The sequence below is a fragment of the Crossiella sp. SN42 genome, from assembly GCF_023897065.1.
GTDB lineage: Bacteria > Actinomycetota > Actinomycetes > Mycobacteriales > Pseudonocardiaceae > Crossiella.
The window spans coordinates 170,051-227,721 of the sequence record NZ_JAMHIV010000005.1 but is presented as its reverse complement, the minus strand read 5'-3'; the positions used below and the strand labels follow the sequence as shown (position 1 = coordinate 227,721).

Annotated in this window: 6 protein-coding genes and 2 pseudogenes (2 of these 8 running past the window's edge); 6 read left to right on the top strand and 2 right to left on the bottom strand. The window is 73.2% G+C overall.

All coding sequences use genetic code 11. The features are described 5' to 3' along the window. Positions 1-3,108, top strand: a pseudogene (locus tag M8C13_RS08425) (SDR family NAD(P)-dependent oxidoreductase) (its annotated part extends 12,126 nt beyond the left edge of the window); the annotation flags it as partial. A gap of 229 nt (positions 3,109-3,337) precedes the next feature. Here the strand turns inward: M8C13_RS08425 and M8C13_RS08420 are convergent. Then, on the bottom strand, positions 3,338-4,396 hold the full coding sequence (locus M8C13_RS08420) for a DegT/DnrJ/EryC1/StrS aminotransferase family protein (protein ID WP_252479922.1): 1,059 nt from the start codon (positions 4,394-4,396) through the stop codon (positions 3,338-3,340). Beyond that, positions 4,393-5,793 carry a glycosyltransferase gene (locus tag M8C13_RS08415; RefSeq protein ID WP_252479921.1) on the bottom strand — a complete coding sequence of 467 codons (1,401 nt, stop codon included), beginning with the start codon at positions 5,791-5,793 and terminating at the stop codon, positions 4,393-4,395. The genes M8C13_RS08420 and M8C13_RS08415 overlap by 4 nt, the downstream gene beginning before the upstream one ends. A 165-nt stretch (positions 5,794-5,958) precedes the next feature. Here M8C13_RS08415 and M8C13_RS08410 point away from each other — a divergent pair, with 165 nt between their 5' ends. The 5 genes and pseudogenes from M8C13_RS08410 to M8C13_RS08380 form a co-directional block, all read left to right on the top strand. Beyond that, positions 5,959-11,895 carry a type I polyketide synthase gene (locus M8C13_RS08410; protein WP_252479920.1) on the top strand — a complete coding sequence of 1,979 codons (5,937 nt, stop codon included), beginning with the start codon at positions 5,959-5,961 and terminating at the stop codon, positions 11,893-11,895. Further along, entirely contained in the window at positions 11,892-23,609 is an 11,718-nt protein-coding gene (locus M8C13_RS08405; RefSeq protein WP_252479919.1) for a type I polyketide synthase, read from the top strand. Before M8C13_RS08410 ends, M8C13_RS08405 begins: the two co-directional genes overlap by 4 nt. A 32-nt stretch (positions 23,610-23,641) precedes the next feature. Beyond that, on the top strand, positions 23,642-40,498 hold the full coding sequence (locus tag M8C13_RS08400) for a type I polyketide synthase (protein WP_374213040.1): 16,857 nt from the start codon (positions 23,642-23,644) through the stop codon (positions 40,496-40,498). Between the two features lie 48 nt (positions 40,499-40,546). Beyond that, positions 40,547-46,075 (top strand): type I polyketide synthase, encoded by a 5,529-nt coding sequence (locus M8C13_RS45025; protein WP_305883935.1) that lies wholly within the window; start codon positions 40,547-40,549, stop codon positions 46,073-46,075. Between the two features lie 48 nt (positions 46,076-46,123). Next, positions 46,124-57,671 (top strand): annotated as a pseudogene (locus M8C13_RS08380) (SDR family NAD(P)-dependent oxidoreductase) (its annotated part continues 8,741 nt past the right edge of the window); the annotation flags it as partial.

Here is a 57,671-nt window from a genome sequence, read left to right as displayed (position 1 = left end):
GTTATACCGGTGGTCACCACTTTGACCGGTCGGCGGGCCGGGGGTGACGATCTGCGCACCCCGGCGTACTGGGCGGCGCAGGTGCGCGACACCGTGCGCTTCGCCGACGCGGTCACCGTGCTCGCCGCGGCCAAGGTCACCCGGTTCCTGGAGCTGGGACCGGACGGCTCGCTGTGCGCGGCGGTGCGCGGCTCGCTGGAGACCGGCGTGACCGCCGCCCCGGCCCTGCGTGGCGGGGTGGCCGAGGAAGAGTCGCTGCTGCGCGGACTCGGCGCGCTGTACGTGGCGGGCGGCCGGATCGACTGGACCGCGCTGTGGACCACCCCGGGCGGACCGCGCCCGCGGACGGTGCCGCTGCCCACCTATCCGTTCCAGCACCAGCGGTTCTGGCCGACCGTGTCCACCAGGGTCGCCGACGCCTCCGGCCTGGGCCTCGCCGACACCGCGCACCCGCTGCTCGGCGCGGCGGTCCCGCTGGCCGACGGCGGCGGGGTGGTGCTGACCGGCAGGTTCTCCGTCGCCGACCACGCGTGGCTGGGCGAGCACCGCGACGGCGAGACCGTCGTGCTGCCCCCGGCGGCGCTGCTGGAGCTGGCGGTGCGCGCCGGTGACGAGGTGGGCTGCCCGCGGGTGGAGCGGCTGGCGGTGCTGTCGCCGCTGGTGCTGCCCGCGAACGGGGCCGTGCAGGTGCAGGTGCGGGTGGATCCGGGCAGCAGCGGCTGCCGCCGGGTCACCGTGCACTCCCGCCCGGAGTCCGGCGGCTCGTGGAGCCAGCACGCGCTGGGCAAACTGGCCGAGGACAACGCGGAGACGGCGATGGACTTCGTCACGGTGTGGCCGCCGGAGCAGGCCGAGCCGGTGGACGTGGAGGACTGCTACGAGCAGTTCGCCGACGCCGGCTTCCACTACGGCCCGGCGTTCCAGGGCCTGGACGCGGTGTGGGTGCGCGGGGACGAGGTCTTCGCCGAGGTCAGCCTGCCCGAGGAGGTCGCGGACGCGGAGGCCTTCGGCCTGCACCCCGCCCTGCTCAGCGCCGCCCTGCAAGCCCTGCCGCTGACCAGCTGGTCGGGCGAGACCTGGCGCGAACCCGTTGCCTGGGAAGGGGTTTCGCTGCGGGCCAGCGGCGCGGCCACCCTCCGGGTCCGGTTCGCCGCCGCGGGCGAGGACGGCACCACCGTCCAGCTCGCCGATGTCGCCGGCCACCCGGTGCTGTCGGTGGACGTGTTGCGCCACCGCGAGATCGAGGGCCGCGCCCACACCCGCCCCGCGCCCGAATCCGGCTCCGGCTCGCTGCTGGTGGTGGACTGGCCGAAGGCCCAGGCGGAAAGCGCCCCGGTGGCCGCCGCGGTGCTCGGCGACGGCCTGGACCTGCCCACCGCCCGCCGCGCGGACACCCTGGACGAGCTGGCCACCGGCCAGGTCCCGCAAACCGTGCTGGTCCGCGTCCCGTCCTCCGGGGCGGCCCCGGCGGACGTGCGGCACGCGACGGGGTGGGCGCTGGAGCTGTCGCAGCGCTGGATCGCCGACGACCGCTTCGCCACCAGCACACTCGTGCTGGTCACCAGCGGCGCGGTGGCCTGCCCCGGCGAGGACGTCACCGACCTGGCAGGCGCGGCGGTCTGGGGCCTGACCCGCTCGGCCGCCGCCGAACACCCAGGCCGCTTCGCCCTGCTGGACGTGGACTCCACCGCCGACCTGGCCACCGGGCTGCTCGCCGACGAACCCCAGGTCGTGGTGCGCGGCGGCGTGGCCCGCGTCGCCCGGCTCGCCGTCCCCAAGGAGATCACCGAAGACCGCCTCACCGGCTGGAACCCGGACGGCACGGTGCTGATCACCGGCGGCACCGGCGGCCTCGGCGCCCTGCTGGCCCGCCACCTGGTGACCGCCACCGGCCAGCGTCGCCTGGTTCTGACCAGCCGCCGAGGCCCGGACGCCCCCGGCGCGGCCGACCTGCAAGCGGAACTCACCGAACTCGGCGCCGACGTGTCGATCCACGCCTGCGACGTCGCCAACGCCGAGGCCGTGCACGCCCTGGTCGACGCCATCCCCGACCTGACCGCGGTCGTGCACGCCGCCGGTGTGCTCGACGACGGCGTGGTGGAAAGCCTTACCCCAGAACGCCTCGCGGCAGTCCTGGCGGCCAAGGCCGACGCCGCCTGGCACCTGCACCGCGCCACCGAAGGCCGCGACCTGGCGGGCTTCGTCCTCTACTCCTCGCAAGCGGGCATCATGGGCGCCCCCGGCCAGGCCAACTACGCCGCAGCCAACGCCTACCTGGACGCCCTCGCCGCCCACCGCCGCCACCACGGCCACCCGGCGCTGTCCCTGGCCTGGGGCCCGTGGACCCTGGGCATGGCCGCCGCCGAACAAGACATGGGCGGCCGCCGGGCAGAGGCGTTGGGCGCCACCAGGATCACCCCGGAACTGGGCATGTCCCTGTTCGACCGGGCACTGAGCTCCGCCGAACCGGTCCTGGTCCCGTTGGTGGTCACCACTGGCGGCCCAGCCGCGGCCGAGGTCCCGCACCTGCTCCGCGGCCTGGTCCGCACCCGCCGCCGCGCCGCGGTCCGCACCAGCACCGCGAACATGGCCGACACGTTGCGCGGCCTGGGCGAGGAGGAACGCCTCCGGACCGTCACCACCATGGTGGTCACCGAGCTGGCGTCGGTCCTCGGCCACCAATCAGCCGCTGCCCTTGAGCCAGAACAGAAGTTCGCCGACCTGGGCCTGGACTCCCTGACCGCGGTGGAGCTCCGCAACCGGCTGGCGGCACTGACCGGGCTGCGAATGCCGGCGGCCCTGGCCTTCGACTACGCGACACCCGCGCGTTTGGCCGAGCACATCGCGGAACAGCTGGGCGGAGGCGGCCCGGAGACCGGAGCGCCGACGATCCTGACCGAGCTGGACCGGTTGGAGGCCGCGATGACCGCGGCGTCGGCGGACGAGGTCACCAAGGCCGGGGTGACCTCGCGGTTGCGGCAGCTGCTGAACCGGTGGTCGGGACCGGAGAAGGAGGAGTCGGCGGCGGACCGGATCTCGGCGGCCAGCGCGGACGACCTGCTCGCCTTCATCGACAACGAGCTCGGCCGGAAGGGCGCGGACCGCTGAGCTCGCCAGGCAGCCCGCACCGTTGCGACCCAACGGTGCGGGCTGCGCGCGCAGATCGCCGGCGACCCTGCTGGTTCGAGTTCGGTCATCAGGTTCGCGGTCAAGAGGGTTCTTGCCGCTTCGGGTGAGTGGCTCGCCTTGAGCGGAGTTGGCTGTGCGAGGGCGGCCTCCCAGTACACAAAAGAAACCCGGGCGGTCGAGTCCCGCCCGGGTTCCTGATGTGCTCGCCTCAGCGCTTCTGGTAGAACTCCCGCACCTTGCCCACGATGTACTCCTGGTCCTCCGCCGTCAGCCCCACGTACGTCGGCAGGTAGAACCCGGAAGCCGCGTACTTGGCCGCGTTCAGCTTCGGCCACTCCGGGTCGAAGTACTGCGGCTGCTGGCTCATCGGCTTGAAGAACCGCCTGGTCTCAATGCCCTCGGCGGCCAGGTGTGCGCGCAGCGACTCCCGGTCCTCGGCCAGCACGTCGTACATCCACAGCACGTCGCGGGGCGGCATGACCGTGATGCCCTCGATACCGGCCAGGCCCTCGTCGTAGCGGGCCGCGATCTCCTTGCGGGCGGCCAGGAAGGTGTCCAGCTGCTCGGTCTGGGCCAGGGCGACCGCGGCCTGCATGTCGGTCATCCGGAAGTTGTAGCCCAGCTTGCGGTGCAGGAACGAGTGGTCGGGGCTGAAGGCCATGCCGCGCAGGTGGCGCATCTGGGCGTCCAGCACCGGGTCGTTGGTGACGCAGATGCCGCCCTCGCCGCTGGTGATGATTTTGTTGGCGTACAGGGAGAACGCCGCGATGTGCGCGACCGGGCGGACGCCGTGGGACTCCGCGGAGTCCTCGACCACGCGGAGGTTGTACTCGTGCGCCAGCTCCATGATCGGGTCCATGTCGCAGCGGCGGCCGTAGATGTGCACCGGCATGATCGCCTTGGTGCGCGGGGTGATCTTCTCTTCGATCTTGGTGACGTCGATGTTCAGGTCGTCCGCGCAGTCGACGAACACCGGGGTGGCTCCGGTGTAGGTGACGGCCCAGGCGGAGGCGATCATGGTGAACTCGGGGACGATCACCTCATCGCCTGGGCCGACCCCCAGTGCGCGCAGCGCCAGCGTCAGCGCGGCCGTGCCGGAGGAGCAGGCCACCGCGCTGGACATCTGGTTGTAGCTGGCGAAAGCTTCCTCGAACTGGCGCACGTGCGGCCCCAGCGAGGAGATCCACCCTCGCTGGATCCCGTCCGTGACGTACTCCAGCTCGCGCCCGGACAGGACCGGCTTGGAGACGTGGTACCGGTAGCTCATGCGTTGCTCGTCTCGGTGAGTTGCGGGAGGGACAGCAGAGCGTCGGCGGCGGCCGCCCGGCCACCGGCCTTGGACATCGCGGCGGCGAACCGCCGGGAACGTTCGGTGTAGGACTGCTCGGTCAGCACCGGCAGCACCTTGCCGGTGAGGTCGTCGGCGTCGATCGTCGCGGGGCGGTCCACCGCCTGGCCCAGGCCCATGCTCTGCACCCGGACCGCCTGGTCGTAGCAGTCCACCCACAGCGGTCGCACCACCTGCGGCTTGCCGAAGAACACGCTCTCGTGGAAGGCGTTGCCGCCGCCGTGGTTGACGAAGACCTTGACGCTGGGATGGGCCAGCACGTCCAGCTGCGAGGGCACCCAGCCCTCGACCCGCAGGTTTGGCGGCAGGTCCGCGGGCAGCATCGGCTGCTGGGACTTGGGCAGCGACCACAGCACGTCGGCCTCGCCGTCCAGCCGACGTGCGACCTCGACCAGCGCGGCCACATCGGAGGAGGTGAGGCGGGTGATGGTGCCGAAGCCCATGTACACCACCGAATCCCGGCCGTCCAGCCAGTCGGTCAGCTCGTCGGCCGGCGCCTGTGGCAGGGGCGGCACCATCGCGCCGACGAAGGTGAACTTGTCCGGGACGTCGAACGGGTAGTCCAGCTCCGGCAGCGAGTAGCACAGCACCCGCTCGGCCTGCTCGAAGGCGGCCAGCGACTTGGTGGTCTCGGCGGAGATGCCCAGTTCCGCGCGGATCTTGGCCTGGGCCTGGACCCGCTTGTTCGTCTCCGGGTTGAGGAAGTGCAGCAGGGTGCGCCAGCGGAACAGCTGGTTGCGCAGCCGCTGGCTAGCCGTCATCGGGTACGGCAGGGCCGACCGCGGGGTCGGGAAGTCCTTGGGGGTGTAGGACTTGCCGAACGGGGTGACCAGGCTGACGATGTTGCTGGCCACGAACGGGCAGCTGAGCACGTACGGGATGCCCTTGGTGATGGCCAGGTCGATGGCGTGCTTGCACATCACGTCGATCACCATCAGCGCGGGCCGGTGCTGCTCGACCGCGGCCGCCAGCGCCTGGTACTTGGGGACGGTGATCTCGGGCTTGAAGTTGTGCCGCAGCAACGCGCGGAAGGCCTTGAACCGCGACGGCTGGGTGACCGCCCGGTAGGTCGGCTCGTCCCAGGTGGTGGGCGACAGCTCGGGCACCGGTTCGCCGAGGGAGATGAACTCGATCTTGCTGGCCGCGGTCAGCGCCTCGACGTCGGCGCGCCGGGGCTCGTCGCTGGCGAAGAACACGTCCTGCACGCCGCGCCGGGCCAGTTCACCCGCCAGCACCAGCATCGGGTTGGCCAGGCCGGCCGCGGGCAGGCTGACCAGCATGATCGGCTTCCGCGGGTGCTCAGCGAGCTCTGCCATGCCCACAGGGTGGGGGGCGGGCAGCCCGGAATTTGCTAGAGATTCCGACCGCTCTGTCTGGGGGAATCCGCAGTTCGCCGTTTGTACCGTCGCCTCGGGAATCCCCTGATTCACGGCGGCAAGGTGGTCCGGATGCGGAGTGAGGCTGATACGTGTCTGTCACACGTGCGGAGTGCCGCGGCTGCGCTGCTGGGCACACCAGCGGACGCGCTGCCGGTGGAGGTGGCGCTACGTGAGCTCGGCGCCGACTCCGCCGGGCTGACCAGGCTGACCCAGGAGCTGTCCCGGCGACTCGGTCGTCCGGTGCCAGCCTGGGCGCCCTACCGGCACCCGACGGTGGCCGCGCTGGCGGCGTTCCTGGACGGCAGGCCGACCGGCCGGGCGAGCCAGGCCGCCGAGGCGACGCGGCACGAGCCGATCGCGATCGTCGGCCTCGGCTGCCGGCTGCCCGGCGGCATCGGTTCGCCCGGTCAGCTCTGGGACGCGCTGCTGGCCGAGGTGGACGCGGTGGGGCCGGTGCCCGCGGACCGTTGGCACGCCGAGGAGTGGTACGACGCCGACGTCACCAGCCCCGGCAAGACCACCACCCGCCGCGGCGGTTTCCTGGACGACGTGGCCGGGTTCGACGCGGCCTTCTTCCGGATGTCCCCCGCCGAGGCCGAGCACGCCGACCCGCAGCAGCGGATCACCCTGGAGGTGGCCTGGTCCGCGCTGGAGGACGCCCGGATCGTGCCCGGCGGCCTGACCGGCAGCCGCACCGGCGTCTTCCTGGGCACCATGTGGCAGGAGTACTACCTGGCCACCGGCGCGGACCCGAACGCGGTGGGCTCGCAGTCCGCGGTCGGCTGGGACACCTCGATCATCCCGGCCAGGGTCGCCTACGCCCTTGGCCTGCAAGGGCCCGCGGTGTCGGTGGGCAGCGCGTGCAGCTCCTCGCTGGCCGCGGTGCACCTGGCCGCGCACAGCCTGCGCCGCGGCGAGTCCGACCTGGCGCTGGCCGGTGGCATCAGCCTGATGCTGCACCCGCACACCACGGTCGCGATGACCAAGTTCGGCGGCGTCAACCCCGACGCCCAGTGTCGCGCCTTCGACGCCGGCGCCAACGGCTACGTGCGCAGCGAGGGCTGCGGAGTCGTTGTGCTGCGGCGGCTTTCCGACGCGCTGCGGGACGGCGACCGGGTCTACGCGGTGCTGCTGGGCAGCGCGATGAACAACGACGGCGCCTCCAACGGCCTCACCGCGCCCAACCCCGAAGCCCAGGTCGACGTGCTCCGCTCGGCCTGGCAGGAGGCCGGGGTACCGACCGGTCAAGTGTCCTATGTGGAGGCTCACGGCACCGGGACCAAGCTCGGCGACGTGATCGAGACCTCCGCGCTCGGCGAGGTGTTCGGCCCCGGCCGCGCCGAACCACTGCGGATCGGCTCGGCCAAGACGAACTTCGGCCACCTGGAACCGGCCGCCGGCGTGCTCGGCCTGATGAAGACCGCTTTGTCGCTGTACCACGGGGAACTGCCCGCCAGCCTGCACTTCGACGAGCCCAACCCGAACATCGACTTCGCCGCCGAACAGCTCCAGGTGGTGACCGCCCGCAGCCCCTGGCCCGCCGGGCACCGGTACGCCGGGGTGAGCGGCTTCGGCTTCGGCGGCACCAACGTGCACCTCGCGCTGGGCCAGGCGCCCGCCAGCCCCCGTACCCTGGTGGCACTGGGCGCGGACACCGCGGAAGAGCTGTGGAAGAGCATCGCGGCCACGGCCAGGGGTCCGCTGGCACCCGTGCTGAGCACCGGATCCGGCCCGCACCGCGCCTTTGCCGCACTGGAGCGGCCCGCCGACCTGGTCAACCTGCTCGCGCTGGCCGAGGTCGGCGTGGCTGAAACCGCGCCCGCGCTGGCCTTCTGCTTCTCCGGCCACGGCAGCCAGTGGACCGGCATGGGCCGGGACCTGCTGACCGAACCGGAGTTCCGCGCCGCCATGTCCGAAGTGGACGGCGAGCTGACTTCGGTGCTCGGCCGGTCGGTGCTGGCCGACCTGCTGGAGGAGCGGCGACTGGAGCGGGCCGATGTGGTGCAGCCCGCGCTGTTCGCGGTGCAGGTCGCGCTGTTCCGCACGCTGGCCGCCCGTGGCGTGACGCCGGAGGTGGTCTTCGGGCAGAGCGTGGGCGAGGTGGCCGCCGCGGTGGCCGCCGGTGCGCTCACCGTGGCCCAGGGCGCTCAGGTCATCGGCCGGTGGTCCCGGCTGATCGCGGAGCGCGCCTCCGGCACCGGGACCGTGCTGGTCTGCGACCTGGACGTGGCGGAAGCGGCCAGGCAGGCCGGTGACCGGCTGACCGTGGCCGGTGAGCTCTCGCCGGGACAGGTGTGCGTTTCCGGTGCCACCGCGGCGATCGACGACTTTGAGCAGGAGCTGGCCGAGGCCGGGATCGGCGCGGTCAGGGTGGCCATCGACTACCCCTCGCACAGCCGCGAACTGGCCGCTCTCGCCGCCGAGCTGACCGAGCTGCTCAGCGACATCCGCCCGGCCGCCACCAGGATTCCGTTCCTCTCCACCGTCACCGGCGGCGAGCTGGCCGGGACCGAGCTGGACGGGGCCTACTGGGCGCGCAACATGTGCCAGCCGATGCGCCTGGTCGACGCGGTCCGCGCGCTGCCGCCGGGCTGCCGGATCGTGGAGGTCAGCCCGCACCCGGTGCTGCGCGTCCCGATCGGCCGGACCCTGGACACCGAGGTGCTCGCCACCTGCCGCCGGCACCGGCCCGGCACCGAGACCCTCACCGACCTGCTCGGTCTACTGTGGACAGAGGGTGTCGACGTCGACTGGGGCGGGGACACCGGGCAGCCGGTGGCCTGGCCGCTGTCGGCGCAATCCCCGTCCGCACTGCGCGCCCAGGCCGCAGCCCTGCGCGCACACGCCGAATCCGCGCCCGCACTGGGGGTCGCGGACATCGGCCTGTCGCTGGCCACCACCCGGACCGCGTTCGAGCACCGGGCCGTGGTGGTGGGCCACCGGCGGGACCTGCTGGACGGCCTGTCCGCGCTCGCCGCGGGCGAGGACGCGCCGGGACTGGTGGTCGGCCGGGCGCAGGCCGGGCCGGGGCCGGTACTGGTCTTTCCCGGCCAGGGCTCGCAGTGGGTGGGCATGGCACTGGAACTCGCCGACAGCACACCGGTTTTCGCCGAGGCGCTGGCGCAGTGTGAGCGAGCCCTGACGCCGTACGTGGACTGGTCGCTGACCGAGGCGCTGGGTGATGAGGAGGCGCTGCGCCGGGTCGATGTGGTGCAGCCCGCGCTGTGGGCGGTGATGGTCTCGCTGGCCGCGCTGTGGTCCGCGCACGGCATCCGCCCGGCCGCGGTGGTCGGGCACTCCCAGGGCGAGATCGCCGCCGCCTGCGCGGTCGGCGCACTGTCCCTTGAGGACGGTGCCCGGATCGTCGCCCTGCGCTCGCAGGAGATCGCGCAGGCGCTGGCCGGGCACGGCGGCATGGTCTCCACCACGCTGCCCAGGGCCGAGGCGCTGGCCCGGCTGACCGAATGGGACGGCAGGCTGTCGCTGGCCGCGGCCAACGGCCCGGCCGCCACCGTGATCTCCGGCGATCCCCAGGCCCTGCACGAGTTCGTGGCCAAGGTGCAGGCCGACGGCGTGCGCGCCCGGCACCTGCCGGTGGACTACGCCTCGCACTCCGACCACGTGGAAGCCATCCGCGGCGAGCTGCTTACCGCGCTGGCCCCGGTCCGTCCGCGCACCGCCGAGGCCGCCTTCTGGTCGACGGTGACCGCCGGACCGCTGGACACCCTCGGCCTTGACGCCGCCTACTGGTACGACAACCTGCGCTCCCCGGTGGAGTTCGAGGCCACCGTGGCCGCGCTGATCGAGGCGGGGCACCGCACCTTCATCGAGGTGAGCCCGCACCCGGTGCTCACCGCGGGCATCCAGGACGCCGGTCCGGACGTGCTCGCCTTCGGCAGCCTGCGCCGCGATGACGGTGGCCCGCAACGGTTCCTGACCTCGCTGGGCCAGGCGCACGCGCACGGCCTGCCGGTGCGCTGGGACTACCCCGGCGCCCGCCTGGTCGACCTGCCCACCTACCGCTTCCAGCACCAGCGCTACTGGCTGGAGACCACCTCGCCCGCGACCACGACCGCGAAGCCGGAGTCCGAGGCGTTCTGGCGCCTGGTGCACCAGGCCGATGTCGAGTCCCTGCAACGCCTGCTCGCGGTCTCCGAGAGCGCGACCTTGCCCGAGCTGGTGTCCGCGCTGGCCGGCTGGCACCGCAGGGAGAACGCGGCCAGGCTGATCGAGGACTGGCGCTACGCCACCGCCTGGCGCGCGGTGGCCGACCCGGCGCGCACGGCCACCGGCAGCTGGCTGGTGTTGGTGCCCAAGGGTGAAGGTCCCTGGACCGACGCGGTGTCCGGCCTGACTCGGCAGGGCCTGCGGCTGGTCGCGGTGGAGTGCGAGCACCACCCCGGTCGCGACGAACTGGCCACTGCCTGCGCCGCCGCGGTTCCCGCCGACGTCACCGGCGTGCTCTCCCTGCTCGCGCTGATCCCTGGCGAGCGGGTGGACCACCCCGGTGTGCCAGCCGGGTACGCGGCCACTCTCCTTGCCCTGCAAGCACTCGGCGATGCCCGAATCGGCGCGCCGCTGTGGTGCGTGACCAGCGGCGCGATGATCACCGACCCCGGCGACCGCGAGGTCCGGCCGGACCAGCGCATGGTGTGGGGCCTGGGCCGGGTGGCCGGGCACGAGCACCACGACCGCTGGGGCGGCCTGATCGACCTGCCCGCCGAGCCGCGCGAGGGCAGCTGGCGGCAGCTGGCCGCCGCGCTCACCCGCACCGACGGCGAGGACCAGCTGGCGCTGCGGCCCTTCGGCACCCTGGCCTGCCGACTGGTCCGACCGGCGGCACACCGCGCGGAGGCGGGGGAGTGGCGGCCCAAGGGCACCGTGCTGGTCACCGGCGGCACCGGCGCGCTCGGCGCGCACGTGGCCCGCTGGCTGGCCGAACGCGGCGCCCGCGAACTGGTGCTGGTCAGCCGCCGCGGCCCGGCCGCGCCGGGTGCCGCGGAACTGCACGCCGAGCTGGCCGCGCTGGGCGCGGACGTGCGGATCGAGGCCTGCGATGTCAGCGACCGCGACCAGGTGCGCGAGTTGCTGGCGCGGGTCGGCGAGCTGGACGCGGTGGTGCACACCGCCGCCGTGCTGGCCGACTCCCCGCTGCGCGCGCTGAGCCTGGCGCAGGTCGCGGAAGCCCAGCGCGCCAAGGTGGTCAGCGCCTGGCACCTGCACGAGCTGACCGCCGAGCAGAACCTGTCCGCGTTTGTGCTCTTCTCCACGCTCGGCGCCACCGTCGGCATCCCCGGCCAGGGCAACTACGCCCCGGCCAACGCCGCACTGGACGCCCTGGCCGAGCTCCGCCGCGCCCAGGGCCTGCCCGCCACCGCGGTCTCCTTCGGCGCCTGGGACGGCGACGGCCTGGCCACCACCGCGGTCCGCCCGACCCTGGAACGCCACGGCATCAACCTGATGGCCCCCGAGCTCGCGCTGAAAGCCTTGCAGGAAGCCATCGACGGGGGCCGGGCCAGCCAGGTGGTGGCCGACATCAAGTGGGAGCGGTTCGCCCCGACCCTCACCGCGCTGCGCCCGAGCCCGCTGCTGGCTGACCTGCCGGATGCTCGCAAGTCCAGTGGCGCAACGGAAAACGCGACCGAGCCAGACCTGGCTGACCGGCTGGCCTCGTTGCCCGCCCGCCGCCGCGCGGAGCTGGTGCTCGACGTGGTGCTGCGGCACACCGCCGCCGTGCTCGGCTACCGGCGCGGCGACCGGCCGGAGGAGACCAGGACCTTCCGCGACCTCGGCATCGACAGCGTCACCGGCGCCGACCTGAGCAAACGGCTCGGCGCTGAAACCGGGGTGCGCCTGCCGGTCACGCTCGTCTTCGAGCAGCCGACCCCAGCCGCGGTGGCCGAACACCTGCTGGACCAGCTCGACCTGGACGAGTCCGCGCCGGAAGAAGCCCCGGCCGCCGAGCCGATGGCGGACGTCTCCGACGACGAACTGTTCGACCTCATCGACAGCATCACCATGAGCCGGAGGAATACGTGACGGCGACCGAACAGAAGCTGCGCGAGTACCTCAAGCGGGCCACCAGCGAGCTGAACGCGCTGCGCGAGGAGCGCGCCCGGTCGAGCGAACCGATCGCGGTGCTCGCGATGAGCTGCCGCTTCCCCGGCGGCATCAACTCCCCGGAGGACTTCTGGCGGCTGCTGGCGGCAGGCGAGGAGGCGATCGGCCCGCTGCCCGGCGACCGCGGCTGGGACCTGGACGGCCTCTACCACCCCGACCGGGACCACCCCGGCACGCTGTACGCGCGAGCAGGCGGGTTCCTCAGCGACGCGGCCGAGTTCGACCCGGCCTTCTTCGGCATCGCCCCACGCGAGGCGCTGGCCATGGACCCGCAGCAGCGGCTGCTGCTGGAGAACGCCTGGGAGGCACTGGAACGCGCCCGCATCGTGCCGGAGTCCTTGCGCGGCAAGGACGTGGGCGTCTACATCGGCACCAACGGCCAGGACTACGCCGGACTCACCACCGCGGGCGGCGACTCCGAGGGCCACGCGCTCACCGGCGGCGCGGCCAGCGTGCTCGCGGGCCGGATCTCCTACGTGCTCGGCCTGGAAGGCCCCTCGGTCACCCTGGACACCGCGTGCTCGTCCTCGTTGGTGGCGCTGCACAACGCGGTCCGCGCGCTGCGCGCAGGCGAGTGCTCACTGGCGCTGGCCGGTGGCGCGACGGTGATGGCCGGGCCGCAGCTGCTGATCGAGTTCTCCCGCCAGGGCGGGCTGTCGCCGGATGGTCGCTGCCGCGCGTTCAGCGAGGACGCCGACGGCACCGGCTTCGCCGAGGGCAGCGGCCTGGTGCTGCTGCAACCACTGTCCGAAGCACTGGCCCAGGGCCGCCAGGTCCTGGCGGTCATCCGCGGCTCGGCGGTCAACTCCGACGGCGCGTCCAACGGATTGAGCGCGCCCAACGGCAGCTCGCAGCAGCGGGTCATCCGCGCCGCGCTGGCCGACGCCGGGGTGGACGCCGGCGAGGTGGACCTGCTGGAGGCGCATGGCACCGGCACCCGCCTCGGTGACCCGATTGAAGCGCATGCGCTGCTGGCCACCTACGGCAAGGCGCACGCGGGCGGCGAACCGGCGTTGCTGGGCGGGGTGAAGTCCAACATCGGGCACACCCAGGCCGCGGCCGGGGTCGCCGGGTTCATCAAGGTCGTGGAGAGCCTGCGGCGGGGTGAAGCCCCGCGGACGCTGCACGCGGAGACGGCGAGCAGCCGGGTGGACTGGTCGACCGGCGGGATCAGCCTGGTCACCGAGCACCGGGAGCTGGCGGCGGGGGATCGGCCTTGCCGGGCCGGCATCTCGGCGTTCGGGATCAGCGGGACCAACGCGCACATGATCCTGGAACAGGCACCGGCACCGGAACCCGCATCCGCCACGGACGAGCCCGCACGCGCCGCGCTCGCCGCCGTGCCCGAAGGCGCGCCGCTCGTGCCCGTGGTGCTCTCCGGCCACACCGAGGCCGCCCTCCGCGCCCAGGCCACCAACCTCGCCGAAACCGCCGCCACCGCCCGGCCCGTCGACCTCGCCTGGTCCCTGGCCACCACCCGCGCCCGCCACCAGCGCCGCGCCGCCGTGATCAGCGCCGACACCGAACAGCTGCTCGCCGGACTCCGCGCCATCGCCACCGGCGAACCCACCCCCGGCGTGGTCACCGGCGCGGTGCTGCCCGGCAAGACCGCCTTCGTCTTCCCCGGCCAGGGCGCTCAGCGTGCGGCCATGGGCGCCGAGCTGTACCGCACATTCCCCGCTTTCGCCCAGGCATACGACGCGGTCTGCGCACACCTGGACCCGCTGCTGCCCCGCCCGTTGCGCGAGATCACCTTCGCGCCCGCGGACACCCCGGAAGCCGCGCTGCTCAACCAGATCGGCTTCACCCAGCCCTCGCTGTTCGCCTTCCAGGTCGCGCTCTACCGGCTGGTCGAGTCCTGGGGCGTCACCCCGCACTACGTGCTCGGCTACTCCACCGGCGAGCTCGCCGCGGCACACGTCGCCGGGGTCTGGTCGCTTGAGGACGCCTGTGCGCTGGTGGCCGCGCGTGGCCAGCTGATGCAGTCGCTGCCGCCGGGCGGCGCGATGCTCGCGGTCCGCGCCGCCGAGCAGGACCTGTTGCCGCTGCTGGAGAACCGCGAGCACGAGCTGGTGGCCGGACTGGTCAACGGGCCGAACTCGGTGATCCTCTCCGGCACCGTCGAGGCCATCGAGCAGGCCACCGAACAGCTTCTCGCCGAGGGCCGCGAGGTCAAGCGGCTGGCCATGGACCACGCCTACCACTCGCCGCTGATGGAGCCGATGCTGCCCGAGTTCGCCGCGGTCGCCGCCAGGGCCACCGCGCGCGAACCGGAGATCGGCCTGGTGTCCAACGTGACCGGCGGCCTGATCAGCGCCGAGGTGCTCGACCCCGGCTACTGGGTCAGCCACGTCCGCTCCACCGTGCGCTTCGCCCAGGGCGTCACCACCCTGCTGGAGGCCGGGGTCACCCGCTTCCTGGAACTCGGCCCGGACGGTTCCGGTGCGGCCATGGTCGGCGACTGCGTGGCCGAGGCCCGCCAACGGGTCGCGGTGATCGCCGCGCAGCGCCGGGACCGGCCAGAGGCCGAGGCCGTGCTCACCGGGCTCGCCGAGGCGCACGCGCACGGCGTGGAGGTCGACTGGGCCGCGGTGTTCGCCGGACACCGGCCGCGGGTGATCGACCTGCCGACGTATCCGTTCCAGCGCAGCAGGTTCTGGGTCACGCCGAAGGCCACCGCGGCCGGTGGCGCGCTGGAGCTCACCGAGGTCGACCACCCCTGGCTGATGGTGGAACCGGCGCTCGCGGGCGGCGCGGGCCACGTGCTCGCGGGCAGGCTCTCCGTCGCCGACCACCCGTGGCTGGCCGACCACGTGGTGCACGGGCACATCGTGATGGCCGGGACCGGGTTGATGGAGCTGGCCATCGCAGCCGCCCAGCGACTCGGGCTCAGCCAGGTCGCCGGGCTGGTGATGATCTCCCCGCTGGTGCTGCCGGAGCACTCGGCGGTGCGCGTCCAGGTCTCGCTCACCCCGCCGGTGGACGGGCGTCCGCTGGTGGCCATCCACAGCAAACCCGTTGGCGGCGAAGGGGACTGGACCCTGCACGCCACCGGCGAGCTCGGCGAGGTCCCGCAGCCGGACACCGGTGCCGACGGGTTCGCCGACCTGCGCGAGTGGCCGGTGCCGGGCGCGGAACCCGTTGACCTGACTGGACTTTACGACCGGTTCGCCGACCAGGGTGTGGACTACGGTCCCGGCTTCATGACCACCACCGCGCTGTGGCGGCGCGACGGCGTCGGCTACGGCACGGTCCGGCTGCCCGAGGACGTGGACGGCACACCCTACGCGCTGCACCCCGCGCTGCTGGACGGCGCGCTGAACGTGATGCGGGCCTGCGCGGACGGCGGCCAGGACGCCGACCACGTGCAGATGCCCTTCGAGTGGTCCGGGGTCGAGCTGTACGCCACCGGGGCCAGCGAACTGCGGGTCCGGGTAGAGGCCGAGGCGGCCTCCGGCGGGCGGCGGCTGACCGTGTGGCTGGCCGACGGCACCGGGGCTCCAGTGGCCAGGGTGCAGCGGCTCGACCTGCGCACGGCCAAACCCGAGCAGTTCCAGGCCACCGGCCGCGCCCAGGACCTCTACCGCGTGGAGCTTCAGCGCGTCACCCTGCCCTCCAGCGCAACGACTTCGGCGAACCGGGTCGTGGTGGACGCCACCGCCCAGGACCTCCCGGTCACCCAGGCCACCGCCGAGGCGCTGACCAAGGTCCAGCGGATCATCACCGAACAGCCCGAGGCCGAACTGGTCTGGCTGGGCAGCGGCCTGACCGGCGCGGCCGTGCGCGGCCTGCTGCGCACCGCCCGCACCGAGCACCCGGACCGCGTGCTGCGCTGGATCGGCGTCGACGGCCCGGTGCCGGAGGCCGCGCTGGCGCTGGACGAACCCGAACTGGTGGTCAACGCCGACGGCGTGTTCGCACCCCGCCTGGCCAAGGTCACCGAGGACGCCACCGGCGAGCTCACCCTCGACGGCACCGTGCTGGTCACCGGCGGCACCGGCCAGCTCGGCGCCGCGGTGGCCGAACACCTGGTGCGCCAGCACAATGCGCGCAAGGTCGTGCTCACTTCCCGCCGTGGTGCGGACGCCCCCGGCGCGCCGGAGCTCCGCGAGAAGCTGGGCGTGGACACCCGGATCGTGGCCTGCGACATCACCGACCGCGCCGCACTGGCCGACCTGCTCGCCGGGATTCCCGACCTCACCGCGGTGGTGCACCTGGCCGGGGTGCTTGACGACGGCCTGCTGCTGGACCAGGACGCCGACCGCCTGGCCAATGTCTTCGCGCCCAAGGCCGCCGCCCTGCACCTGGACGAGCTGACCCGCGACCGCGATCTCACCGCGTTTGTGCTGTTCTCCTCGGCCGCCGGCGTCCTCGGCACCGCGGGCCAGAGCACTTATGCCGCAGCCAACTCCGTGCTCGACGAGCTCGCCATGCAGCGCCGCCAGGCCGGACTGCCCGCGACCAGCCTCGCCTGGGGACTGTGGCAGCCCGATTCCGACGGCATGACCAGCCACCTGGGCACGGCGGAGCTGTCCCGCATGCGCAGGCAGGGCATTGTCGCTTTCCCCGTCGCCGAAGGCCTGCGGTTGCTGGACACCGCGCTGCGGCTGGACGAACCGGCGCTGGTGCCGGTTCGCCTCGATCTGCGCGGACCGCGGCAGGAGGCCGAGCAGGGCGGCCACCTCGCCGCGGTCCTGCGCACCCTGGTCCGCCTGACCCCGCGCCAGGCCGCCGCCCGCAACACCGGCGAACCCGAGTCCCTGCGCGACCGGTTGCTGGCACTGCCCAGGGACCGCCAGCTCGCCGAGCTGACCACCATCGTGGTGCGCGAGGCGGCCGCGGTGCTCGGCATCACCGACCTGGCCGGCCTGCCGGTGGACGAGCCCCTGGTGTCCCGAGGGCTCGACTCGCTGATGGCGGTGGAGCTGCGCCGCAAGCTCACCGCCGCCACCGGCGCCACCCTCAGCTCCACCCTGGCCTTCGACTACCCGACTCCGGAAGCCATCGCGGGCCGCCTGGCCACCGTGCTGGAACTGACCCCCCGCGAGACGACGACCACCACCCCGCGCCCACAAGCCGCGGACCTGGACGACGACCCCATCGTCATCGTCGGCATGGCCTGCCGCTTCCCCGGCGGCGTGGCAGGCCCCGACGACCTGTGGAACCTGGTCGCCGAGGGCACCGAAACCGTCGCCGACTTCCCGACCGACCGAGGCTGGGACCTGGCCCGCCTGTTCGACCCAACCCCCGGCCGCCTCGGCACTTCCCACACCCGGGTCGGCAGTTTCCTTTACGACGCAGGCAATTTTGACGCCGCCTTCTTCGGCATGTCCCCGCGCGAGGCCATGGCCACCGACGCCCAGCACCGCCTGCTGCTGGAAAGTTCCTGGGAGGCCTTGGAACACGCGGGCATCGACCCCGGCACGCTGAAGGGCAGCGACACCGGGATCTTCGCCGGCGTCATGTACAGCGACTACGCCACCCTGCTCGGCGGCGGCGAGTTCGAGGGCTTCCAGTCCACCGGCAGCGCTCCCAGCGTCGCCTCCGGCCGGGTCGCCTACGCCCTGGGCCTGGAAGGCCCCGCCGTCACGGTTGACACGGCCTGCTCCTCCTCGCTGGTGGCCCTGCACCTGGGCACCCGCTCGCTGCGCTCCGGCGAGTGCAGGCTGGCCCTGGTCGGCGGCGTCACGGTGCTGTCCACGCCAAGCCTGTTCGTGGAGTTCTCCCGCCAGGCCGGCCTCGCCACCGACGGCCGCTGCAAGGCATTCTCCGACTCCGCCGACGGCACCGGCTGGGGCGAGGGCGTGGGAGTGCTTGTGCTGGAACGCCTGTCGGACGCTCGCCGCCTGGGCCACCGGGTCCGGGCGATCGTCCGGGGCACCGCGGTCAACCAGGACGGCGCGTCAAACGGCCTCACCGCCCCGAATGGCCCGTCCCAGCAACGGGTCATCCGCGCCGCGCTCGCTGATGCGGGTCTATCCACTGTGGACGTCGATGTGGTCGAGGGCCACGGCACGGGCACAACCTTGGGTGACCCGATCGAGGCCCAGGCGCTGGTGGACGTCTACGGGCAGTCCCGCGCACAGCCGTTGCTGCTGGGCTCGATCAAGTCGAACATCGGCCACACGCAGGCCGCGGCCGGTGTCGCCGGTGTGATCAAGATGGTGCAGGCGCTGGAACACGGCGCCGCGCCCAAGACGCTGCACGTGACTGAGCCTTCGTCGCATGTGGACTGGTCGGCGGGAGCGGTGGAACTGCTCACCGAGACGGTGCCGTGGCCGGAGGTTGATCGGCCGCGGCGGGCTGGGGTTTCGTCGTTCGGGGCCAGTGGGACGAACGCGCATGTGATCATTGAGCAGGCGCCTCCGGTGGAGGTCGCGGAGCCGGTGCGGGTGCCGGCGGTGGTGCCGCTGGTGTTGTCGGCGAAGTCGGCGGAGGCGGTGCGCGCCCAGGCCGTTCGGCTGGCGGACGTGATCGCCGGGACCGGGGGCCGTCTGGCTAGCGCGTCTGCCGGTGAGAACGCCGATGGTGCGGTTGAGGCTTTGGTCGCCGGGAGTCCTGATGGCTCGGCGAGTGTGCTCGCTGCCGGGACCGCGGATGGTGCGGTCGGAGCTCTCGTCGCCACGAGCCCCGATCGATCGGCGAGTACGCTCGCTGCCGGAAACGCGGACAGTTCGGTCGGTGCGCTCGCCAGCGGGAACGATGAGCACACCGGCGGTGTCCTCATCACCGAGCACGCGGACCATCCGATCAGCGCGCCTGCCGCCAGGTCCTCGGACCAGCCGACCAGTGTGCCTGCCGCCCGGCCCTCGGCCCTCGCCGCCAGCGCGGTCGACGCGGGGTTCACCCTGGCCACCGCCCGCGCCGCTCTCCCCGTCCGGTCCGTCCTCGTGGGCACCCCCGACGAGCTGCCTTCCCTCCTCCACGCCCCGCTCGAACCCACCCCCGTCCTCGCCGGCGGCCGCTCGCTCTTCGTCTTCCCCGGCCAGGGCTCCCAATGGGTCGGCATGGCCCGTCAACTGCTGGACGAGTCCCCGGTCTTCGCCGCCCGCTTCGCCGAGTGTGCTGAGGCCCTCTCGCCGCACATTGAGTGGTCTATCACTCATGCTTTGGCGGATGGGGAGCTGTTGGCCCGGGTCGATGTTGTGCAGCCGGTGACCTGGGCGGTCAATGTCGCGCTGGCCGCGCTCTGGCAGTCGCTGGGTGTTGTGCCGGAAGGAGTGGTCGGCCACTCACAGGGGGAGGTCGCCGCGGCTGTGGTGGCCGGGGGGTTGTCGTTGGCGGATGGGGCGTTGGTGGTTGCCCGGCGGTCGCAGTTGATCGCGCGGGTGTTGTCCGGGCGCGGTGGTATGGCTTCGATCGCGTTGCCGGTTGAGGAAGTGCTGCCGCGATTGACTGAAGGCATTGGGATCGCGGCGGTGAATGGGCCGGCGGCCGTGGTGGTGTCGGGTGCGGAGCGGGCGCTGGCGGAGTTTGTGGCCGCGGCCGAGGCCGAGGAGTTGCGGGTCAAGCGGATCGCGGTGGACTACGCCTCGCACTCGCAGTTCGTCGAAGAGTTGGAGGACGGGCTCGCGCAGGTGCTGGCCTCGGTCCAGCCTCGGTCGGGCGAGATTCCGTTCTTCTCGACGGTGACGGGGGACTGGCTGGACACCGCAGAGCTGGACAGTGGCTACTGGTACCGGAATCTGCGGCAGCAGGTGCACTTCCACTCCTCGATGCAGGCTTTGATCCAGGCCGGTCATAACCGGATCATCGAGGTCAGTCCGCATCCGGTGCTGGTGGCCGAGGTTGAGGCCACTTTGGACGGTGCCGGCGTCGAGGGTGTGGTGACCGGGTCGTTGCGCCGCAACGAGGGTGGCGCGCGTCGCTTCCTCGAATCCGTTGGCGCGTGGTGGGTTCGCGGTGGTCAGGTGGACTGGTCGGGCTGGTTCGCCGGGTCTGGTGCGCGGGTTGTCGACCTGCCCACCTATCCGTTCCAGCACCAGCGTTTCTGGCCCGCGGCGCGCATCTCCGGCGACGCCTCCGCCTTTGGCCTCACCGCGACCCACCACCCGGTGCTGGGCGCGGCGGTGCCGCTGGGCGACGGGTCCGGGGTGGTGCTGACCGGGCGGTTGTCCGGGAACACCCAGCCCTGGCTGGCCGATCACCAGGTCAACGGCACCGCGATCTTGCCGGCGACCGCCTTTGTCGAACTCGCCGTGCGGGCGGGTGACGAGGTGGACTGCGCGCGGGTCGAGGAGCTGATCCTGGGCGCGCCGCTGGTGCTGGACGGTGAGGTGGAGGTCCAGGTCAAGGTGGACGCGCCGGACGAGGACGGTCGCCGTTCGCTGGCCGTGCACGCCCGGCCCGGGGCCGACGCCGCCTGGACCCGGCACGCCACCGGTGTGCTGGCCCCCGGCGCGCCCGAACCGGCCGAGAGGCTGGGCTCGGTGTGGCCGCCGAGCGGCGCGGTGGAGATCGACCTCACCGCCTTCTACGACGAGGCCGCCGCGTCCGGGTACGAGTACGGGCCCGCTTTCCGTGGGCTCAGCCGGGCCTGGCACGTCGACGGCGAGGTGTTCGCCGAAGTCGCGTTGCCGGAACGGGTTTCGGTCACCGGGTTCGGGTTGCACCCGGCGTTGCTGGACGCGGCGCTGCAGACGGTGCTGTTGTCCCAGCAGGAAGTCGCGGCCGGTGCGCTGCCCTTCGCCTGGGAGCAGGCGGAGCTGCATGCCACCGGCGCGAGTGCGCTGCGGGCCCGGCTGCGGCACCTCGGCGCGGACGGCGAGGACACTCTGGTGGCCCTGACCGTCGCCGATGCCACCGGCGCGGTCGTGTTCACCACCCGGTCACTGCGGCTGCGCGCCGCGGCCGGGGGCATTGCCCGGACCGAGCCGGTTTCTCTGTACACAGTGGACTGGACGCCGGTCAGCGGCACGGGCGCCGACCCGGCCGACCTGATCACCGTGACTGACCTGGCCGAGATCCCGGACAGCCCGGCCACCGTGGTGCTGCCGCTGGCCACCGCGCCCGGCGATCCGGTGACCGCCGCGCACGAGACCTCCGAGCAGGTGCTCGCCCTGGTGCAGCGCTGGCTGAGCGGGAGTGCGTCGCGGCTGGTGCTGGTCACCACTGGCGCGCGGACCGGCCGGGACCTGGCCGCGGCCACCGCCTGGGGCCTGGTGCGCACCGCGCTCACCGAGAACCCCGGCCGCTTCGGGCTGCTCGACGTGGACCGTGCTGAGGACGTTTCCCTTGCCCTGCCGCACATCGCGGCGGGCGACGAGCCGCAGCTCGCGGTGATCGACGGCCAGGTGTGCGTGCCGCGACTGGCCGCGGACCAGAGCAGGCTGCTCGCGCCGGTGCACCGCCGCGACTGGCGGATGGACGCGGTCGAACCCGGCTCGGTGGACGGGCTCGGCTTTGTGCCCACCACGGCCGCTGCGCAAACCCTTGCCGCGGGCCAAGTTCGGCTTGGTGTCACCGCGGCCGGCATGAACTTCCGGGACGTGCTCGGCACCCTCGGGTACGGCAAGGTGCTCGACCAGCTGGAGGTCTCGGCCGGTCTGATGGGCGCCGAGGCCGTCGGTGTGGTGCTGGAAACCGGTCCTGGGGTTGAGGATCTGGCTCCCGGTGACCGGGTTCTTGGTGTGGTGGACGGTGGGTTCGCGCCGGTGGTGGTGGTCGACCACCGGCACCTGGTGCGGATTCCGGCCGGGTGGCACGACATCGAGGCCGCCAGCGTGCCCGCCGCCTTCCTCACCGCCTACTACGGCCTGGTCGACATCGCCGCGCTCAAACCCGGCGAGAAGGTGCTCATCCACGCCGGCACCGGCGGGGTCGGCATGGCCGCGATCCAGCTCGCCCGGCACCTGGGCGCGGAGGTCTACGCCACCGCGAGCGAGCCGAAGTGGGCCGTGCTGCGCGAGCTCGGCGTGCCCGAGGACCACATCGCCTCCTCGCGCAGCCTGGACTTCGCCACCAAGTTCCCCAAGGTCGACGTGGTGCTCAACTCGCTGGCCAACGAGTTCGTGGACGCCTCGCTGGACCTGCTCAACCCGGGCGGGCGGTTCGCCGAGATGGGCGTCAACGACGTGCGCACGGCGGACCAGCTTGTCAAGTGGCCCGGCGTTGTTTACCACGCCTTCCACGTGGACGAGGCCGGCCCGGAGCGCACCAAGGGCATGCTGACCGAGCTGGTCGAGCTCTTCGAGCGGCAGGTGCTCACCCCGCTGCCGACCCGCTCCTACGACCTGCGCCGCGCGGTGGAGGCCTTCCGGTTCATGAGCCAGGCCAAGCACACCGGCAAGCTGGTGCTGACCATCCCGCGCACCTGGGACACCGGCAAGGCTGTGCTGATCACCGGCGGCACCGGCGGACTCGGCCGCGAGCTGGCCCGGCACCTGGCCGGTCAGGGCTTCGGCTGGCTGGTGCTGGCCAGCCGCAGCGGCGGGAACGCCGACGGGGCAACGGAACTGGCCGCGGAACTGGCCGGGTCCGGTTGCCGGGCGGAGATCGTCGCCTGCGACACCAGCGACCGGGACGCGGTGCACGGCCTGGTCGCCGACCTCACCGCGCGCGGCGGGCTGACCGCGGTGGTGCACGCCGCCGGGGTGCTGGATGACGCCACAGTGGACAGTCTCACGCCGGCGCAGCTGCACCGGGTGTTGCGGCCGAAGATCGACGCGGCCTGGCACCTGCACGAGGCCACCCGCGAGCTGGACCTGGCCGGGTTCGTGGTGTTCTCCTCGGCCACCGGCGTGCTCGGCACCGCGGGGCAGGCCAACTACGCGGCCGCGAACGCCTGGCTGGACGCGCTGTGCCAGCGGCGGCGGACCGAGGGCCTGGCCGGTGTGTCGCTGGCCTGGGGGGCGTGGGCGCAGGCCACCGGGATGACCGGGCACCTCAGCCAGGTCGACCACGACCGGTTGCGGCGCAAGGGAATCGTGCCGTTCTCGGTGGCGCAGGGCCTGGCCATGTTCGACGCGGCCGCGGCGACCGACCGCCCGCTCACCCTGCCACTGGTGCTGGACCGCAACGCGCTGGCCGCGGACCCGGACCTCTCGCCGGTGCTGCGGGAGCTGGGGCGCAAGGACCGCCGCACCGCGGTCGCCGCGACCCAGACCGCGGACGGACTGCTGGGCAGGCTGGCCACCATGGCTCCGGAGGCACGGCGCGAGCTGCTCAGCTCGGTGCTCCGGGAACACGTGGCCGCGGTGCTGGGCTTCGCCGGCGCCGAGGCGGTCGCGCCGGAGCGCACCTTCAAGGACCTGGGCTTCGACTCGCTGACCGCGGTCGAGCTGCGCAACAAGCTGGGCGCCGCGCTGGGCAGGCGACTGCCGGCCACCCTGGTCTTCGACTACCCGACGATCACCGCGCTGGCCGGGCACCTGCTCGCCGAGTTCGACTTCGGCGACCCGGCGCCCACCGGCACCCCGCTGGAGTTGCTGGGACAGCTGGAATCGCTGCTGGCCGACCCGGCCGCGGCGCGGGAGGACCGGAGCGCGCTGCTCCGGCGACTGGAGGACCTCGCCGCCGGACTGCGGCGGGCCGACCAGCACGAGGGCGGACCGACCGACGACGACATCAACTCGGTGTCAGTGGAGGAACTGTTCGACCTCATCGACGAGAACTTCACCGCACCGCAGGAATGACGAGCTCTGTAGCCGACGGGCAGGTACACCGGATGCCAGAACAGCAGGACAAGGTTGTCGACTACCTCCGCAAGGTCACGGTCGACCTGCGCCGGGCACGCCAGCGCATCGAGGAGCTCGAGGCGCAGGGCCGGGAGCCGATCGCGATCGTGGGCATCGGCTGCCGGTTCCCCGGCGGCGTGCGCGGGCCGGAAGACCTGTGGGAGCTGGTCCGGTCCGAACGCGATGTCATGTCCGCGGTGCCCGCCGACCGGAACTGGCCGACCAGCGGGGTGGACTACCCGAGGGTCGGCGGCTTCCTGGACGACGCCGCGCTGTTCGACTCCGAGTTCTTCGGCATGTCCCCGAGGGAGTCGCTGACCACCGACGCCCAGCACCGCCTGCTGCTGGAGACTTCTTGGGAGGCCCTGGAACACGCCAGGATCGACCCGGAGAAGCTCAAGGGCAGCCGCACCGGCGTCTACACCGGCCTGGTCTACGGCGACTACGGCGACCTGCTCGATCCGGAGGACTCCCGCGGCTACCTGAGCCTGAACAGCGCGCCCAGCGTCGCCTCCGGCCGGGTGTCCTACGCGCTGGGCCTGGAAGGTCCCGCGGTCACCGTGGACACGGGCTGTTCCTCCTCGCTGATCACCATCCACCTGGCCATCAACGCCCTGCGCACCGGCGAGTGCACCCTGGCCCTGGCCGGCGGCGCGTCGATCATGACCCAGCCGACCGCGTTCATCGAGTTCACCCGCCAGGGCGGCCTGGCCCCCGACGGCCGCTGCAAGGCCTTCTCCGACTCCGCGGACGGCACGGCGTGGAGCGAGGGCGTCGGAGTCGTGGTGCTGGAACGCCTTTCCGACGCCCGCCGCAACGGCCGCCGGATCCTGGCCGTCATCACCGGCAGCGCGACCAACCAGGACGGCGCGTCGAACGGCCTGACCGCCCCGAACGGCCCGTCCCAGCAGCGGGTCATCCAGGACGCGCTACGCGAGGCCAGACTGTCCACTTCGGACGTTGACCTGGTAGAGGCACACGGCACCGGCACCACGCTCGGCGACCCGATCGAGGCGCAGGCGCTGCTGGCCACCTATGGGCAGGGGCGGGAACGGCCGCTGCTGCTGGGGTCGATCAAGTCGAACCTGGGCCACACGCAGGCCGCGGCCGGGGTCGCGGGTGTGATCAAGGTGGTGCAGGCGGTGCGGCACGGGATCGTGCCGAAGACCTTGCACGTGACTGAGCCCTCGTCGCACGTGGACTGGTCGGCGGGGGCGGTGGAGCTGGTCACCGAGACGGTGCCGTGGCCGGAGGTGGATCGGCCTCGGCGGGCGGCGGTGTCCTCGTTCGGGGTTAGTGGGACGAACGCGCATATTGTGATCGAGCAGGCGCCGGTGGAGGACTCGGGGGCGAGTTCGGGGCGGGGCGCGATTGGTGGGGCAGAGGGGACTGGGGTAGAGAGCGCTGGCCAGCGTTCGGTCGAGGAAACAGGCGGCGCTGAGCGGCGGGTGGCCGATTGGGCACGCGGCGCTGAGGCGGTCGCGGTCACGGGGGCGCAGGGCGCTGAGCGGCTCGCGGCTGGTGGAGCACGGGGCGCTGAGCTGCTCGCGGTCGAGGGAGCATTGGGTGCTGAGCGGCCTTCGGTCGAGGGGGCGCGGGCCGCTGGACGGCCTCTGGCCGAGGTAGCGCCTGGCGCTCGGCAGCTTCCGGCCGACGGTGCGCAGCAGGCCGAGCGGCTCTCTGCCGACGGAGCACATCGGGCCGAGCGGCTCCCGGTCGACGGAGCTGAGCGGGTCCCTGGTGAGCGGTCCGCTGGGCTGGGTGTGACGCCGCTGGCCGTTCCGCTGGTGTTCTCCGCCAAGTCCGAAGCCGCTCTGCGCGGCCAGTCCGCGCGGCTGGCCGACGCTCTCGCCGCCGACTCCGCCCTGGACATCGGCCACTCGCTGGTCACCTCCCGGGCGAACTTGCCCGTGCGCTCCGTCGTGGTCGGTGATGACCTGCCCCGCCTGTTGCGCGAGTTCGCCGACGCGGGATTCGCCGAGGCCGGGGGCGTTGTGGCCGGCACGGTGCTCGCCGGTGGTCGCTCGCTCTTCGTCTTCCCGGGGCAGGGTTCGCAGTGGGTTGGCATGGCCCGGGAACTGCTGGCTGACTCGCCGGTGTTCGCCGCTCGCTTTGCTGAGTGTGCCGAGGCGCTTGCGCCGCATGTTGAGTGGTCTATCACTCATGCTTTGGCGGATGAGGAGTTGCTGGCTCGCGTTGATGTGGTGCAGCCGGTGAACTGGGCCGTCAATGTCTCGTTGGCGGCGTTGTGGCAGTCGATGGGGGTGGTGGCGGAGGGAGTGGTCGGCCACTCACAGGGGGAGGTCGCCGCGGCGGTGGTGGCTGGCGGGTTGTCGTTGGCGGATGGGGCGTTGGTGGTTGCCCGGCGGTCGCAGTTGATCGCTCGGGTGCTGGCCGGCCGGGGTGGGATGGCTTCGGTCGCGTTGCCCGCGGCGGAGGTTCAGGCGCGGCTTGGCGACGGGGTGGGGATCGCGGCGGTGAACGGGCCGGCCGCCGTGGTGGTGTCCGGCGAGGATGAGGCGCTGGCGGAGTTCGTTCGCGGCTGCGAGGCCGATGGGGTGCGGGTCAAGCGGATCGCGGTGGACTACGCCTCGCACTCGGAGTTCGTGGCCGAGTTGGAGACCGAACTGGGGCAGTTGCTGGCCTCGGTTCAGCCGCGGAGCGGGGAGATTCCGTTCTACTCCACGGTGACCGGGGGCTGGCTGGACACCGCCGAGCTGGATGGCGGCTACTGGTTCCGGAACCTGCGCCAGCAGGTGCGTTTCTTCCCGGCGATGCAGGCGCTGATCAACTCTGGCCACAACCGGATCATCGAGGTCAGCCCGCATCCGGTGCTGGCGGCCGAGATCCAGGCGACGCTGGACGGGCTCGGTGTGGAGGGCGTGGTCACCGGGACCTTGCGCCGCAACGAAGGTGGCGCGCGGCGGTTCCTGGAATCCGTTGGCGCGTGGTGGGTTCGCGGCGGTCAGGTGGACTGGTCGGCCTGGTTCGCCGGGTCCGGCGCGCGGGTGGTCGATCTGCCCACCTATGCCTTCCAGCGGCAGAAGTACTGGCCCGCCCCGCGAATCGCCGGCGACGCCTCCGCCTTTGGGCTTACCCCGACCCGGCACCCGGTGCTCGGCGCGGCCGTGCCGCTGGGCGATGGCTCCGGGGTGGTGCTCACCGGACGCCTGGCCGCCGACACCCATCCCTGGCTGGCCGATCACCCCGTGGTGCCGGGCAGCGCGCTGCTGGAACTGGTGGTGCGCGCCGCCGACGAGGTCGGTTACGCCAGGGTCGCCAACCTGACCCAGTTGACCCCGCTGGTGCTGCCCGAGGGCGGGGCGCAAATTCAGATCGTGGTCGGCCCGGCTGGCTCTGACGAGCGCCGCACGGTCTCGGTGCACGCCCGCGCCGCTGACTCGCTGGCCGACTGGACCCGGCACGCCTCCGGCCAGCTGGCCAAGAATGCCCTTGAGCTGCCGGAAAACCGTGCAGGCGGCCAGATCGCCGAGGTGTCGGTGACCGACCCCGGCGCGTTCGGCATCCACCCCACGCTGCTCCAGTCCGCCATCCTGACCGTGGCCGAGGGCACCCTGCCGGTGAAGTGGCAGGACGTCACCCTGCACGCCACCGGCGCCACCACCCTGCGCGTGCAGCTCACCCCGCTCGCCCAGGACGAGTGGGAGCTGCGCGCCACCGATCCGTCCGGCGCGCCGGTGCTCACCGCCCGCTCGGTGACCCTGCGCCCGGTCGAACTCCCCGTCGACGGCCTGTTTGCGCTGGACTGGATCCCGCTGACCGACCCACCCGAAGCGCCGGAAGCGGTCTTCGTCGAGATCGGCGCCGGGGCCGACCTGGCCGCGGTGCACGAGGCCACCGCGCGGGCACTGGAGCTGGTGCGTGAGTGGCTGTCCGGGGAGAACACCGCCCGGCTTGTTGTGGTGACACCGGATTCGGGTCCCGCGGCGGCCGCGGTGGGCGGGTTCCTCCGATCGGTGGTCGCGGAACATCCGGGCCGCTTCACACATCTGGCTGTGCCGTCCGGGGTTGACCCGGCGTCGGCCGCGCCGTACGTGGGTGACGAGACCTGGCTGCGGATCGCGGATGGCCAGGTCCTCGCACCCCGGCTCCGCAGGGTCGAGCCGGGAGCGGCTGAGCTTGGCTGGGACCGGGATGGGACCGTGCTCATCACCGGTGGCACCGGCGGGCTGGGCAGCGAGCTCGCCCGGCACCTGGCCGCCAACGGCTTCCGCAACCTCGTCCTGGCCAGCCGCCAGGGGCCCGACGCGCCCGGTGCCGCTGAACTCCTCGCCGAACTCCGCGAACTGGGTGCCGAGGCCACCGCGACCGCCTGCGATCTGTCCACAATGGACTCGGTGCGCGGGCTGGTCGACGGCATCGGCAACCTGAACGTCGTCGTGCACACCGCGGCCGTCCTCGATGACGCCGTGGTCGAATCCCTGACGCCCGAACGGCTTTCCGCCGTCCTGCGGCCGAAGATCGATGCCGCCTGGCACCTGCACGAGGCCACCCGGGACCTGGCCGGTTTTGTGGTCTACTCCTCGGCCGCCAGTGTCTTCGGCAACGCGGGCCAGGCCGCGTACGCCGCGGCCGACGCGGCCATGACCGAGCTGGTCCAGACCCGGCGTGCCAACGGCCACCGGGGACTGGCCATCTCTTGGGGCGCTTGGGAGGCGGGGCTCTCGGCCGGGATGAGCGAGGCGGACCGGCAGCGGCTGGTCGCCGCCGGGTTCCGGCAGCTGGCAGTGGCCGACGGGCTGGCCGCGTTCGACCGGCTGGCCGCCTCGGAGCTGGCCTCCGCGCTGGTGCTGCCCATCGACCTCGCCGCGGTGCGCCGTCAGCCGGTGATCGCGCCGGTGCTGCGCGAGCTGGCCGGATCGGGTCCTGCGGTGCTGCGCCGGGGCACGGCGGCGGTGGCCGCGGTGTCCGGGGTGCTGGCCAGTGGGTCCAGGGCGGAGCAGGTGGCCGCGTTGCGCGAGCTGGTGCGGGCGCGGGTCGCGGCTGTGTTGCGTTACACCGGTGAGGTGCCGGTGGACCGGGCCTTCCGGGAGCTGGGCTTCGACTCGATGACCGCGGTGGAGCTGAGCCGGGCGCTGTCCGCGGCCACCAAGCTGCCGCTGCCCACCACCCTGGTTTTTGAGCACCCCAACGTGATCGCGCTCGCCGACCACCTGCTGGCCGAGCTGACCGGTTCCGACGAGCCGGTCCAGGAACGGGCCCGCCAGGTCGACGACTCGGATCCGATCGTGATCGTCGGCATGGGCTGCCGCTACCCGGGCGGCGTGGTCGACCCGGATGGCCTGTGGCAGCTGGTCTCCGACGGGGTGGACGCGATCACCGAGTTCCCGGCCGACCGCGGCTGGGACACCGCCGGCCTCTACGACCCGGACCCGGACCGGCGCGGCACCACCTACGTGCGCGCGGGTGGGTTCCTGCACGACGCGGCCGAGTTCGACGCCGGGTTCTTCGGCATGTCCCCGCGCGAGGCGATGGCCACCGACGCCCAGCAGCGCCTGTTGCTGGAGACCACCTGGGAGGCGCTGGAACGCGCGGGGATCGAGCCGAGGTCGTTGCGCGGCAGCGACTCCGGGGTGTTCGTCGGCGTGATCTACACCGACTACGGGCCGCTGCTGGACGCCGGGTTCGAGGGTGAGCAGAGCATCGGCAGCACGCACAGCGTCGCCTCCGGCCGGGTCGCCTACACCCTGGGCCTGGAGGGCCCGGTGGTCTCGGTGGACACCGCCTGCTCCTCCTCGCTGGTCTCGCTGCACCTGGCCGCCCAGTCGCTGCGCACCGGGGAGTGCTCGCTGGCCATCGCCGGTGGCGCGACCGTGATGTCCACGCCCACCGCGTTCGTGGAGTTCTCCCGGCAGCGGGTGATGTCCGCCGACGGCCGCTGCAAGGCCTTCGCCAACGAGGCCGATGGCACTGGCTGGTCCGAGGGCGTCGGCGTCGTGGTGCTGGAACGGCTTTCCGACGCGCGGCGCAACGGGCACCGGGTGCTGGCCGTGCTCAAGGGTTCGGCGATCAACTCCGATGGCGCCTCCAACGGCCTGACCGCGCCCAACGGCACCGCGCAGCGCAAGGTGATCCGGGCCGCGCTGAACTCCGCCGGACTGTCCACTTCGGACGTCGATGTGGTGGAGGCGCACGGCACCGGCACCTCGCTCGGTGACCCGATCGAGGCCCGCGCACTGCTCGCCACCTACGGCCAGGACCGGGAACACCCGCTGCTGCTCGGCTCGCTGAAGTCGAACATCGGCCACAGCCAGGCCGCGGCCGGGGTCGGCGGTGTGATCAAGATGGTGCAGGCCATGCGGCACGGTGTGGTGCCGCGCACCCTGCACCTGACCACGCCGTCGGAACAGGTGGACTGGTCCAGCGGCGAAGTCCGGCTGCTCACCGAAGAGGTCGAGTGGCCCGCGGTGGACCGGCCGCGCCGGGCCGCGGTGTCCTCCTTCGGCATCAGCGGCACCAACGCGCACGTCATCCTTGAGCAGGCCCCGGCGGAGGAGCGCGTCGAAACCCCCAGCGCGGACCTGGTGCCGATGCCGGTCTCCGGCCGCAGCGCGACCGCGCTGGACGAGCAGCTCGCCCGCATCCGCCCGCTGCTGGACTCGAAACTGTCCACTGTGGACATCGCGTACTCGTTGGCCACCACCCGCACCGCCTTCGAGCACCGCGCGGTGCTGCTGGACGGCGCGGAGATCGCCAGGGGAACTGTCAGCGAGGGCGCGACCGCGTTCGTCTTCTCCGGCCAGGGCGCCCAGCGCCTGGGCATGGGACGCGAGCTGTACCAGCGGTTCCCGGTCTTCGCCGAAGCGTTGGACGCGGTGGCTACCCAGCTGGACACCGGACTCACCGAGCCGATCCGCGCGGTGATGTGGGGCCAGGACGCCGACCGGCTGAACCAGACCGGCTGGGCCCAGCCCGCGATCTTCGCGGTGGAGGTGGCGCTGTTCCGGCTCCTGGAGTCCTGGGGCGTGCGACCGGACTACCTGGTCGGGCACTCCATCGGGGAGATCGCCGCCGCGCACGTCAGCGGCATCTTGTCGCTGGCCGACGCGTGCACACTGGTCACCACCAGGGCCAGGCTGATGCAGGCGCTGCCCACAGGTGGCGCAATGCTGGCCGTGGACGCCGAAGAAGCCGAGGTCACCGAGCTGCTGGCCGACCGGCCGGCGGTCTCGATCGCGGCGGTGAACGCCGCGCGCAACATCGTGGTGGCCGGGTCGGCCGAGGCGGTGGCCGAGGTCAAGGAGGTCTTGGCCGGACGTGGCCGCCGCACCAAGCTGCTCGCGGTCAGCCACGCCTTCCACTCGCCGCTGATGGATCCGATGCTGGCCGAGTTCGCGGAGTCATTGGCCGGGATCGGCTTCCGTGAGCCGCGCATTCCCGTGGTGTCCACGGTCACCGGCGCGCTCGCCGAGGGCACGGACCTGCGCTCGGTGGACTACTGGGTGCGGCAGGTGCGGCAGCCGGTGCGCTTCGCCGACGCGATCGGCGGTTTGGCGGCCGCGCGGGTGCGGGCCGTGCTGGAGGTCGGGCCGGACGGGCTGTTGTGCGCGGCCGCCGCGGAGTCGTTGCCCGAGCGGGCGGTGGTGACCGCGCTGCTGCGCGCGGACCGGCCGGATGAGGCGGAGTCGGTGCTGGCCGGGGTGGCCGGGCTGTACGTGGCCGGGGTCGCGGTGGACTGGACCCGGTTGCTGCCAGGGGGTTCGGTGGTGGAGCTGCCGACGTATGCGTTCCAGCACAAGCGGTACTGGCCGTCGGTGGAGTCGGGTGGCGCGGGGCGGCTGTTCGGTGTGGAGTGGCGGCCGGTCGCCGCGGCGGCAGGGGCGGTCCGATCGGCGGCGGAGATCGCCGGGGCGGGCGAGGCCCAGGCCGCGGTGGAGATCGTGGAGGCTGGGCGGGCAGGGGACGAGCCTGCCTCCGTGTTCGCCGAGGCCAGCCGCGCGCTGGAACTGGTGCAGGGCTGGCTGGCCGACGAGTCCGCTGCCCGCCTGGTCGTGCACACTCCCATTGAGGGACTGGCCGCCGCCGCGGTGGCCGGTGTGGTGCGCTCCGCCGCCGCCGAACATCCCGGCCGCTTCCTGCACCTGGCCGCGAACTCCGCCGCCGAGGTCGAACTCGCCACGCCCTACCTGACCAGTGCGGAACCGAGTCTGCTGGTCCGCGACTCCCGGGTCCTCGCGCCCCGCCTGACACCCCTGGCACCGCGTCCGGCCACCGCAGGCTGGGACCGCGAGCGCACCGTGCTGCTCGCCGGCGGCACCGGCGGCATCGGCCGGGCGCTGGCCGAACACCTGTCCCGCCAAGGCTTCCGGCGACTGGTCCTGGCCAGCCGCCGCGGCCCGGCGGTCGAGGGCATCACCGAGTGGGCGGCCGGACTGGACGCCGAGGTGCGGATCGTGGCCTGCGACCTGACCGACCCGTCGGCAGTCGCCGAGCTGGTGGCCGGCATCCCGGAGCTGGGCGCGGTGGTGCACGCCGCGGGCTTCGTGGACGACGGGCTGCTGGAGTCGCTGACCGGGGAACGGCTGGCCGCGGTGTTGCGGGCCAAGGTCGATGTGGCCTGGCACCTGCACGAGGCCACCCGCGAACTGGACCTGGCCGGGTTCGTCGTCTTCTCCTCGCTGGCCGGGATCGTGGGCGCGCGCGGGCAGGCCAGCTACGCCGCGGCCAACGCGGCGCTGGACGAGCTGGCCCGTGGACGACGGGCCGCTGGACTGCCCGGACTGTCCATCGCCTGGGGGCCGTGGACGGTGGGCATGGCCACCGACCTGTCCGCCGAGGACTGGCATGCGCTGGCCTACCACGGGCTGTCCGGGCTGTCCGAGTCCCAGGGCCTGGCCCTGTTCGACCGGGCGGTCGCCGCGCAGAGTCCGTACGTGGCCGGTGCGGCGCTGGACGTCGCGGCGCTCGCCCACGCGGCCGATCTGCCCGCGGCCCTGCGCGAGCTGGCCCCGGCCGCCGCGCCCGTGGTGACCACGACGGCTCCGGCCGCCGCCCGGGTGGAACTGGCGCAGCTGCGGGAACTGGTGGGGGAGCGGGTCGCCGCGGTGCTCCGCTACACCGAGGGCATCGCCGAGGACACCCTGTTCGGCGACCTGGGCTTCACCTCGCTGACCGCGGTGGAACTGAGTCGCGCGCTCTCCGCCGCGACCGGGCTGAACCTGCCCGCCACGGTGGCCTTCGACTACTCCAGCGTGACCGCGCTCGCCGACTACCTGCACCGCGAACTCTCCGGCGGCACAACCGAATCCGCGCCGGTGACCGCCTCCGCTGACCAGTCCGATCCGATCGTGATCGTCGGCATGGGCTGCCGCTTCCCCGGTGGTATCGACAGCCCGCAGGCGCTGTGGGACCTGGTCGAGGTGGGCGGCGACGCGCGCAGCCCGTTCCCGGCGGACCGCGGCTGGCCGGTGGACTCGCTCTACCACCCGGACCCGGACCACCCGGGCACCGTCTACGTGCGCTCCGGCTACTTCCTGGACGAGGCGGCCACCTTCGACGCGGACTTCTTCGGCATGTCCCCGCACGAGGCCGCCGCCACCGACCCGCAGCAGCGCCTGCTGCTGGAGACCACCTGGGCCGCACTGGAACACGCGGGCATCCCGCCGCAGCGGTTGCGCGGCAGCAAGACCGGCGTGTTCACCGGCGTGAGCGCCACCGACTACGGCCACCTGCTCGGCGCGGAGTACGAGGGACACCGCTCCACCGGCAGCATCGCGAGTGTCGCCTCCGGCCGGGTCGCCTACCTGTTCGGGCTGGAAGGCCCGGTGCTCAGCCTGGACACCGCCTGCTCCTCCTCGCTGGTCGCCCTGCACCTGGCGATGCAGGCGCTGCGCAACGGGGAGTGCTCGCTCGCGCTGGCCGGCGGGGTGACGGTGATGTCGACGCCGGCCGCGCACGTGGAGTTCTCCCGGCAGCGCGCGCTCGCCCAGGACGGGCGGTGCAAGGCGTTCTCCGATGACGCGGACGGCACCAGCTGGTCCGAGGGCGTCGGCGTGCTGGTGCTGGAACGGCTCTCCGACGCACAGCGCAACGGACACCGGATCCTCGCGGTGGTCAAGGGATCCGCGGTCAACTCCGATGGCGCGTCCACCGGCCTCACCGCACCGAACGGACCGGCCCAGCAGCGGGTGATCCAGGAAGCCCTTGCCAGCGCCGGACTGTCCACTTCGGACGTTGATGTGGTGGAGGCGCACGGCACCGGCACCCGGCTCGGCGACCCGATCGAGGCGCAGGCGTTGCTGGCGACCTATGGGCGGGACCGGGAAGAGCCGGTGCTGCTGGGGTCGCTGAAGTCGAACATCGGGCACACCCAGGCCGCGGCCGGGGTGGCCGGGATCATCAAGATGGTGCAGTCGATGTGGCACGGGGTGGTGCCGAGGACCCTGCACGTGCGCGAGCCGTCCTCGCGGGTGGACTGGGCCGCGGGTGCGGTGCGGCTGCTGACCGAGCCGGTGGCCTGGCCGGAAGCCGGGCGGCCGCGGCGGGCCGCGGTGTCGGCGTTCGGGGTGAGCGGGACGAACGCGCACGTGATCCTGGAGCAGCCGCCACAGCTCGCCGCCGAGACCGCGACAGCCACCGGCGAGCCGGCCCCAGCCGGGGCCCCGGTTCCGCTGCTGGTTTCCGGGAAGTCCGCGTCGGCATTGACGGCCCAGCTCGACCGGATCTCCGCAGCTCTGGCGCACACTCCCGTCGCCGACCTCGCCCACTCGCTGGCCACCCGCCGCACCACCTTCGCCCACCGGGCCGTCCTCCTCGACGGCGCTGTGGTCGCCAGTGGTGTTGCCGCGCCTGGGAAGACCGCGTTCGTCTTCTCCGGTCAGGGATCGCAGCGGCTGGGCATGGGACGCGAGCTGTACCAACGCTTCCCGGTCTTCGCCGAGGCCTTCGACGCGGTGATCGCCGAACTGGGCGAGCACGTCCGCGAGGTCATGTGGGGTGAGGACGCCTCCGCGCTCAACGAGACCGGGGCCGCGCAGCCCGCGCTGTTCGCGCTGGAAGTGGCGCTGTTCCGGCTGGTGGAGTCCTGGGGCGTGACCCCGGACTTCGTGGCCGGGCACTCGATCGGCGAGCTGGCCGCCGCGCACGTGGCCGGGGTGCTGTCGCTGGCCGACGCGTGCGCGGTGGTCTCCGCGCGGGCGCGGCTGATGCAGGCGTTGCCCAGCGGTGGCGCGATGATCGCGGTCGGGGCGCCGGAGTCGGTGGTCGAACCGCTGGTGCGGGACCGGGCCGAGGTGTCCATCGCCGCGGTCAACGCGCCCGAGGCGCTGGTGCTCTCCGGCGCGGCGGAGGCGGTGGCCGGGGTGGCCGCGGTCCTGGCCGCGCAGGGGGTCCGGACCAAGCAGCTGCCGGTGAGCCACGCGTTCCACTCGGCGCGGATGGATCCGATGCTGGCCGAGTTCGCGGTGGCTATCGACGGGATCTCCTTTGGCGAGGCCCGGATTCCGGTGGTGTCCACCCGGACCGGCGCGCTGGGCGCGGAGCTGGACTCGGTGGACTACTGGGTGCGGCAGGTGCGCGAGCCGGTGCGCTTCGGCGACGCGATGGCGGCGCTGGCCGAGTCCGGGGTGCGGGCGGTGCTGGAGCTGGGACCGGGTGCCTCGCTCGGCGTGCCCGCGGCCGAGGCGCTGCCCGTGGACGCGGCGGTGACCTCGTTGCTGCACGCGGAACAGCCGGATGAGCACCGGTCGCTGCTGCGCGGACTGGCCGAGTTGCACGTGGCCGGGGTCGAGGTGGACTGGTCGCGGCTGTTGCCCGCTGGGTCCTTTGTGGACATTCCGACCTATGCCTTCCAGCGACGCCGGTTCTGGCCGGACGGGCAGCAGGCGCAGGCGCCGCAGCTGGTCGCACCGACGGAGCCGGTGGTGCTGGACCGGGCCACTGAGGACCAGGCCCGTTCGGTGCGCGAGCTGGTGAGCGAGCGGGTCGCGGCCGTGCTCGGCCACCAGGGCAAGGTGCCCGCCGAGCGGCCGTTCCAGGAGCTGGGCTTTGACTCGCTGCTCGCGTTGCGGCTGTCCAGGGGGCTGTCCGCGGCCACCGGGCTGGCGCTGCCCGCGACGCTGGCCTTCGACTACCCGACGGTCGCCGACCTGACCGAGTTCCTGCAGCGCGAGCTCAACGGCGGCACCGGCTCCCCGGCGCGGGCGCAGGGGCCGATCGCGGTGGATGAGCCGATCGCGATCGTCGGCATCGGCTGCCGGTTCGCCGGTGGCGTGGACGGGCCGGACGCGTTGTGGGACCTGGTGTTCAACGGGATCGACGCGACCACCGAGTTCCCGGCCAACCGCGGCTGGGACCTGGCCAACCTCTACGACCCGGACCCGGACCGCAAGGGCCGTAGCTACACCAAGCGCGGCGGCTTCCTGCACGAGGCCGGGCAGTTCGACCCCGGGTTCTTCGGCATGTCCCCGCGTGAGGCCGTGGCCACCGATCCGCAGCAGCGGCTGCTGCTGGAGACCTCCTGGGAAGCCCTGGAGGACGCCGGGATCGACCCGCGGGTGCTGCGCGGCAGCGCGACCGGCGTGTTCACCGGGTTGAGCTGCAACGACTACCCGAACCTGCTCGGCCAGGAATATGAAGGGCACCAGGCCACCGGTGGCCTGGCCAGCGTCGCCTCCGGCAGGGTGGCCTACACGCTCGGGCTGGAGGGGCCGACCGTCACCGTGGACACCGCCTGCTCCTCCTCGCTGGTCGCCATGCACCTGGCGGCCCAGGCATTGCGAGCGGGCGAATGCCAGCTGGCGCTGGCCGGTGGCGTGACGATCATGTCCACTCCGGCCGGGTTCGTGGAGTTCTCCCGGCAGCGGGCGCTGTCCCCGGACGGGCGCTGCCGGTCCTTCTCCGATGACGCCGACGGCGTCGGCTGGGGCGAGGGTGTCGGCGTGCTGGTGCTGGAGCGGCTCTCCGACGCCAAGCGGCACGGGCACCGGATCCTGGCCGTGGTGCGCGGCAGCGCGATCAACTCCGACGGCGCGTCGAACGGACTGAGCGCGCCGAGCGGACCGGCCCAGCAGCGGGTGATCCGCGCCGCGCTGGCCAATGCCGGACTGTCCACTTCGGACGTCGATGTGGTGGAGGCGCACGGCACCGGCACCACCCTCGGCGACCCGATCGAGGCGCAGGCGCTGCTGGCCACCTACGGGCAGAACCGGGAGACCCCGCTGTGGCTGGGGTCGCTGAAGTCCAACATCGGGCACACCCAGGCCGCCGCGGGTGTCGGCGGTGTGATCAAGATGGTGCAGGCGATGCGGCACGGCGTGCTGCCCAAGTCGCTCAACGTGAGTGCGCCCTCCAGCAAGGTGGACTGGTCCCAGGGCGCGGTGCAGGTGCTCGCCGAGGCGCGGGACTGGCCTGAGCTGGACCGGCCGCGGCGCGCGGCGGTGTCCTCCTTCGGGGTCAGCGGCACCAACGCGCACGTGATCCTGGAGCAGGCCCCGGAGGTCGCCGAGCCGGTGTCCGCCAACGGTTCCGGGCTGGTCGCCTCCGGTGGCGTGGTGCCGTGGGTGCTCTCCGCGGCGGTCCCGGCCGCGCTGCGCGGGCAGGCCGCCCGGCTGGCCGCACGGGTCGCCGAGGACACCGAACCGGCCGATGTGGGCTGGTCGCTGGCCACCACCAGGGCCTCGCTGGACCACCGGGCCGTGGTGGTCGCGCCCAGCCGCCAGGACGCGGTGGCCGCGCTCGGCGCGCTGGCCGCCGAGGAGCCGTCGCCGTTCGCGGTGACCGGGCAGGCTGTGGTGGACGGGCGAACGGTGTTCGTCTTCCCCGGTCAGGGTGCGCAGTGGGTCGGCATGGGCGCGGAGCTGTTGAAGGCGTCCCCGGTGTTCGCGGCGCGGCTGGCCGAGGTGGCCGCGGCGCTGGATCCGTTGACCGGGTGGTCGCTGCTGGACGTGATCTCCGGTGGTGGTGAGCTGGACCGGGTGGACGTGGTGCAACCCGCCTCCTTCGCGATGATGGTGTCGCTGGCCGCGGTGTGGGAGTCGGCCGGAGTGCGACCGCACGCGGTGATCGGGCATTCGCAGGGTGAGATCGCGGCGGCTTGTGTCAGCGGTGCGCTGTCGCTGGCGAACGCGGCCAAGGTCGTGGTGTTGCGCAGCAAGGCGATCGCGCAGGGGCTGGCCGGACTGGGCGGCATGCTGTCGGTGGCCGCGCCTGCCGCGGAGATCGACGTCAGCCGCTGGGCCGACCAGGTGTCGGTGGCCGCGATCAACGGTCCGTCCGCGACGGTCTTCGCCGGTGAGGTGGCCGCGCTGGAGGAACTGGCCGCCTGGAGCGAGGAACGCGGCTACCGGGCGCGGATGATCCCGGTGGACTACGCCTCGCACAGCGCGCACGTCGACTCCCTGGAGGCGGAGCTGCGCGAGGTGCTGGCCGGGGTGGTCATCGGCGAGGGCCAGGTGCCCTGGTGGTCCACTGTGGACAGTCAGTGGCTGGACCCGGCCGAGGTGGCCGGGGACTACTGGTTCCGCAACCTGCGCCAGACCGTGCGGTTCGAGCAGGCGGTGCGCGCGCTGGCCGAGAGCGGCTACGCGGCCTTCGTCGAGGTGAGCAGCCACCCGGTGCTCACCGCCGCCATCCAGGACACCCTGGACACCTTGGCGCTCAACGACACCGTGGTCACCGGCACCCTCCGCCGGGACGACGGCGGCGCGGACCGGCTGCTGCTGAGCCTGGCCCAGCTGCACGTGCACGGCGTCGCGGTGGACTGGGCCCGGCTGTTCCTCGGCGCGGGCGCGCGGCGGATCCCGCTGCCCACCTACGCCTTCCAGCACGAGAACTACTGGGCCGAACCGGAGCAGGCGGTGGCCGGGGTCGCGGACAGCGCGTTCTGGACCGCGGTGGAACAGGGCGACGCGAGCGCGCTGGCCGGCTCGCTCGGTGTGGACGAGGCCGCGCTCGCGCCGGTGCTGCCCGGCCTGACCTCGTGGCGACGCCGCCACCAGGAGGCCACCGCGGCCGACGAGTGGTCCTACCGGATCGGCTGGGAACCGCTGCCCACCGGCCCGGCCGAGCTGACCGGCACCTGGCTGGTCCTCGCGCCAGCCAACGGCGACGCGCCGGTGAACGCGGTGGTCGACGGCCTGAACACGCACGGGGCCAAGGCGATCGTGACCACCCTGGACGCGATCGAGGCCACCGAGGACTACGCCGGTGTGCTGTCCCTGCTGGCCTGGGACGAGCGGCCGGCCGACACCCTCGCCCTGGTGCAGACCGTGGAACGGCTCGGGCTCGCGGCACCGCTGTGGTGCCTGACCAGCGGCGCGGTCGCGGTGACCGACCCGGCCGAGGTGACCAGCGCGCACCAGCCGGAGCTGTGGGGCATGGGCATCGTGCTCGGTCTGGACCGGCCCGCGCTCTGGGGCGGCATCGTCGACCTGCCGGAACGGCTGGACGAGGCCGCGCTCGGCAGGCTGGTCGCGGTGCTCGCCGGTACCGATGGTGAGGACCAGGTGGCGATCCGGGAGTCGGCGGCCTTCGGTCGGCGACTGCGCCGGGAAAGCCTGTCCGGGGCAACGGCTTGGCAGCCGCGCGGCACGGTGCTGGTCACCGGCGGCACCGGCGCGCTCGGCGCGCACATCGCCCGCTGGGCGGCGACCAACGGAGCTGAACACCTGGTGTTGTTGTCCCGCAATGGTCCGGACGCCGCCGGTGTGGCCGAGCTGACCGCCGAGATCAACGAGATCGGCGCCAGGGTGAGCGTGCGGGCCTGCGATGTCGCCGACCGTGACCAGCTCGCCGCGGTGCTCGGTGACATCCCGGACCTGACCGCGGTGGTGCACGCCGCGGGCGTGGCCAGGACGGAGACCCCGATCTCGGAGATGCCAGCCGCCGAGCTCAACGAGATCGGCCAGGCCAAGATCGAGGGCGCCCGGCACCTGGACGAACTGTTGCGCGGACACGAGCTGGACGCGTTTGTGCTGTTCTCCTCCGGCGCGGCGACCTGGGGCGGCAGCGGCCAGCTGGCCTACGCCGCGGCCAACGCCTACCTCGATGGCCTGGCCCATGCCCGCCGGGCCAGGGGCGAGGCGGCGACCGCGATCGCCTGGGGCGCTTGGGGTGGCGACTCCGGCATGGTCGACGCCGAGGCCGCCGAACAGCTGCGCCGGATGGGCCTGCACACCCTGGACCCGGAGCGGGCCACCAGGGCGATGGCCCAGGCGGCCGGAACCGATGCGCCGCACCGGATCCTGGCACACATCGACTGGTCCCGGTTCGCCCCCGGCTACACCCTGGCCAGGGTGCGCCCGCTGCTCAACGGCCTGCCCGAGGTGGTCGAGCTGCTCGCACCGGAAACCTCGGCCGCGCCAGGGGAGTCGGAGTTCGCCGGGAAGCTGGCCGGGCTCACCGCGGCGGAGCAGGACAAGCTGCTCACCGAGCTGGTGCAGACCGAGGCCGCCGCGGTGCTCGGCTACCGGGACGGCGCCACCATCGAGGACCGCGCGTTCAAGGACATCGGGTTCGACTCGCTGACCGCGGTGGAACTGCGCAACCGGCTCAACAAGCGCACCGGGGTCCGGCTGCCGGCCACCGCGGTGTTCGACCACCCCAGGGCCAGCGCGCTGGCCAAGCGGATCCGCACCGAGCTCGGCCACACCGACAGCAACTCGCTGGAGTACGTGCAGGCACAGCTGGAAAAGCTGGAAGCCAGCCTGCTGCAACTGCCCGCGGAAGCCGTCGAACAGGCGAAGATCACCGCCCGGCTGCACCGCCTCACCGCCAGGCTCACCGAGAACCTGGCGGGCACCGCCCCGGCCTCGGTGGCCGACACCCTGGAATCCGCCTCGGCCGAGGACGTCCTCGCCTTCATCGACTCGGAGCTGGGCGGCGACTGACCGCCCCCGCCCCGCTCACGCCCGCCCAACCAATCCTGGAGATCACCGATGACCAGCGACGACAAGGTCCTCTCCTACCTCAAGAAGGTCACCGCCGAGCTGCACACCACCCGGCAGCGGCTGCGCGAGGCGGAGTCGGCGGTCGACGAGCCGATCGCGATCGTCGGCATGGCCTGCCGCTACCCCGGTGGCGTGGCCTCGCCGGCGGACCTGTGGCAGCTGGTCGCCGAGGGCCGGGACGCGATCACCCCGTTCCCCACCGACCGCGGCTGGGACCTGTCCAACCTGTTCGACCCGGACCCGGACGCGGTGGGCAAGAGCTACTGCAGCGAGGGCGGGTTCCTGGACCGGGCCGGGGACTTCGACGCGCCGCACTTCGGCATGTCGCCCAAGGAGGCGATGGCCACCGATCCACAGCAGCGGCAGTTGCTGGAGACCGCCTGGGAGACCTTCGAGGACGCCGGGATCGACCCGACCTCGTTGCGGGACAGCGAGGTCGGCGTGTTCACCGGGGTGGCCACCAACGGCTACTCGATGAACGCGGACAGCGTGCTGGACGAGTACCAGGGCTACCTGGCCACCGGCAGCGCGAACAGCGTGGCTTCGGGCCGGATCTCCTACTCGCTGGGCCTGGCAGGGCCCGCGGTCACCGTGGACACCGGCTGTTCTTCTTCGCTGGTGGCCATGCACTGGGCGATCCAGGCGCTGCGCAACGGTGACTGCTCGATGGCGCTGGCCGGTGGCGCGATGGTGATGGCCACGCCGGGGGCGTTCGTGGTGTTCTCGTTGCAGCGCGGGATGGCCAAGGACGGGCGGTGCAAGTCCTTCGCCGACGCCGCGGACGGCACCTCCTGGAGCGAGGGCGTCGGCCTGGTGCTGCTGGAGAAGCTGTCGGTGGCCCGGCGCAACAACCACAACGTGCTCGCGGTGATCCGGGGCAGCGCGGTCAACCAGGACGGCGCGTCCAACGGGCTGACCGCGCCGAGCGGTCCGGCGCAGCAGCGGGTGATCCGCACCGCGCTGGCCAACGCGGGGCTGACCACCTCCGACATCGACGTCGTGGAGGCGCACGGCACCGGGACCGTGCTGGGCGATCCCATTGAGGCGCAGGCGGTTTTGGCCACCTACGGGCAGAACCGGGAGACGCCGTTGTGGCTGGGGTCGCTGAAGTCGAACATCGGGCACACCCAGGCCGCGGCCGGGGTCGGCGGCGTGATCAAGATGGTGCAGGCGTTGCGGCACGGGGTGTTGCCCAAGACGCTGCACGTGGACGAGCCGACGTCCAAAGTGGACTGGAGCTCGGGTGAGGTGCGGCTGCTGTCGGAGGCGCGGGACTGGCCTGCGGCGGATCGGCCGCGGCGGGCGGCGGTGTCCTCGTTCGGGGTGAGCGGGACCAACGCGCACCTGATCTTGGAGGAGGCGCCGGAAGTCGGGGAACACGGAACGGACAACGCGGGCGCGGGGGCCGGGGGCGCGGGCTCCGGGCGCGACGCGGAGCTTGCGGGCAGCGCGGGGGCCGGGGGCGCGAACTCCGGCCGCGGTGCGGAGGCTGGGGGCGGCGCTGGACTGGTCGCGGCCAGCGGTGTGGTGCCCTGGCTGGTTTCCGGCGCGAACGCGGCGGCGCTGCGTGGCCAGGCCGCCCGGCTCGCCGAGCGCGCCCCGGACAACCTCCTGGACGCGGGCTGGTCGCTGGCCACCACCCGCGCCATGCTGGACCACCGTGCGGTGGTGGTCGCCGCGACCAGGGACGAGGCGGTGGCCGGGCTGGCGGCGCTGGCGGCCGATGAGACCTCGGTCGCGGTGGTGAGCGGGCGGACCGTGGCTGATGGCCAGACCGTGTTCGTCTTCCCCGGTCAGGGTGCGCAGTGGGTGGGCATGGGCGCGGAGCTGTTGAAGACCTCGCCGGTGTTCGCCGCGCGGCTGGCCGAGGTGGCCGCGGCGCTGGATCCGTTGACCGGGTGGTCGCTGCTGGACATCGTCTCCGGCGGCGGGGACCTGGACCGGGTGGACGTGGTGCAGCCGGTCTCCTTCGCGGTGATGGTGTCGCTGGCCGCGGTGTGGGAGTCGGCCGGGGTCAGGCCGGATGCGGTGATCGGGCACTCGCAGGGCGAGATCGCGGCGGCCTGTGTCAGCGGTGCGCTGTCGCTGGAAGACGCGGCCAAGGTGGTGGTGTTCCGCAGTCAGGCGATCGCGGCGGATCTGGCCGGGCGCGGCGGGATGATGTCGATCGCGGCCCCGGTCAACGACATCGACCTCACGCCGTGGGCCGGGTTGTCGGTGGCGGCGGTGAACGGGCCTGCGGCGACCGTGGTGGCCGGTGACGTGGACGCCTTGCGGCAGCTGGAGGAACAGTGCGCCGAGCGGGGGCTGCGGACCCGGGTGATCCCGGTGGACTACGCCTCACATAGCGCGCACGTGGACGCCATCGAGGGCAAGCTGGCCGAGCTGCTGGCCGGGATCACGGTGCGGGACGGCTCGGTGCCGTGGTGGTCCACTGTGGACAGTCAGTGGATCGAGCCGGGTGTCGCCGATGCCGGGTACTGGTTCCGGAACCTGCGGCAGACCGTGCGGTTCGAGCAGGCGGTGCGCGCGCTGGCCGAGGCCGGGTACGCCAACTTCGTCGAGGTGAGCAGCCACCCGGTGCTGACCACGCCGATCCTGGAAGCCCTGGAGGAGCGGGACGACGTGGTGGTCACCGGCACGCTGCGCCGGGACGACGGCGGCGCGGACCGGCTGCTGCTCAGCCTGGCCCACCTGCACGTGCACGGCGTGCCGGTGGACTGGGCCGCGCTGTTCGCCGGGTCGGGCGCGCGGCGGATCTCCTTGCCCACCTATGCTTTCCAGCACCAGCACTACTGGCTGGAGCTCTCCGGCATGTCCGGCGACCTCAGCGCCACCGGCCTGGTCAGCGCCGAGCACCCACTGCTCGGCGCGGTGGCGCACCTGCCGGACACCGGCGGGGTGCTGTTCACCGGCAGGGTCGCCCGCGCCACCCACGACTGGCTGGCCGACCACGTGGTCGGCGGCTCGGTGCTGCTGCCGGGCGCGGCCCTGGTCGAGCTGGCCATCCGCGCCGGGGACGAGGTGAACTGCCCGACCCTGCGCGAACTGGCCGTGGTGCGGCCGGTGACGCTGCCCGAGGACGCCCCGATCTACCTCCAGGTGCTGGTCGGCGCGGCGGATGACAACGGCGACCGGGACATCCGGATCTACTCCCGGCCCGTGGACAGTCCACAGTGGACCGAGAACGCCACCGGCACGCTCAGCGCCGACCTGCCGGTCGCCATCCCGGCCCAGCCCTGGCCGCCGACCGGCGCGCGGGCGGACAATGCGGCCGAGTTCGGGCTGGACGCGGCCTGGATCGGCCAGGACGAGGTGTTCGCCGAGGTCCAGCTGGCCGAGCAGCACAGAAAGCACGCAGCCCGGTTCGGCTTGCACCCCGCGCTGCTGGACGCGGCCCTGCGGGCCAGCGGGCTGGTCGGCGGCGAACCGGGGGAGCAGCGGCTGCCCTTCGCCTGGAACGACGTCCAGCTGCACGCCGCAGGCGCCAGCGCGGCCCGGGTGCACCTGAAGGTCACCGGCCCGGACACCCTGGCCATCACCCTGACCGACACCTCCGGCGCACCCGTGGCCGCCATCGGCTCGCTGATGATGCGCACCATCGACCCCGCCCAGCTCCAGGCATCCGGCTCGGGCCTCGGCCAGGACGTGCTGTTCGAGCTGACCTGGCGCGAGCTGACCGCGAGTGGCAGTGCGGCCAACGCGGTCGTGCTCGGCGACGGGCCGCTGGCGGATGCCTTCGTGCGCAGTGGTGCGCCCGCTGAGCCGTCCGGATCCCTGGACACGCTGCTGGAAGGCCGGGGCGGGCACGCGCCGGAGTTCGTGCTGCTGCCCGTCACCGGCGGCACCGGCGAGCTGGCCGAGGCGGCGCGGCAGGCGGTGCACCGGACGCTGGGCGTGATCAAGGAGTTCCTGGCCGACGAGCGGTTCGCCGGGACCAAGCTGGCCGTGGTCACCTCGCACGCCATCGGCTTCGACGGCGACGACCTCAGCGGCATCGCCGAGGCCGGGGTGTGGGGCCTGGTGCGCACCGCCCAGTCCGAGCACCCCGGCCGGTTCGTGCTGTCCGATGTGGACAGTGCCGACTCCTCGGCGGCTGCGCTGCTGTGCGCACTGGGCAGCGGTGAAGCCCAGCTGGTGGTCCGCGAGGGCGCGGTCTCGGTGCCGCGGCTGGCCAGGGCGGTCGCGGCCGAACCGGCCTGGCAGTGGCCGACCGAGGGCACCGTGCTGATCACCGGCGCCACCGGCAAACTCGGCGGCGAACTGGCCCGGCACCTGGTCGAACGCGGCGCCCGCGACCTGCTGCTGGCCAGCCTGCGCGGCCCGGCCGCACCAGGGGCGCGAGAACTGGTCGAGCAGCTGACCGAGCTGGGTGCGCGGGTCCGGCTGGTCGCCTGCGACACCGCGGACCGGGCCGCGGTGGCCGAACTGCTCGCTGGACTGGACGGCCCGCTCACCGGCGTGGTGCACGTGGCCGGTGTGGTCGGCGACAACCTGCTGCCCAACCTCACCGCCGAGCAGGTCGAGCAGGTCATGCGGGTCAAGGCCGGCTCCGCGGTGGTGCTGGACGAGCTCACCCGCGAGCACCCGCTGACCGCCTTCGTCTGCTACTCCTCGGTCGCCGGGCTCACCGGCGGCCCTGGCCAGGGCCCCTACTCCGCCGCCAACGCCTTCCTGGACGCGCTCGCCCACCGCAGGCGCGCGCTCGGCCTGCCCGGCGTGTCGGTGGCCTGGGGCCTGTGGGGCGGGGAGGGCGGCATGGGCGGACGACTGGAGGCCGCGGAGTGGTCCCGGCTGCGCCGCTCCGGCGTGGTCCCGATCGCCCCGGAACAGCGCACCGCCCTGCTCAACGCGGTCACCCACGTGGCCGCGCCGCTGGTGGTGGCCGCGCCGATCGACCTGCGCGCGGTGGACCGGGACGCGGTGCCGCCGCTGCTGCGCGGCCTGGTCCGCGGCACGGCCGCCGGAGCCGCGCCAGCTACCGGCGGGGCCGCGCGCGGTGCGGAGCTGACCGCGCGGCTGAGCGGGCTCAGCGAGAAGGAGCAGGAGAACCTGCTGGCCGACCTGGTCGCCACCGAGTGCGCGCACCTGCTCGGCTACGGCTCCGGCGCGGAGCTGGACCGGCTGCGCGGGTTCGTCGACCTCGGCATGACCTCGCTCAACGGGGTTGAGCTGCGCAACGTGCTCGGCGCCCGCACCGGCCTGCGGCTGCCGGCCGCGCTGATCTTCGACTACGCCAACATCCTGGAACTGGCCCGCTACCTGCGCGGCCAGCTGGTGGACAGCGCGGGTCAGGGCGCGGCGCTGGCCGAGCTGGCCCGCCTGGAGGCCGCGGTCGCCGGTGGCGAGCTGACCGAGGAATCGCGGACAAAACTGGTAAATGGCTTGGCCCAACTGCTGTGGACTCTTCAGGACGGCCGCACCGAGCCAGGGGCGGACCAGCACGAGGTCGGGCTCGCCGAGGCGAGTGACGACGAGATGTTCGCTCTGATCGACGAGGAGCTGGGGCTCAAGTAGTCCGCAAGCCCCTCGCCGCGACGCGGAAGGGTTACGAGGGGCACCATGACCGGTACCGAGGACAAGCTCCGGGACTATCTCAAGCTGGTCACCGCGGATCTGCGTCGCACCCGGCAGCGGCTGAAGGACGTCGAGGCCCAGGACGGCGAACCGATCGCGATCGTCGGCATGGCCTGCCGGTTCGCCGGCGGGATCGACTCGCCGGATGACCTCTGGCAGGTGCTGGCCGAGGGCCGCGACACCGTGGGCGAGTTCCCCGGCGACCGCGGCTGGGAGCTGGACGGGCTGTTCCACGACGACCCCGACCACCAGGGCACCAGCTACGTCCGGGAGGCCGCGTTCCTGGCGCAGGCCAGCGGGTTCGACGCCGACTTCTTCGGCATCTCCCCGCGCGAGGCGCTGGCCATGGACCCGCAGCAGCGACTCGTGCTGGAACTGTGCTGGGAGGCGGTGGAAAGCGCCCGGCTGGACCCGCATTCCTTGCGCGGCAGCGACACCGGGGTGTTCGTCGGCGGCATCAGCATGGGCTACGGCATCCGCGGCACCCCGCCGGAGGAGGTCGAGGGCCAGCTGGCCACCGGCACCGCGGCCAGCGTGATCTCCGGCCGGGTGTCCTACCTGCTCGGCCTGCGCGGCCCCGCGCTGACCGTGGACACCGCCTGCTCCTCCTCGCTGGTCGCGCTGCACCTGGCCGCGCAGGCGCTGCGCAAGGGCGAGTGCAAGCTGGCCCTGGTCGGCGGCGCCACCGTGCTGCCCGATCCCGGGCTGTTCGTGGAGTTCTCCCGGCAGCGTGGGCTCGCTCGGGACGGCCGCTGCAAGTCCTTCGCCGACGCCGCCGACGGCGTGGGCTGGGGCGAGGGCGGCGGTGTGCTGGTGCTGGCGAAGCTGTCCGAGGCACAGCGGCTCGGGCACCGGATCCTCGCTGTGGTGCGGGGAACCGCGGTCAACTCCGATGGCGCGAGCAGCTCGCTGACCGCGCCGAACGGACCGTCCCAGCAGCGGGTGATCCAGGCGGCGCTGGAGAGCGCGCAGCTCACCCCCGAGATGGTGGACGCGGTCGACGGCCACGGCACCGGCACCACCCTGGGCGACCCGATCGAGGCGGACGCGCTGCTCGCGGTCTACGGCCAGGGCCGTCCCGCGGACCGGCCGCTGCTGCTCGGCTCGGTGAAGTCCAACATCGGGCACACCCAGGCCGGTGCGGGCGTGGCCGGTGTGATCAAGATGGCGCTGGCGATCCGGCACGGCCTGGTGCCCGCGACCCTGCACGTGGACGCGCCGACCACGCAGGTGGACTGGGGCGACGGGCAGGTTCAGCTGGCCACCGAGGCCCAGCCGTGGCCGGTGACCGAGCGGCCGCGCCGGGCCGGGGTCTCCTCCTTCGGCATCGGCGGCACCAACGCGCACGTGATCATCGAGCAGGCCCCGGAACCCGTTGCGCCGGAAGCCGAACCGGTCCCCGTCGAGCGGATCACCGGGCCGGTGCCCTGGCTGGTCTCCGCTCGCGCGCCCGAGGCCCTGGACGCCCGGATCGGCCAGCTCCGCGACCTTCCCGGCACCCCGCTGGACATCGCCTACTCGCTGCTGACCACCCGCACCCTCTTCGAGCACCGCGCCGTGCTCTTCGACGGCCGCGAGGTCGCCCGCGGCTCGGTCGTCCCCGGCTCCACCGCCTTTGTCTTCTCCGGTCAGGGATCGCAGCGCCTGGGCATGGGACGCGAGCTGTACCAGCGCTTTCCCGCCTTCGCCGAAGCCTTCGACGCGGTCGTGGCGGAGCTGGGCGAGGACGTCCGCGAGGTCATGTGGGGCGAGGACGCCGCCGCCCTTGACGAGACCGGCGCGGCCCAGCCCGCGCTGTTCGCGCTGGAAGTCTCGCTGTTCCGGCTGCTGGAGTCCTGGGGCTGCGCGCCCGACTTCGTCACCGGCCACTCCATTGGCGAGCTCGCCGCCGCGCACGTCGCCGGGGTGCTGTCGCTGGCTGACGCGTGCGCGGTGGTCTCCGCGCGGGCGCGGCTGATGCAGGCGCTGCCGGCCGGTGGCGCGATGGCCTCGATCCCGGTGGCCGAGGCGGAACTGTTGCCGCTGCTGGACGAACACGTGTCCATCGCCGCGGTCAACGGGCCTGAGGCCACCGTGATCTCCGGCGCCGAGGAGGCCGTGGCGCGGATCGCGGACCGGTTCGAGCGGAGCAGGCGGCTGCGCACCAGCCACGCCTTCCACTCGCCGCTGATGGAGCCGATGCTGGCCGAGTTCGCCGCCGCCATCGCCGGGATCACCGTTGGCACGCCCCGGATTCCGGTGGTGTCCACGGTCGGCGAGGTCAGCGACTTCGGCACGCCGGAGTACTGGGTGCGGCAGGTCCGCGAGCCGGTCCGGTTCGCCGAGGCCATCCAGCGACTGTCGGCCAGGGGCGTCGGCCGGATCGCCGAGCTGGGGCCGGACGGCAGGCTGTGCGCGGCGGTCGCGGAGATCGTGCCAGGGTTGGCCGCCACGCCGATGTTGCGCCGGGAACGGTCCGAAGTGGACAGTGCGCTGGCCGGACTGGCCGGGCTGCACGTCACCGGGGCCGAGGTGGACTGGATGCCGTGGTGCGCGGGCGGATCCGTGGTGGACCTGCCGACCTACCCGTTCCAGCACCGCTCGTACTGGGTGGTGTGCAAGGACGGCGTGGCCGACGCCTCGGGCCTCGGCCAGGAGGTGGTCGGGCATCCGCTGCTGGCCGCGCTGGTCAGCATGGCCGACGACAGCGGCATGATCTACACGGGCCGGGTCTCGGTGGCCGGGCAGCCTTGGCTGGCTGACCACGTGGTCGGCGGTCGGGCGATCTTCCCCGGCACCGCGTTCCTGGAACTGGCCGGACGGGCCGGGGACGGCGTGGGCTGTGACCGGGTCGAGGAACTCACCATGATCACCCCGCTGGTGCTGCCGGAGCGGGGTGCGGTGCAGGTGCAGGTCGCGGTGGGCCCGGACAACGGCGGGCAGCACGAGATCACCATCCACTCCCGCCCGGAGCAGGCGGTGGACGAGCCGTGGACGCTGCACGCCAGCGGCCTGCTCGCCACCACCGGCCACCCCGCGACCGCCGAGGCGACCCCGTGGCCGCCGGAGGGCGCGGAACCGGTGGACATGGCGGTGTTCTACCCGTGGTTCACCGCACGCGGCTTTGACTACGGCCCCGAGTTCCGCGGTGTCCGGGCGGCCTGGCGCGGCCAGGGCGAGGTCTTCGCCGAGGTGGCGCTGCCCACCGCGCGTGAGGCCGCTGCCTTCGGGCTGCACCCCGCGCTGCTGGACGCCGCGGTGCAGGCGTCCTCGGTGCTGGGCCACGGGGTGGAAGCCCCCGGCCAGATGCCGTTCTCCTGGCAGGGCGTCACGCTGCACGCGGTCGGCGCGAACGCGCTGCGGGTGCGGATCAGCCACTCCGGCGGCAACACCATGCGCATCCACGCCACCGATCCGGCCGGTGACCCGGTGATCTCGGTGGACGCGCTGCTCATGCGCGAACTCCCGGCGGGCGACCAGCCGGGACCCGGCCTGGACCGCAACTCGCTGTTCGAGCTGGACTGGGTCCCGGTCACCGCCGAAGCCGCCGCCGAGGCGGTCACCCTGCTCGGCCCGGACGCACTCGACCTGCGGGATCGGCTCACCGGCGTGACCGAGGTGACCGGCGAGCAGACCGGCGACGCCGTGGTCAGCCTGGTCGGCACCGAGGAACCGGACTCCGCGCACCAGCTCACCAGTACCGCACTTTCCCTTCTCCAGCAATGCCTTGACGCCGGTGAGGACGCCCGGCTGACCTTCGTCACCAGCGGCGCGGTCACCGGTCAGGACCTGGCCGCGGCCGCGGTCTGGGGCCTGGTGCGCGCGGCCCAGTCCGAGCACCCGGGCCGGTTCAGCCTGATCGACCTGGACGAGGAGTCCGGCGGCCCGGCGCTGGCCCAGGCCCTCGGCTCCGACGAACCTCAGCTGACCGTGCGCGGCAACCAGCTCTTCGGCGCGCGCCTGGAGCGGGTGGCCATCCCCGAGCAGCCGCCGAACTGGCCAGCCGAGGGCACCGTGCTGATCACCGGCGGCACCGGCGGCCTGGGCCGTCTGCTCGCCGGACACCTGGTCACCCGGCACAACGCGCGGAAGCTCGTGCTGGTCAGCCGTCGTGGACCGGACGCGCCCGAGGCCGCCGCGATCATCGAGGAGCTGACCGGGCACGGCGCCGAGGTGCGCGTGCTGGCCTGCGATGTGGCCGACCGCGCCGCCGTGGCCGCGCTGCTGGCCGAGATCCCGGACCTGACCGCGGTGGTGCACGCCGCCGGGGTGGTCGACGACGGCCTGATCGAGGCGCAGACCCCGGAAAAGCTGGCCACCGCGCTGCGGGTCAAGGCCGCCGCGGCCTGGCACCTGCACGAGCTGACCCGGCACCGCGAGCTGGCCGCGTTTGTGCTGTTCTCCTCCGCCGCGGGCACCGTCGGCTCGGCGGGACAGGGCAACTACGCCGCGGCCAACGCCTACCTGGACGCCCTGGCCAAGCACCGTCAGGGCCTTGGCCTGCCCGGGGTCTCGATGGCCTGGGGCGTCTGGGACTCCGAGACCGGCATCACCGCCGGACGGTCCGATGTGGACAAACAGCGGGCCGCCCGCGGTGGCATGCCCGCGATCACCGACGAGCAGGGCCTGGCCTTGTTCGACGCCTCGCTGGCCGACACGCGACCGGTGCTGATGCCCGCCCGGCTGGACCTGGCCGTGCTGCGCTCCCTCGGCCGCCCGCCACACCTGCTGCGCTCGCTGATCCGCACCTCCTCCCGTCGTGCCGCCGGGCAAAGCGCTGGTGCGGGCGAACTGGCGGGCCGGCTCGCCGGGCTGCCCGAAGCAGAACGCCTGCCCACGCTGCTGAAACTCACCCTGGCCTCGGTCGCCGGTGTGCTGGGCCACGGCGAGGACGTGGTGCTCGACCCGTCCCGCAGCTTCTCCGACCTCGGCTTCGACTCGCTCACCTCGGTCGAGCTGCGCAACCGGCTCAGCACCGAGACCGGGCTGCGGCTGCCCGCCACCCTGGTGTTCGACCAGCCCAACGCCAACCGGCTCACCGAGTACCTGCTCGGCGAACTGCTCGGCAAGGCCGACCTCTCCGCCACGCCGAAGCGGCCGCCGACCGTGGTGCGCGCGGACGAGCCGATCGCCATCGTCGGCATGAGCTGCCGCTACCCGGGCGGGGTGCGCGGCCCCGAGGACCTGTGGCGGGTGGTGCGCGACGGCGAGGACGTGATCAGCGAGTTCCCGGTCAACCGTGGCTGGGACCTGGCCGCGCTGTTCGACCGCGACCCCAGCCTGCCCGGCACTTCTTACGTGCGGCACGGCGGATTCCTGCACGACGCGGGTTCCTTCGACGCCGCGCTGTTCCGGATGAGTCCGCGCGAGGCGCTGTCCACCGACGCCCAGCAGCGGCTGCTGCTGGAGGCCACCTGGGAGGCCCTGGAGCACACCGGCCTGGACCCGACCTCCTTGCGCGGCAGCGCGACCGCGGTCTTCGCCGGGGTGATGTACACCGACTACGCCACCCTGCTCGGCGCGGACGAGTTCGAGGGCTTCCGCGGCAACGGCGGCTCGGCCGCGATCGCCTCCGGCCGGGTGGCCTACACCTTCGGCCTGGAGGGGCCGACCGTCACCGTGGACACCGCCTGCTCCTCCTCGCTGGTCGCGGTGCACCTGGCCGGACAGGCCCTGCGCGCCGGTGAGTGCGAGCTGGCGCTGGCCGGCGGGGTCGCGATCATGGCCACACCGGGCGCTTTTGTGGAGTTCTCCCGGCAGGGCGGGCTGTCGCCGGACGGTCGCTGCCGCTCCTACGCCGACAGCGCCGACGGTGTGGCCTGGTCCGAGGGCGTCGGCATGCTGGTGCTGGAACGCCTCTCCGACGCCCGCCGCAACGGGCACCAGATCTTCGGCCTGATCAAGGGTTCCGCGGTCAACTCCGACGGCGCCTCCAACGGGATGAGCGCGCCCAACGGCCCGTCCCAGCAACGCGTCATCCGCGCCGCACTCGCCAGCGCCGGACTGTCCACTTCGGACGTCGACGTGGTGGAGGGCCACGGCACCGGCACACCGCTCGGCGACCCGATCGAGGCCGAGGCCGTGCTGGCCACCTACGGCCAGGACCGGGAAGAACCGCTGTGGCTGGGCTCGATCAAGTCCAACCTCGGCCACACCCAGGCCGCCGCCGGAGTCGCCGGGATCATCAAGATGGTGCAGGCCATGCGGCACGGCGTGCTGCCCAGGACCCTGCACCTGGACCGGCCGTCCTCGCACGTGGACTGGGAGGCCGGTGACGTCGAGCTGCTGAGCCGGGAAACCCCGTGGCCCCAGGGCGACAAACCCCGCCGCGCCGGCGTGTCCTCCTTCGGCATAAGCGGCACCAACGCGCACGTGGTGCTGGAGGAACCGCCCGCCGCGCCCGCACCCGCGCCCGCCGAGCACGAGGGCGTGCTGCCCTGGGTGCTCTCCGGCCAGACCGAGCACAGCCTGCGCGCACTGGCCGCCAAGCTCGCCGACAGCACGAGCGCACTGCACCCGGCCGATGTCGGACTGTCCCTGGCCACCGGCCGGGCCGTCCTGCCGCATCGCGCGGTGGTGCTGGGCTCGGACACTGAAGAACTCCTCGCGGGCCTGCGCGCACTGGCCGAGGGTGAACCCGGCCCGGTCGTCGCCGAGGCCCCTGACGTGCCGCGCGCGGTCGCCTTCGCCTTCCCAGGGCAGGGCGCGTACTGGGCGGGCATGGGCGCGGAGCTGCTGGAGCGCTCGCCGGTGTTCGCCGAGGCCTTCGCCCGCTGCGCGGTGGCCCTGGAGCCGCACCTGGACTTCGCCGTGCACGACGTGCTCACCGGCGCGCCGGGCGCTCCCGGCCTGGACCGGATCGACGTGGCCCAGCCGACCATGTGGGCGGTCAGCGTCTCGCTGGCCGAGCTGTGGCGGGCACACGGCGTGCGGCCCTCGGCCGTGCTGGGGCACTCCCAGGGCGAGGTGGCCGCGGCCTGCGTGGCCGGTGCACTGTCCATTGAGGACGGCGCACGGATCATCGCGGTGCGCAGCAAGGCGATCGTCGAACAGCTTTGCGGGCAGGGCACGATGATCTCGGTCGCGCTGCCGCTGGCCGAGGTCGAACCGCGCCTGGCGTCGTGGGCCGGTCGGCTGGGTATCGCCGCGATCAACGGGCCGAGTGCCGTGGTCGTCTCGGGCGAGTACGAGGCGCTGGCGGAACTGCGCGCCGCGCTGGAGGCCGATGGTGTCCGGGTCCGCGAGGTGGCCGGTGACTTCCCGGCGCACTCAGCGATGTTCGACCGGGTTCGCGAGCGGGTGCTCACCGCGCTGGCCGGCCTGACCCCACGGTCCACATTGGACATTCCGATGCTGTCCACGGTGACGGGGGAGTGGGTCGACCCGGCCGGGCTGGACGCGGAGTACTGGTTCCGCAACATGCGCGAGACCGTGCGCTTCGCCCCGGCCGTGCACACCCTGCTCAGCCAGGGCCGCAACCTGTTCGTCGAGGTCAGCCCGCACCCGGTGCTGGTGCCGGGGATCACCGGCACCATCGACGAGTCCGGCGCGGACGCGGTGGTGGTGCCCACCCTGCGCCGCGAGGACGGCGGCCTGGACCGCCTCTACCGCTCGCTCGGCCTGGCGCACGTGCACGGCGCGACCGTGAACTGGCGGCCCTGCTACCCCAGGGCGAACCGGGTTGGCCTGCCCACCTACGCCTTCGACCACGCCGAGTACTGGCCGCAGCCGTTGCGCGGCAAGGGCGACGCCGCCTCGGTCGGCCTCAGCGCCACCGACCACCCGCTGCTCGGTGGCGCGGTCACCATCGCCGACACCGGCGCGCTGATGCTCACCGGACGCCTTTCCCTGGACAGCCAGCCCTGGCTGGCCGACCACGCGGTCGGCGGCCAGGTCCTCTTCGCCGGGGCGGGCTTTGTCGAGCTGGCCCTGCGCGCGGGCGAGGAGACCGGCTGCGAGCAGTTGGCCGAGCTGACCCTGGCCGCGCCGCTGATCCTGCCCGCCACCGGCTCGGTGACCGTGCAGGTGCTGATCGAGCCGGCGGAGTCCGGCCGCCGCCGCCTGACCATCCACTCCCGCGCCGCCCAGGATGTCGACTGGGTGCAGCACGCTTCCGGCGCGCTCAGCACCGAACCGGCCGCCGCCACCCTCGGCTTCGACGCCGCGGTCTGGCCACCGGAAGGCGCGGAACCCGTTGACCTGACGGGCAGCTACGAGGAGTTCGGCACCGTCGGCTTCGGCTACGGCCCGGCCTTCCAGCGCCTGCAAGCGTTGTGGCGGCGCGACGGCGAACTGTTCGCCGAGGTCGCCCTGGGCGAGGGACAGCCCGACGGGTTCACCCTGCACCCGGCGCTGCTGGACGCCTCGCTGCACACCACCCTGGTCGGCGCGACCGCCGAGGGCAGCCCGGACACCCTGCCCTTCCAGTGGGAGGGCGTGGCCCTGCACGCCACCGGTGCCACCGCGCTGCGGGTGCGGGTCCGGCAGACCGACACCGGCGCACTGGCCATCGAGGCCGCCGACCCGGCAGGCGAACCGGTGCTCACCGTGGCCGCGCTGAACATGCGCGCCCGCGCCGCCGCCGGACCGCGCGCCCGCACGGACTCGCTGTACCGGCTGGACTGGGTGCCGGTCACGAGCACCGCTGAGCCGGGCGAGGTGACACTGATGCCGATCGGCGGCGGCGACCCGCACGCCGAGACCGCCAGGGTGCTTTCCCTGCTCCAGCAACGGATCGAGCAGGGCGGGGAACGACTGCTGTTCCTCAGTCGGGGCGCGTCCACCGGCGAAGACCTGGCCGCCGCGGCGGTCTGGGGCCTGGTGCGCTCCGCCCAGGCCGAGCAGCCCGGCGCGTTCGGGCTGCTCGACCTGGACGGCGAAGCCTGCGCCGGACGGCCGCTGGCCGAGCTGACCCCGGCCGACCTGCCCGGAGACGCGCTCGACCCCAGCGAACCGCAGCTCGTAATCCGTGACGGCACGGTGCTGGCCGCGCGCCTGCGCCGGGCCGCGCCGCCCACCGAGTCCTTTGCCTGGCCCACTGATGGCGCTGTTTTGATCACCGGCGGCACCAGTGGACTGGGCGCGGTGGTCGCCCGGCACCTGGTCGCCCAGGGTGTGTCGCACCTGGTGCTGGCCAGCCGTCGCGGCCCGGCGGCCGAAGGTGTCAGCGAGCTGGTCGCGGAACTGGGTGTGCGGGTCGACGTGGTGGCCTGCGATCTGGCCGACCGGGACGCGGTGGCCAAGCTGTTGGACGGCATCGAGAACCTGACCGGGATCGTGCACTCCGCTGGCGTGCTCGACGACGCCCTGATCCCGGACCTCACCCCGGAGCGACTGGCCGCCGTGCTGCGACCCAAGGTGGACGCGGCCTGGCACCTGCACGAGCTGACCCGCGACCGCGACCTGGCCGCGTTTGTGCTGTTCTCCTCCGCCGGTGGCCTGCTCGGCGCGCCCGGCCAGGCCAACTACGCCGCGGCCAACGCCTTCCTGGACGCACTCGCCACCCACCGCCGCAACCTCGGCCTGACCGGGCACTCACTGGCCTGGGGCGGTTGGGACGAAGCCGGTATGGCGAGTCGCCTGTCCGCGGCCGACCGGGCCAGGCTGGCCCGCAACGGCACCCCGTTGATGTCCATTGTGGACGGTCTGGCGCTGTTCGACCTGGCGCTGGCCACCGGGGAACCGGTGCTCGCGCCGGTGCTGTTCGACCTGGCCGCGATCCGCGCGCTCGGCGAGATCCCACTGGTGTTCCAGGGACTCGTCCGGGCCGGGCGACGGGTGGCCAGGGCCGCGGGCACGGTCGCGGGCGGCCTGGCCGCGCGGCTGGCCGGACTGGCCAAGGACGAGCGCCGGGCCACCCTGGAAGAGCTGGTGCGCGGGCGGATCGCCGGGGTGCTCGGCCACGCCGGCAGCGCCGCGGTCAAACCGCACCGCGCGTTGCAGGACCTCGGCCTGGACTCGCTGGCCGCGGTGGAGCTGCGCAACCAGCTCGGCGCGGAGTCCGGGCTCAAACTGCCTGCCACGCTGGCGTTTGACCACCCCTCGGCCGCCGCGATCACCGACTACCTGCTGACCCAGCTGGGTGTCGGCGAGGACCGCGCGGTCAGCACGAACCAGGTGCGCGCGGTCGCCGGTGACCCGATCGTGGTGGTGGGCATGGGCTGCCGCTACCCGGGCGGGGTCAACTCTCCGGAGGAGCTGTGGCGGCTGGTGCTCGACGGCACCGACGCCATCTCCGAGTTCCCGCCCGACCGCGGCTGGGACGTGGCCCGGCTCTACCACCCGGACCGCAACAACCCCGGCACCAGCTACACCCGCAACGGCGGCTTCCTCACTCAGGCCGCGGAGTTCGACGCCGAGTTCTTCGGCATCAGCCCGCGCGAGGCGGTGACCACCGACGTGCAGCAACGGCTGTTGCTGGAGGTCACCTGGGAGTCGCTGGAACGGGCCGGGATCGACCCCAGCGGACTGCGCGGCAGCCGCACCGGGGTGTTCACCGGCGTGATGTACAACGACTACGCGATGCTGTTGGAGGGCCCGGAGTTCGACGGGTTCCGCGGCAACGGCAGCGCGGCCAGCATCGCCTCCGGCCGGGTGGCCTACGCCCTCGGCCTGGAGGGCCCCGCGGTCACCATCGACACCGCGTGTTCGTCCTCGCTGGTCGCGGTGCACCTGGCCGCGCAGGCGCTGCGGGCCGGGGAGTGCGAGGTCGCGGTGGCCGGTGGCGTCACGGTGATGTCCACCCCCGGCGCGTTCCTGGAGTTCTCCCGGCAGGGCGGGCTGTCCGAGGACGGCCGGTGCAAGGCCTACGGCGACGGCGCGGACGGCGTCGGCTGGGCCGAGGGTGTGGGCATGCTGGTGCTGGAGCGGCTCTCCGACGCCAAGCGGCACGGGCACCGGGTGCTCGCGGTGCTCAAGGGTTCCGCGGTCAACTCCGACGGCGCGTCCAACGGCCTGACCGCCCCGAACGGCCCATCCCAGCAACGGGTCATCCAGCAGGCGCTGGCCTCCGCAGGACTGTCCACTTCGGACGTTGACGCGGTGGAAGGTCACGGCACCGGCACCCCGCTGGGCGATCCCATTGAGGCACAGGCACTCCTGGCCACCTACGGCCAGGACCGGGACACTCCGCTGTACCTGGGCTCGATCAAGTCCAACCTGGGTCACACCCAGGCCGCGGCCGGCGTCGCGGGCATGATCAAGATGATTCAGGCGATGGCGCACGGCGTGCTGCCGCGCACCCTGCACGCGGACCACGCCTCCAGCCAGGTGGACTGGACCGAGGGCGAGGTGGCGCTGCTCACCGAGCAGACCGCCTGGCCGGAGGTGAACCGGCCGCGCCGGGCCGGCGTGTCCTCCTTCGGGATCAGCGGCACCAACGCGCACGTCATCCTGGAACAGCCGCCTGCCCAGCCCGAGCGCGCCACGGCCCCGGCGCACCGCGCGCCCTGGCCGGTGTCCGCGCAGTCCGCGGCCGCGCTGGACGCCTTCACCGGCCAGTTGCGCGCGCTGACCGGCAACCCGACCGACATCGGCCACTCCCTGGTCACCACCAGGG

What these genes read in the sequence shown, in the direction of transcription:
- M8C13_RS08415 (WP_252479921.1), bottom strand. Translation starts at nt 5,793, where the DNA reads ATGGCAGAGCTCGCTGAGCACCCGCGGAAGCCGATCATGCTGGTCAGC.
- M8C13_RS08420 (WP_252479922.1), bottom strand. Translation starts at nt 4,396, where the DNA reads ATGAGCTACCGGTACCACGTCTCCAAGCCGGTCCTGTCCGGGCGCGAG.
- M8C13_RS45025 (WP_305883935.1), top strand. Translation starts at nt 40,547, where the DNA reads ATGACCAGCGACGACAAGGTCCTCTCCTACCTCAAGAAGGTCACCGCC.
- M8C13_RS08400 (WP_374213040.1), top strand. Translation starts at nt 23,642, where the DNA reads ATGCCAGAACAGCAGGACAAGGTTGTCGACTACCTCCGCAAGGTCACG.